The organism is Paenibacillus lacisediminis, assembly GCF_046567315.2.
Map to the genome: position 1 here is coordinate 230,686 of NZ_JBKIAX020000009.1, position 57,671 is coordinate 288,356.

Here is a 57,671-nt window from a genome sequence, read left to right on the forward strand (position 1 = left end):
AGCAGGGTTGGTGTTGGTGATCGCAAAAGCTCCCGTCGTTATCCCTTTGTTTTTGGCGATGGCCGGCTTGTCTGCCATATCGCTTTTCACCGGCGTGAACATCGGATCATCCGTGCTCGGCTCGCCCCCGAGCGTCATATAAGCGTGCCATTCGGAGAACAAGGCGACCTGGCCATTTTGCGCCTTCGCTTTTTTCTGTTCCGCCGTTTGCGAGAACGTCTCATGATCAAGGAGATCCTCCGCCCACAGCCGGTTCAGGAAGGCGAGATATTCCTTATAGCCCTCTTCCATTGGCGTGTAGTGAACCACGTCCTGGTCGTCCACGTAGATTTCTTCTTCATAAATGCCGTAAGCGCCAAGCAGCCAGGTGCGGATATCGCGCAGGTTCACGGAAGACAGCGGAATCTCGTCGGCCTTGCCGTTGCCGTTGGGATCCTCCTCTTTCACGCGCTTCAGGTAGGTATACAGTTCTTCCGTCGTTTCCGGAAGCTTGCCGATATCCAGCTTTTTGAGAAAATCGCCGTTGTACCACATCGGGTTCCGGTACCACGGCTGGTTGAACTCGATGACCGGCAGCGAGTAAATATGCCCGTCCGGGGCCGTGATCGATTTGCGCACGTCCGGATACTCCTCAAGCACCTTTTTGAAGTTCGGGGCGTAATCGTTGATCAGGTCTTCCAGCGGAATCAGGATGCCTTGCTCACCGTAGTTCATTTGCTCGGCCGGGGTAAGCCCTGCCGCATAAAATACATCCGGGTATTCGCCACTGGCGAACACGAGGTTTTTCTTCGTATCGAAGCTGTCTTTCGGTGCGTTGTTATACTCGAAATGAATGTTCGTCAGCTTCTCCATTTCCTGCAGCACGGCCATGTCCTTCCAGTTTTGCAGACCTACGTCCGGCGCCATCATCTTCAGCGTGATGGGCTCTTGAACGATCGGGAACCCATCTTTGCTGACACTGCTCTCCGCATTGCCGCTGCCTTCCTCTTTTTTGACATTGCCGGAACCGCCGCAACCGGACAGCAAGCTGACGAACATGGCTGCGAGCAGCAACAAGATCCAACCTTTTCTTTTTTTCTGCATCGGTAGTCCTCCCTTTTGAACTATGATCAAAAATTATAATAATCGAAGACAGCATCCCCGTTATTACCGGTGTGTCAACAGCCTCGCCCGCGAAGGATCGGGTTTTGCCCGTTTTTGACTAACTAGCCCTTGACCGATCCGATCATGACCCCCTGCACGAAATAGCGCTGCAGGAAAGGATACACGACGATAACCGGCAGCGTCGAGACAATGATCACGGCATATTTCACCAGCGAAGCGATTTCCGCCTTGTTGGCCATGGCCTGAGCGATATCGCCGCTGATCGCCGCTCCCGTCGTCTCCGCGGACATTTCTTGCAAAACCAGAATTTGGCGCAGAACCATTTGCAGCGGATATTTCGTGTCATCGTTCAAATAAATCAAAGCCGGAAAGTAGCTGTTCCAGTGGCCTACGCCGTAAAACAGCGCCATGACGGCCACGATGGGGGCGGACAAAGGAAGCACGATCCGCAGGAACAGCCTGAGGTTCGTACATCCGTCCACATGGGCGGCTTCCTGCAGTTCCTTCGGAATGGTCGATTGGAAAAAAGTTCTGGCGACGATGATGTTCCAGACCGATGCCGAAACCGGCAAAATCAGCGCGCCGACCGTATTAACCAGTCCGAGATTTTTGACCATCAAATAAGTAGGCACAAGACCGCCGCTGAAAAACATCGTGACCAGGAACATCCCCATGAAAAGGTGGCGGCCCACAAAATCCGAGCGGCTCAGCGCGTAGGCGGCCGGCAAGGTCACCGCCAGGTTCAGCAGCGTGCCGATCAAGGTATAAACAATCGTATTGCGGTAACCGAGCCAAATTTTCGGATTTTCGAATACAAGCCTGTACCCGTCAAAGGTCAACCCTTTGGGAAACAGCCACATTTCCCCCGAACTGACGTATTTGGGACTGCTGACGGAAGCGCTGACGATATAAACAAGCGGATACAGCACCACCGCCAACGCGATAAGCAGATACACATAATTCAAGACCAGAAACAGCTTGTCCGATTTGGATTCTTTGATTGTTGTGACCATTCGTTAGTCCTCCTTCCTTCTACCATAGGCTTGTTTCGCTTGTCCGCTTGGCGATTTTGTTCACGGTGATGAGCAGCATCGCGTTAATGATGGAATTGAACAAACCGACGGCGGTGGAGAAACTGTACTGCGCGCTGACCAGACCCGAGCGGTACACAAACGTGGAAATGACGTCCGAAGAATCCATGTTAAGCGGATTTTGCAGGAGCAGCACCTTTTCGTATCCAACCCCAAGAATATTGCCCATGTTCAGAATCAGCAGGATCGTAATGGTCGGAACGATCGTCGGCAGGTTGATATGCAGCACGCGTTTGAAGCGGCTGGCGCCATCCACGATCGCCGCCTCGTGCAGCTGCGGGTCCACTCCCGCCAAAGCCGCGAGATAAATAATCGTCCCCCAGCCTGTACTCTGCCACACTCCGGACAGCACGTAAATCGTTTTAAACCAGCGCGGATCGGTCAGAAACGCGGGCGCCTCCATGCCAAACGCCTCGATCATACGCACGATCATGCCCGATGAAGGCGACAGAAACGTAATGATCATCCCCGCCATGACAACCATGGAAATAAAATGTGGGGCATAAGTGACGGTCTGCACCGTCTTTTTGAATGCACCGTTCCTGATTTCGTTGAAGGCGAGCGCCAAAATGATCGGGAGCGGGAATCCGATCGCCAGTTCGTAAAAACTCAGGCTGAGCGTGTTCCACAGCAGATCCCAAAAATAGTAGGAATTGAAGAAACGCACGAAATGATCGAATCCTACCCACGGGCTGCCCGTGATGCCTTTGACCGGCGTAAAATTTTTGAACGCGATTTGGATTCCGTACATCGGCCCGTAATGAAAAATCAGGAAGTACAAAAAGGCAGGGGCCACGAATAAATACAACTCCCAGTTTTTCAGCATTCTGCGGCCGAGGGAGGCTTCGCCCGATGTTCTGCTTGCGGTACCGGATCGTTGCCGGCCGTTTTTCTTCATATCGTCTTCTCTCCTTTCTCTTATCCAGTCCGTTAACTTCCGTCCTGCCCGTTTTTCTTTTTCCCGGTTCAGACCGCACCTTGCTAACGCTTACAAACAAAATTGTAGGAAATAAAATCTGACACCGTAAATATGTCGAATATGAATTGTCATGTTTAAAACGGCGTTAAACCGCGGCGCTTCGGCATTTAAGCAATTTTACAATCCGCCCGACACCGGTGATTAGCGGCCTTTGCGATGTGTCAATCATGTGTTCTTTATGGGGCCTGCAAATCATACATATTGAGATTTCCGTGCGGATGTGTAAACCTGCTTACGAGTGTGTCTTGGCTCAAATCTCCGCAATTCCGCAATTCTAGGAGGAATGATGATGACCCGCAAAACTGTGCACCTGATCTCCCATACGCATTGGGACCGGGAATGGTACATGCCCTACGAAGCTCATCACTACCTATTGATTGAACTGATGAACCGCCTGCTGGAAACCTTGGAGCGGGACAGCCGGTTCCGCCATTTTCATCTGGATGGGCAAACGATCGTCCTGGAGGATTATCTGCAAGTGCATCCCGAAAAAAGCGAGCTGCTAAAGAAGCATATCCGTGAAGGACGCATCGCCATCGGACCGTGGTACGTGCTTCAGGATGAATTTCTCACCAGTTCCGAGGCCAACGTCCGCAACCTGCTCATCGGCCACCAGGATGCCGCGGAGTTCGGAGCCGTTTGCAAATTGGGCTATTTCCCGGACTCCTTCGGCAACATCGGCCAGGCGCCCCAGTTGCTGAAGCAGGCCGGCATTGATGTTGCCGTGTTCGGACGCGGCGTCAAACCGACCGGCTTTGACAATAAGGTGGACGAATTCGCCGGCTCAGGGTACGAATCGCCATTTTCCGAAATGCATTGGGCCTCGCCCGACGGTTCGGCCGTGCTTGGACTGCTGTTCGCCAACTGGTACAGCAACGGGAACGAAGTGCCGGCCGATGCGGAAGAAGCCGCTATTTATTGGAGCAAAAAACTAGCCGATGCCGAAAAATACGCCTCCACACCAGAGCTTCTTTTTATGAATGGCTGCGACCATCAGCCGGTGCAGACCGACCTGCCGGACGCGTTGGAGACCGCGCGGGCGCTGTACCCGCAGGTCGATTTTGTGCACTCCGGCTTCGCGCAATATTGGGAAGCCTTAAAACGGCAGCTTCCGGACCGCCTTGTCACGGTCACCGGGGAACTGCGCAGCCAGCACACCGACGGCTGGGGGACACTCGTCAACACGGCGTCGGCGCGGGTTTACCTGAAGCAGATGAACCAGCGCGGGCAAACGCTGCTGGAGCGAGGGGCCGAACCGCTCGCCGCGCTTGCCGCGCTGACCGGAGCTAAGGCCTATCCGCATCGACTGCTGACGTACGCCTGGAAAACGCTGATGCAAAACCATCCGCATGACAGCATTTGCGGCTGCAGCGTGGACGAAGTGCACCGGGAAATGATCGGGCGGTTTGATAAAAGCCGGCATACCGCGGAGGCGATGATCCGCGAAAGCCTTGAAGCCATTGCGGAGAATATCGGCACGGCCCAGGTTGAGGCTTGGGACGCGGAAGCCGTGCCCGTCACCGTGTTCAACACGGCTGGCCGAGAGCGGAGCGGGACGGTCAGCGTGGAGCTAATCGTGGCGAAACGCTACTTCAAGGAAGGGCCGAGTCCGGCGGCGATCGCCGAGCTGTTGGAACGGCTGCCGCTATCCCTGCAGGACGGCCGGCTACTGGATGACCGCGGCCAGGCGGTCGCCGCCAAAGCCGAGGATTTGGGCGCCGAGTTCGGCTACGAGCTGCCGAAAGACCGGTTCCGCCAGCCGTACATGGCACGCAAGATCCGCCTGACCTTTGAAGCGGAAGCGGTACCGGCCCTTGGCTTCAAAAGCTTCGCTTGGCATCCGAGCGCCGGCAAATCGGTCCGGCCGCCGGCGGATTCGCCGCTGGTCACGCTGGAAAACGGAATGGCCAACGAGTTTCTGGCCGTACAGTTCCGGGAAGACGGCTCATACGATCTGACCGACCGGAGAGCTGGCCGCACGTTCCGGGAACTGGGCGTATTTGAGAATTGCGGGGATATCGGCAACGAATACGTGTTCAGGCAGCCTGACGGCGATATCGCCTTAACCACCCGGGGAGTTCCGGCAACGATTTCGCTGGTCGAAGACGAGCCTTACCGGATTACCTACGAGATCGTCCATGACTGGGCCGTCCCCGCGGGAGCGGACGAAACGCTTGAGGAAGAACGGCGCAAAATGGTGCCGTTCCGCCGGCGGCAAGCCAGGCGGAGCGAGAGGACGGTCCTGCTTCGTCTGACGACCCGGGTCAGCCTGGAGAAGTCCGGCAGAGGGCTGCTCGTGTCGACCTCGTTCGATAACAAGGCTAAGGACCATCGTCTGCGCGTGTTGTTCCCGACCGGCCTTCAGGCCGACAAGCATCTGGCCGACTCCGTCTTCGAAGCGGCGGAACGCGGCACCGAGCCGGCTCCGGAGTGGGTCAATCCCAGCAACGCCCAGCATCAGCAAGCCTTCGTCAGCGTGTCGGACGGTAATGCCGGGTTGACCGTGGCCAATAAAGGATTAAACGAGTACGAGGTGCTGCGGGACGGCAGGAATACGATCGCGGTCACGCTGCTTCGTTCCGTGGGCGAGCTTGGGGACTGGGGCGTATTTCCAACGCCGGAGGCGCAGTGCCTTGGGGAGCACACCGTAGAGTACGCAGTCTTCCCGCATGCCGGGGACGCCATCGAATCCGCGGCCTTTGCCGACGCTTACGCCTTCCAGGTTCCTTGGTTCCATGTACAGACGGAGTTGCGGCACGGCACCTTGCCAACGACCTACACGCCGATCACCTGGGAAGGACAAACGCTGGCGCTGTCGGCCTGCAAGCTGTCCGAGCAGAACGATCTCGTGCTCCGCTGGTACAATCTGGACCGCCGCCGCCCCGCCGGACTCGGTGTCACGCTGCGCTTCCCGGCCCGGGCCGCGTACCGCAGCGATATTCTCGAACGCAGACATGCCGGACTGGAGCTGGAGGACGGGAGCCTGCGGATCGAGACCGGCAAGGCCGAAATCGTGACCATCGTCATATCCGTTTAAGAGGTCACGTATCTTATGCCAGGCAATCCAAACCTTTATGAATTAAACCAGGGAGGAACCGATTATGAAATTACCCGCATCCATCGAACGATTTATGGACGAAACCGACGCTCGTCTCACCCATCATCCGAAGCTAAAGCAATTGTTCCGCAACTGTTTTCCGAATACGCTGGAAACGACGGCCAAGCTGCTGGAAGACGGGACAACCTTCGTGTTCACCGGCGACATCCCGGCCATGTGGCTGCGCGATTCCACCGAGCAGGTCCGCCATTACATCCCTTTCGCCAAGGAAGATCAGGAATTGCAGCGCATCATCGGCGGCCTGATCGCCCGGCAAATGTTCTATATCAACATCGATCCTTATACCAACGCGTTCAACGAAACGGCCAGCGACAAGCATTACCGGGCTACCGATGAATGCGGCTTGAACCCGTGGATGTGGGAACGGAAATACGAGCTGGACTCCTTGTGCTTCCCCGTCCAGCTCGCCTATTCGTACTGGCGGGAGACCGGTATCGATACGATTTTCGACGACGCTTGCTACCGGGCGCTGAGCACCATCGTTCAAGTGTTGAAAACGGAACAACGGCATATGGAACGGTCCCCATACCGTTTTGTCCGCCAAACCAAGCAGGAAACGGAAACGCTGCAAAACGGCGGACTCGGACTGCCGGTCAACTATACGGGGATGACCTGGTCGGGTTTCCGGCCGAGCGACGATGCTTGCCTGTTCGGCTACAACATTCCGTCCAACATGTTCGCCGTCGTCATCCTGGGGCATATCCGCGACATTGCGCTGGGGATTTACCGGGATGAGCGGCTGGCCGAGAGAGCGGAAAAGCTGCGCCAAGAGATCGACTTCGGCATCCGCGCCTACGGGATCGTCAATCACCCGGTCTACGGCAAAATCTACGCTTACGAAACCGACGGGTTCGGCAACTATTGCCTGATGGACGACGCCGGCACCCCCGGACTGCTGTCGATTCCTTACATCGGCTATGTATCGGCGGAGGATCCAATCTACCAAAATACCCGGCGTTTTGCCCTGAGCTTCGACAACCCGTTTTATTTCGAAGGCAAATTCGCCAAGGGCATCGGCAGCCCGCATACGCCGGGCGGATATGTGTGGCATATGGCGCTGTCGATGCAGGCGCTGACGGCAACGGACGACGAGGAGGTCAAAGCGCTGATCGACACGCTGATCGCTACCGACGCGGACACCGGGTATATGCACGAAGGCTTCCACCCGGACAACCCGGCCGATTTCTCCCGGGAATGGTTCGCCTGGTCCAACAGCCTGTTTGCCACACTGATCTGCAAAGCCATGGACAAAGGGCTGGTTTAGGTTTAGGAAAGTTATTGCAGTTTCAAGATCAACAGGATCCGACATAACAAGCAGTGGCTTTGTACTTGATGAGACAGAGACAGAATGAGGAACTCCAGCGAAAAATATAAGAGTAAAAAAGGGCGTTATTCAAGCGATATCCGTCTACTTGAGGGAAATAGAGGACATTTATGTAGCTATCTTCCCTGATCGTTAGGAAATCCCCGCGTTCTGGGTCATTCCTGGGAAAATAAGGACAAAAAATGCCGCTAATGGGGATGAACAGACCGGGCTCCGGATAATAAGAACATAAAGTTCCGCTATTTTGAAGGCCGACGGTTGGTTGTTTCAGTAAACGCCTTTTCGCCGTTCCAGTCACCGGCTGTCAAGCGCCGATTTCTAGGACGAACCAAACAAAGAGCCTGCGAATCCGCAGGCTCTTTGTTTGGTTGGCTATACACTGTTGTAAATATTCATATATCTACAGGTCACCCAAACCCGTCAGCAGCAAATGAGAGATGACTTCGAATGGCCATCAATAACTAACTAATCTAACCTAATGCGGGTAATGTACGGGTAACGGATTTTGTTAAAACAGCCTTCAATCCTTTTGAACATGCGGGATTTCTCGGTCCCTGTCAAATATAGAACATATAATTCTCTTTCGCGCCATGCTCTTCATAGTTGACTAAGTTTTCCAGCGTTGTCGAATCGAGCACCTCCGCAATGCCGTCGCGAATACGCAACCACAAATCGCGTTTGGCCGGATCGTCTTCCTCGGTAAAATCAACCGGAGAAATCGGGCCTTCCAGGACGCGGATAATGTCCCCCGCGGTAATTTCGTTCGCGTCGCGCGACAGGATGTACCCGCCGTATGCGCCGCGTACGCTTTTAACCAGTCCGGCGTTGCGGAGCGGTGCAATGAGCTGCTCCAGATAATGCTCGGACAGCTGGTTTTTTTCGGCGATGCTTTTCAGGGAAGTCGGGCCCTCGCCGAATTTTGCGGCCAACTCCATCATAATCGTCAATCCATAGCGTCCTTTTGTAGAAATCTTCAAAGAAGCCACCTCTTTCAATTTTCAGGCAAACTTTATATAATTGAACTCCATCCATTAAATGGCGATTGACGGCGCCTACGGCCCAAAACCACGGGTGAAGTCCAGTTATTTAAAGAATACCTCCCTATTCCTATCTTTAACCTCTGCTTATCGTAACATATCATATGTGTTTTGAAAAATAAATCAACCTTTTTGGGTTGCAAATTGTTTTCCTTACTTTAATATAGGGAATACCCATCGTATAGGGTTGCATTCGTATGGTAAAATAACGGCAGGGCGATAATGCCCAAAGGAGTGATAGAAATGAAGAAACCGAATAACGAAACCCGCGTTGTCGTCGGCATGTCCGGCGGCGTCGATTCTTCGGTAACGGCGCTCCTGCTGAAACAGCAAGGATACGACGTTATCGGCATATTTATGAAAAACTGGGACGATACCGACGAATTCGGCTACTGCACCGCCGAAGCGGATGCCGAGGATGTCCGCCGCGTGTGCGAGCAAATCGATATCCCCTACTATACCGTCAATTTCGAGAAACAGTATTATGATAAAGTTTTTGCCTATTTTCTCGATGAATATAAGCGCGGGCGGACGCCAAATCCCGACGTGATGTGCAACCGCGAGATTAAATTCGGCGAATTTTTGAACAAAGCGCTTGATCTTGGTGCGGATTACGTGGCCACCGGCCATTATGCCCGCGTTGTCGAAGAAGACGGTGTGTACAAGCTGCTGCGCGGCATTGACGGCAATAAAGACCAAACGTACTTCCTGAATGCCTTGAATCAGGAGCAGCTGTCCAAGGCGATGTTCCCGATCGGCCACCTTCCGAAGCCGGAAGTCCGCCGCATCGCGGAAGAAGCCGGTCTGTACACGGCGAAGAAAAAAGACAGCACCGGCGTTTGCTTTATCGGGGAACGCAATTTCAAGGAGTTTTTGAGCAATTATTTGCCGGCCCAGTCCGGCGATATGGTCGACATCGTGACCGGCGAAGTCAGGGGCCGCCATGACGGGCTGATGTATTATACGCTGGGCCAACGGCAAGGCCTCGGCATCGGCGGATCGGGCACGGGCGAACCGTGGTTCGTCGCGGATAAAGACCTGGAACGCAATATTTTATATGTCGTTCAGGGCGACAAGCATCCGCGCCTGTATTCGACGGCGCTGACCGCTTCGGGCGTCAACTGGATCGCCGGCGCGGACAAGCTGCCGGACGGACCGTTCCACTGCACGGCAAAATTCCGTTACCGCCAGGCGGATCAAGGGGTAACCTTGACAAAGCAGGCGGACGGTGCGGTGTACGTGGAGTTTGACGAGCCGCAAAAAGCGATCACGCCAGGGCAGGCCGTCGTATTTTACCAAGGCGAGGAATGCCTTGGCGGCGGCACGATCGAGTCGCCAGTGAAGCTAGAGGCGCGTGAGACGGAGGGGGCGCTGGGGTAAAACGAAGCCTAGGGCTCCCTCCCTGGACCTATTTCAGGTTCAGCGGTTTCCGGAGCAACAAAATAACGGGCATCCTCGGATGTCCGCTATTTTTTATTTTTCGACAGAAACTAGCTTTGTAACTCCCTAATTTTCCTCTATTCTTTAAACTAGATGATTCTATGACTCTTGCCGTTGTCCCGACTCCCGGAGCAGCAGACTCATAAATACCAAGACCAATGCAATGACCGTGAGGATAACCCCAAGCCGTCGAAATCCAGCGAAGCTGAACGTACCTCCCATGATGATCCCTGTCAACAATGAAGATAGAATAGTGCCCATATATCTTGACGTATTGAATAGTCCGGATGCTACACCGGTAATTTCTTTTGGAGAGTTTTTAAACAAAGCCGCCTGCATCCCAACAGCGTTCAGCCCATTGCTAATACCGAAGGCAGCTAACGCCAGACTCACACTGATAACCGGTGAAGTTTGATTCAATGTCACGATCCACACTGAACCCAATGTCATCAGGATTGCGGATACCACCAATGCGGGCCTGGGTCCTGATTTGTCGATCCATTTTCCTGCTATTGGAGAAGCCACCAGCGAACTCAAGCCTAAGGTAAGCATAATGATCCCTGTATGGAACTCGCTGACATGGCGCACCATTTGCAAGTAGGATGGAAGCCCAAAAAAAAGAGCATAAAAAAGTAAATTAACGAGCATGAATTGGACATTGACCCAAGTCATGGCAGGATATTGGGCGAATGTTCGCAAAGGAATAAAGGGCGACGCCGTTTTTAACTCGTGTCTTACAAAAGCCCCCAGCGTCACGAGGCCGATTAATCCGAGCATTATATTTCCTGAAGAGGCATGCCCGGATGATTTTGCTGATAGTAAGCTAACGAGCAGGGCAACCAGCCCCACTGTGAAGTGTAGAACCCCCGAAACATCTATCAAATCAAACCATTTGCGAAAGGACATGCCCCGTGCAACGGATGCTGCCGGTTCATCTTTGGGAATCATCCTCCAAGCTAATAGAAAGCTAGCCACCACGAACGGAATATTGACGAGAAAAATGGCATGCCAGTCCCACCACTGAAGCAAAACTCCGCCAACAAACGGGCCGATTGCTGCCGCACCGGATAAGAAAATCGACAAACCGGACAGCGCAGCCGCTTGTTTTTCCGTAATATGAATGCGTACAATGGCCATTCCAACTACAACCATCATACTTGTTCCGATCGATTGTACAATGCGGGACACGATAAGCCAGCCAAAATTGGGAGACAATGGAGCCAGCAAAGAAGAAACGAAGGATACAACAAGACCGGTTAGAAATATCCTTCTCTGGCCGAACAAATCACTGGCCTTGCCCATGACAGGTTGCGCGATCGCGCTCGCGATGTAGAAAGAAAAAATAATCCAGGAAATAACGGTAAAGTCCAGGTGGTACACATGTTGTAGCCTTGCAATAGCAATGGAAATCATGGAAGAGTTTAATGGGTTTAGTAATATCCCAAGTCCAACGGATATCATTAACCATCTGCTGCGAGTGTTCATTTTCGAGTCCCCCCTAATGCGTTACAATGACATCTTACTTGATTCTTTACATTCACTCCAACGCATTTTATGTTATGATTTCATAGACCTGAAGGAATGAATAGGAGGGCAAAATGGAACTTCTTCAATTGCAATATTTTCTCACGGTTGCTCGATTGGAACATATGACTGAAGCGGCCCGAAGTCTGCACGTTACCCAATCGTCGCTGAGTAAAACGATTCAACGGCTGGAGGAGGATTTGGGGGTCCCTCTGTTCGATCGAACAGGGAGAAATTTGCGGTTGAATGAATTCGGAAGCAGATTCCTTCGCCGTGCGGAAAGGGCATTGTTTGAATTGGACCAGGGGAAACAGGAGATTCGCGATTTGTCCAGCCCGGAACATGGGACGATCAAATTGGCGGTGACCAACGCAAGCACGTTGCCAAATATCCTTCGAGATTTTCGGAAAAAGCACCCCCATACCCAATTTCATGTGCAAATGCTGACCACGCAGGAAATGGTTGCGCTACTTCAGCGCGGAGAGGTCGATTTCTGCTTGTCTTCGCCTCCAATACAAGGAGATGACATTGAGTGTCAAATCGTGTACATCGACCCTATCCTTGTAGCTGTGCCAAAGGGGCATCGGCTGGCGGACCGCAGCAGCGTATCTTTGACAGAACTTAAGGATGAATGGTTTATCGGTGTAAAGAGTGGCTACCATACTCGCGACCTAGCAGACGCCGTATGCAAATCGGCTGGATTTGCGCCTAAATATGTGTACGAGGGGAATGAGCCTGCCCGGCTGAGCACCCTTGTGGAAGCCGGGATTGGCATTGGCTTCATACCAAGCACCGCCATGAATCCGTGGGAAAATATCTATTATCTCCAAGTTGAGGAAGATGAATTAGTACGGGAAATAGCATTATTGCGGCACAGAGGCAGGTACATTTCCCGGGCCGCTCAGGAATTTCGTAAGGTCGTTGAAGAGTATTTCAGATCTTTATCCGGCGGGAACCAATAAGGTGCCGGTAAACGCTAAGGGGCAGGCATACGAACTCCCGCCCCTTACCGTTTCCTCCCGCGCCGAAGCTCCTGGTTGTGTTTGATTTTCGCCTCATTGCCCTGCTCCGTCGCATTATAGAAGGTGCGGCCGGACAACCTCGGCGGCAAATACTCCTGGTCCACATAATGCCCCGGATAATTGTGGGGATACTTGTACCCTTCATGCCCCAGCTTCACGGCGCCTTTGTAATGGGTGTCCCGCAGATGCAGCGGCACTTCCGCCGAGACGACCTCATCAATCGCCGCCATGGCCTTCCCGATCGCCTCAACCACGGCGTTCGATTTCGGGCTTTCCACCGCGAACAGAATCGCCTGGACGACATTGAGCTTGGCCTCCGGCCAGCCGTTGTTGCGGTAGGCGTCCAAAGCGCTGACCGCCTGCACCATCGCCTGCGGATTGGCCAGTCCGATATCCTCGCTGCTGGCGGCGATCAAACGCCGGATGAACGTCATCGGGTCCATCCCCAGCTTTTCCACCGCATACATAAACCAGAACACGGCGGCGTCGCTGGAGCCGCGAATGCACTTGTGGAACGCCGACAGCACGTCATATTGCGTCGATTCGTCCGCCTTGACCAGCGGGCGGCGGATCGACTCCTCGGCGACTTCGAGCGTCAGATGCACCGTGCCGTCCTGCTGCGGCGGCGTGGTCATCGCGGCCAGCTCCAGCGCGTTCAAGGCGCGGCGGATGTCGCCGTTTGCCATAGAGGCGATGTGCAGCAGCGCCTCCTCGTCCGCTTTCAACTGCATGAAGCCGAGCCCTTTTTCCTTATCGGCCAACGCCCGGCGCATGGCGATGAGCGAATGCTCCTTCGTCAGCGGCTCAAGCTGAAACAAGGTGGAGCGGCTCATCAAAGCGCCGTTGACGTAATGAAACGGATTTTCCGTCGTCGCGCCGATAAAAATGATCGTTCCTTTCTCCACCGCCGGCAGCAGCGCATCCTGACGCGAGCTGTTGAAGCGGTGCACCTCGTCCAGGAACAGAATCGTTTTCGTTCCGTAAAAAGACTTGTCGTTCTGCGCCTTTTCGATCACTTCCCGAACGTCTTTGACCGAAGCGTCGACCGCGTTCAGCCGGACGAACTCAGCTTTCGTATGGTTGGAAATAATGTGGGCCAACGTCGTTTTACCGCATCCGGGAGGACCGTACAGCAAAATCGAGGATACCTGGTCCGCTTCGATCGCCCGCCGCAGCAGCTTCCCCGGGCCAACGATATGCTCCTGTCCGATATATTCATCCAGCGTGACGGGCCGCATTCGATCGGCCAAAAGCCGCCCCGCCGGGTTTTGCTCCTGTTGATAGGAAAACAAATCCATCATGCTCACTTCCTTGATCGTAGGCATTGTCTACTCTATTCTAGCACACCCACGGCCTATGCGGTAAAAAGCGTTGAGGCGTAAAAAACACTTATAATTGTTCTTTCACTTTTCCCGCGCCGCGAAATATGAGTTAATATAGATGTCGGGCCGACGAATCACGGGAAAGGGGGCTGATCGAAGTGATTTCAGTGAGTGAGGTGGCTTCCGCGTAAGCGGAATCCGCAAAAAAACGGGGGGCTGGGAACAGCTCCCCTTATTTCCGTTTAGATGATGACTGTGTTATGATAGATCTTAAGCTATATTCTCATATTATTCCAAGCCGAAAGGGGGATTTACGGCCATGTTGACTTATATCGTAACAACTATGGAAAACGGACCACGAAATAAGGAGGTACATGATCGTGAACTACAAAAATGGGAAGGATGTTCTTCCCCCTAGGCTGCTGCAGGAGCTCCAAAACTATATTCAGGGCGAGCTGCTGTACATCCCGAAACCGGAACGGGCGAGAGCGTTATGGGGCGAATTGAGCGGATCGCGAACGTCCATCGCCAAACGAAACGAAGAGATTTTCCTGCTTCACCGTACAGGGTGTTCCGTACGGGATTTAGCCGCCAAATACCATTTATCCGATGAAAGCATCCGAAAAATTTTGACCAAAATGCGGGCGCTCAGACCCCAGGCAGCGGTAACGGAGTAAACGCGGGCATACAAGTCCGCCCCGCAGCCGAGGCGGCAACCGGCAGCTTGGTTCTACGATAAATTAACCATATGCGAAGCCAAGACCCGCGGTCTTGGCTATATTTATATATTTGATCAGGTATAATAAGAAAATATGACCAACACAGAATACGCCGCTTATCCGAAACCGAGGTGACAACTTTGACGCAGCAGCACGCCCCGTCTTTCCGCCGGGACAACATGGAAGAGCAAAAACCAGATACACGCCGGGACGCGCCGAATCCGGCGGCAAAAACCTGCGCCTATTGCGGTGAGACAAAACCGGCTTCCGAGTTCCTCCGGCGCACCGGCAAGCGCTCCGGCAAAGGCTCGCGCCGCGGGGCCTGCCGAAGCTGCCGGGCGCTTCGGAAGCAGCAGGCCCGCATGGTCCAAGAGCCGGTGAGCGCGGAATACTCCGCTGTAGGACTTGCCGAGACGGTGGACACCGGCGCTAGCCTGGCCCAGGCTACGCGGCAGAGCGAAATGGCTGATGCAGGCAAATTGGCCAAGCCGGGCGGTCTGCCGGTTGCTCACCCGGTTGCCGGCAAACCTTCCGGGCGAAACGGCAAGGAGGATACGTTCAAGGCGAGTGGCGAAGGCAGAAAGCCTGATGTAAGCAGGACTGGACGGCAAGGTGGTAAACCCGATGCAGGCAAGACTGCATGGGAAAGCGGTGAACCTGAGGCAGGCATGGCCGCATTACAAGGCGGTAAACCTGAGGCTGGCAAGACTGGACGGCGAAGCGGAAGGTCTGCCATGAACAAAGCTGCCAGGCAGAGCCGCAAGGAGGATGCAATCGTTGCCAAAGCAGGCGGTGGCGTTGCGGGAGCCTCTTCGGCTAGGCTGGACGCCAAAGCCGCCTCCCTGCCGGCTCACGGGGCGGCGCCAAAGCGCCGGATCAAGCGGGCGCTGCCCGCACCGCCGCCGCGGGCGGAGGGCCTGGACGTGCGAACATTACGCCTGAACCGCAACGGCATGATCCGCATGCGCGGGCGCACCGACAAAGGCCGCCGCTGGCAGCAGGAGATCGACCTCGAGTTGGCCGTAACGCTGGTTCGCGAGCATGCCGCCGTGGTCGTCAATCCGTACACGATCCGGCGTCTTTACACCAACAAAGCGTTCCGCAATTATATTCTCACCCGCGACAATCATACCTGCTTTTTTTGCGGGGAATACGGGGACACGATCGACCATCTGCTGCCCAAAGCGAAAGGTGGCCATACCACTCCGGTAAATTGCGTCTGCGCCTGCAATTTGTGCAATCAAAGCAAAGCGGACCAAGACCTGGAGGATTTTATCGAGGGCCGACCCCGATGAAAAATCCTGACCAGCGGCCAGGTCCGTAGTTTATACTCTACATGTGGTCACAGGTGCCCATTCAGAGGCCTTGCATCACATGAAGTGCAAAAGTGCATGCGACTTTCGTCGAAATCCCTCGAAATGGGCGGTTCAAATGCAAATGTGCAGTTCATTTCCAGTCAAAAGATACTTTTTGATCCAATGTCCGCAAAACAGATGCACTTTTGCATTTCAATCGCCCTAAAACGGGAATATACAAAAAATGAAATGCACTTTTGCAGTTCATCCTCCGCCAAAGCCACCGTTCCTTCGCAAAGGAGCAAACATGAGGAAGCAAGATGGGCAGCCAGTAAATCATAACGGACCTGAATGACGTTATTCGCCCATTTCCCGGGTATTTCCCGACATAACGGACTCAGCAGGCGCTATTCGGCTCCAAATGAGGCCATTTGTGGTGATTTTATGCAAATAAGGTCATCTCGGTCCGTTACCATTTTGGGGGTGGCGATTTACTGCATTTAACGTCTCTACGGTCCGTTACGCACCACACGCTGGATGTAGACTGTGAATCAACTCGCCTAATCGGTTAGTTTAATCGCCCCCGGACCGCTGATCGCAAACCTCGGGTCTCGAAACCTCCGCGGCCGCTGATCGTTTTCCCTAAGTTCTCGCAGATCGTTTTCCCTACATACTCGTAGATCGTTTTCCCTACATGCTCGCAGTTCATTTTACCTACGTACGCGCAGATCGTTATCCCTCCGCAGCTGCAGGACGTTATCCCTCGGCATCCGCGCGGGCGGCGAACTCGGAGTTTTCTCCGGGAACGTAGTCCGGCAACTGGTCGCCATGCAGGAGCCACAGCTCATGCAGCGCGCGGGTGCAGCCGACGTACAGCAGCTTGGCGTCCTCCGGCCCGTAGTGAAGCGGATCAACATCAGTCACGATTACCGCGTCAAATTCCAGCCCTTTGGACAAATAAACGGGCAGCACCGACACTCCGCCGGCATACTCCTTGAGTTCCCCGTTGATCAAGTGAATGTCGGCGCCCGCCTTGGTCAGCTCCTCATGAAGCTCTTCCGCTTCCCGCATCGTCCGCGTCAATATCGCCGCCGTCCGGTACGAGCCGGCAAGAGCCTTGTCCAAGGCGTGCCGGATTGCGCCAAGGCGCTGCTCTCCGGCCGCCGGGAGCAGCCGCACCGGCTCCCCGCTGCGGAACACCGGCACAGCGAGCAAATCCGTACCTACGCCCCGCTGCAAAATTTCGTTAGCAAACTCAATGATCTCCATCGTCGAGCGGTAGCTCCGAGTCAGCGCAAAATAAGCTGTTTCCTCAGACCGGAACAGACTTTGCATTTCCTCCCAGCTTCGCACGCCCTTGTAATAGTGGATGCCCTGCGACAAGTCCCCCAGGATCGTAAACGAATGTCCTTTGACAAAGCGGTCCAGCACATACACCTGAAACGGCGAAAAATCCTGCGCCTCGTCGATCACCACATGGTCGAAGGTCATTTTTCCGTCGATTTCGTTGACCACGGAATATAGATACAACAGTGCTGGCAGATCCTCTTCCTTGAGGGTGTTTTTCTTCAAGTAGCCCTGCGTTTCCCGCCAAATCTCCCGCGGAATCCGCGCCGACATATCCGCAAGGCCCGCAGTTCCGCTGCTTCTCCGGATGCCAAACAGCTCCCGGTACAGGCTAAGCGGAGCAAGCTCCGGCCACTTTTTGGCGTACGATTTTTCCCGCTGCTGCGCCTTCTTCTTGCGTTCCTTCAGCGCTGCTGCAGAAGGAGACTTTTTCAGTTCCATTTCGATCCAGCGATGAATTCGCGCCAGTACCCGCTCTTTGCGCCGGGCGACCGGATAGTGGCGGTATTCGCCTTCAAACCAGGCGATGATTTCCTTCCGGGATAATCGCGCCCCGTCCCAAGGCTCAAAATCCCCTTCGGGTACGCAAATGGACTCCAAATTTTCCAGATAGGTGTCAATTAACGTTTTAAAATGCATCGAGCCTTTAAACCGGCCGGGCAACTGAGCATCGTCGAGGCGTCCCTGAACCTGAACCCGAGCCAGCGTCTGCGCCATCCCCTGCATCTGCTTCCGTCCCAGTCCCTGTGCCAGCACCTGCTCTTTCACCTGATCCTGCTCTTTCACCTGATCCTGCTCTTTCACCTGATCCTGCTCTTTCAACCGATCCTGCTCTTCCCCCTGATCCTGCGTCTGCGCCAGCCGCTCGGCGATTCCCTGCCTCAATTTCTGTCCCAGCCCTTGCTCCAGCACCTGCTCTTTCGCCCGATCCTTCTCTTCCGCCCGGCCCCGGCCTGCCGCCTGTCCCGGCCAGTCTCCATCGAACCAGCGCGACAGCGCTTCCGAACCGTCGGACGGCCCCGCATCCAAACCAAGCACCTGAGCCGCCCAATCGCTGAACGTGTTTTGCTGGATATCCCCGACCCCCAGCTCGGGCAGCACTTCGGAAATGTAATCAATAAACATATGGTTGGGCGCAAAAATCACCAGCCGTTCCGCAGAGATCTGCTCCTTGTACTGGTACAGCAAAAAGGCCAGCCGATGCAGCGCCACGGTCGTTTTCCCACTGCCGGCGACCCCTTGGATAATCAACGCCGTATTTTTGGCCGCACGGATAATTTGATCCTGCTCGGCTTGAATCGTCGAAACGATATCGCGAAGCCGGTTATCCTTGTTTTCGCCGAGGCGGTACACGAGGAACTCGTCGCTTACGGCCGGTCCGTCGCTGTCCTTGTCGTAAGTATCCACCACCCGGTCGAGAATGCCTTTGCGAATCACAATGTTGCGTTTTAAGTACACCAGTCCGTCAATCAAACCTTCGGGGGCGACATAAGAAGCCTCATCCCCGCCGGTAAAAGAATAAAACAAACTGGCGATCGGCGCGCGCCAATCGATGACGAGCGGATGCCCCACTTCCGGATCGCCGACGCCTACTTTGCCGATATAGATCGGCGTTCGGCTTCTGCCCCGTTCCGCAAAATCGAGCCGGCCGAAATACGGTTCGCGCACCGACTGCTCCAGCTGCTTTCTTTGCGACTCGCGGTTTTCCTCAAGCAGTTGCTCCGTAAAATCATGCCCCGTATACACCGGGATGCTGCGCAGCTCCTTCAGCTGCCTTTCGATCTCTTCCAGGGTGCGATCGAGCCGCGCCTTTTCTTCTTGATAGGCACTTTGAAAATGTTCCACTTTCAGTTACCTCCTAAGATTGATGTACTCCGCCATCTGCTATATTTTCCATGATCCGGAGCCAGAGAAGTCTCATTATATCACTACGGCGAAAAAAAGGCGAACTTCTCCAACAAAGCAGGTACAAATAACATAGGCGCGCAAAAAAAGCGCAGATTCGATGCTTTCATCAAACCTGCGCTCAAGTTCTATAGATTTCACGCCGCGTACGGCCCTATGCTCCGTAAAATTGGCCTAATACCAAGGCTTTACGCTTTATCGCTTGGGCGTTTGAGCCCCTGCCCCAGCTTTTCAATCGTTTTGGCAATCCGGCTCTGCCGCGTCTCTTCCCGCTTGGCCTCCAATATCCATTCAATGTAAGCCTTTCGGTGGGAAGGGGCGAGCCCAGCAAAAAACGCGGCAGCCTGCGGATGATCGTGCAAAGCGGCCGTCAAATCCTCCGGCGCCTCCAACGGCTGGGCCGGCTTCTTAGCCGGAGCCACTCCGCTCCCCGCAGCGCGTCGGGACGATGACGGCGCAACCTTCACCAATTCGGCCGGGCGAAAACGCATGGCCGACCACACCTCGTCCACCGAAACGAGGGCGATCCCCTCAAATCCGGCCGCCTTCACCGTTTCCCAGCCCTTGTCCCGGGTCAGGTCCGTGCCCGCTTTGGCGCCGCCCTTCGGATAGCACAACCACAGCAGTCCGTCCGGTTTGACCGCGCCAAGCACCTCGTTGGCCCGGTCCTCCACTTCTCCGATCGAGCGAAAAAACATCTGAACAAAATCATAACTCCCAGCCAGCTTCGCATCGTATACGGCGTGATCCGGCCCAAGGCCGAGCTCACCCAAATAACCGTCGGGCGCGTTCAACACCAAAGTCCGTTCGCCGCCTCCGGGCAAACGCAGCTTTTTCGCCAGCGCCTCGTTCATACGCGCACTCCTCCGCGCTCCAGCAGCTCGCGAACGGCGACGCTGACCATGATCAGCCCCACCACCGGCGGCACAAACGAGTTGCTGGCCGGCGGTTGCTTCGCTTTGCGGATTTCCGGGGCGTTTTCCGGAACGATCTTTTTGGTGACATCGGCACGCGGCTTCACCGGCTGCTCCGTGGAAAACACGACCTTAACGCCCTTGCGGATGCCTTCTTCCCGTAATTTCGCGCGGATGACCCGGGCCATCGGGTCCATATGGGTTTTGGAAATGTCGGCCACCTGAAATTTTGTCGGATCCATCCTGTTGGCCGCGCCCATGCTGGACAAAATCGGAACCCCGCGTTTCAGGCACTCCTTAATCAAATGAATTTTGTATTTGATCGTATCGGAAGCGTCGAGCACGTAATCGATTTCGTATTTAAACAATTCCTCGCACGTTTCTTCCGTGTAAAACATATTCAGGGCGATCGTTTCGCACTCCGGATTGATCAGCTTGACCCGTTCGCACATCAGGTCCGCTTTCTTTTGCCCGATCGTCGTCGTCAGCGCATGGATTTGCCGGTTGATGTTGGTGATGTCGACGACGTCTTTATCGATCAGAATGATACGGCCGACCCCGGTCCGGGCCAAAGCTTCGACGGCAATCGAACCGACCCCGCCGATGCCAAGCACGGCTACAGTGCTTTTTTTCAATATGTCCAGCCCTTCCGCCCCAATCGCCAGCTCGGTCCGTGAAAATTGATGAAGCATCGTCTAAGCACCTCCTGAAATATGATATTTCATGTTGTTTATTTTTTCGCTTCGGCCGGTTTGACGGCGAGCTTGATGTGCAGCTGTTCCAGCTGCGACAGGTCCACTTCGGAAGGCGCGTTCATCAGCAGATCGGTCGCACTCGCCGTTTTCGGGAAGGCGATCGTTTCGCGCAGGTTCGAGCGGCCGGCAAGCAGCATGACCAGGCGGTCGAAGCCAAAGGCGATTCCGCCGTGCGGCGGCGTGCCGTATTCGAACGCGTCCAGCAGATAGCCGAATTTGTCTTGGGCTTCTTCCGGCGACAAGCCGATCGCATCGAACATTTTCTCCTGAACGTCGCGCCGGTAAATCCGCATCGAGCCGCCGCCCACTTCGTAGCCATTCAGCACGAGGTCATAGGCTTGGGCCAAAATTTTGCCCGGGTCGGTATCGAACAACGGCAGGTCTTCATCGCGCGGACGGGTGAATGGATGGTGCTCGGCGACGTACCGCTTCTGCTCCTCGTCCCAGCCAAGCAGCGGGAAGTCGACCACCCAGGCGAATTTATAGACACTGTCGTCGATCAAGCCAAGATCGCGGCCGATTTTAAGGCGCAGCGCGCCAAGCACATCGGCGACGACTTTTTTGTTGTCGGCGGAGAACAGCAGCAGGTCGCCTTCTTCCGCGCCGGTGCGTTCTTTCACTGCCGCGATCTCTTCTTCGGTGAAGAACTTCACGATCGGGCCGCGGAATTCGCCTTCCTTCACTTGAATCCAGGCGAGGCCTTTTGCGCCGTAACGGGCGGCGTACGGTCCCAGATCGTCGATGTCCTTCCGGCTCCAGGTGCCGCAGCCTTTGGCGTTCAGCACTTTGACTTCCCCGCCCTTTTCAATGACGGAGGAAAATACCTTCACACCGCTGTTCGCCACGAGATCGCTAACGTCCACCAGCTCCAGGCCAAAACGCAAATCCGGTTTATCGGAGCCGTATTTGCCCATCGCCTCTGCGTATGTCAGACGTTGGAACGGCGCTTCGATCTCAATCCCCTTCGTTTCCTTGAACAGGCGCACAACCAGCTTTTCCATCATGCCGAGCAGGTCGTCCCGCGAAAGGAACGAGGTCTCGATGTCGATCTGAGTGAATTCCGGCTGGCGGTCGGCGCGCAAGTCCTCGTCGCGGAAGCAGCGGGCCATTTGGTAGTAGCGTTCCACGCCGCTGACCATCAGCAGCTGCTTGTAAAGCTGCGGCGACTGCGGCAGGGCGAAAAATTCGCCCTCGTGCACACGGCTCGGTACAAGATAGTCGCGCGCGCCTTCCGGCGAGCTTTTGGTCAGAATCGGCGTTTCGATTTCGATGAAGCCTTCTCCGTCGAGGAAGTCGCGGAATACTTTAGCCGCTTTCGAACGCAGCCAAAGCGTTTGCTGCATTTCCGGACGGCGCAGGTCCAAGTAACGATACTTCAGGCGCAGCGATTCGTCCACTTCAATACCGTCTTCAATGAAAAACGGCGGTGTTTTCGCGGCGTTCAGCACCTCGATTTCCGTGATCCGTACTTCGATTTGCCCGGTCGGCAGGTTCGGGTTCACCGTCTCCGGGTCCCGCTGTACGACTGTACCGCTTACGGCAAGCACGTATTCGCTCCGCACCTTGTCAGCGATTTGCAAAGCGTCCCCGGAATAAGCCGGGTTAAACACGATTTGTACGATCCCGCTGCGGTCGCGCAGGTCGATAAACAGGACGCCTCCCAGGTCGCGGCGGGTTTGCACCCAGCCGTTTAACGTGACGGTTTCTCCAATGTGCGCGGAGCCGAGGGCGCCGCAATGATGAGTACGCTGCATCATGTAAAAACACTCCTTTATATATGTTGTAAAAAAGTCATCTTATGATCACGATAGCTCATGAATCAATTCGCTTAGTTTCACGGTGCGCTGCTCGCCGGTCTCCATTGATTTGAGGGCGATTTCTCCGCGCTCCAGCTCGTCGTCGCCCAGGATCGCCGTATAGCGGGCTTGCATCCGGTCGGCGGATTTCATTTGCGCCTTCATTTTGCGCCCCAGATAATCGCGTTCGGCGGAAAATCCCGTCTGCCGCAGCTTATACAGCAGCGTCGTAATCTCCTTGTCGGCCGCTTCGCCGAGAGCGACAAGATAAATATCGAGCGGTTTGGCGGCGCCGGCGTCGATTTCCTGTTTTTCCAGGATCAGCGCGATCCGCTCCAGGCCTAACGCGAGCCCGATGCCCGGCTGATCCGGACCGCCTACTTCGGCCACCAGGCCGTTGTAGCGGCCGCCGCCGCCGATCGTGTCGATCGCGCCGATCCCCTGCGCCTTGTATTCGAAGGCGGTATGCGTGTAATAATCGAGCCCTCGCACCAGCCGGGAATTGATAACGTAATCGACGCCCATGACGGTCAGCAGTTCACGGACTTTAGCAAAATGCGCCGTGCATTCCTCATCCAGACTGTCCAGAATCGAAGGCGCTCCGCCGAATTTATCCTGATCCACTTTGCAATCAAGCACGCGCAGCGGATTGCGCTCGATCCGCGACTGACAGTCCTTGCACAAGGAGTCCTTCATCGGCAGCAGAAACGCAAGCAGCTGTTCGCGATAGGCGGCCCGGCTCGCCGGATTGCCCACAGAGTTGATTTCCACTTTAACTCCCTGGAGTCCCAGCTCGCGGCAGAACTCGTAACCAAGCGATACGACTTCGGCGTCGATCGCCGGGTCCGTTGCCCCAAACGCCTCGATACCAAATTGATGGAATTGGCGCTGACGGCCGGCCTGCGGCTGCTCATACCGGAACATCGGCCCGATGTAATACAGCTTGCTGACGTCCGGCTCCCCGTACAGCTTGTTCTCCACATAAGCGCGAACAACCCCCGCCGTGCCTTCCGGCCGCAGCGTCATGCTCCGGTCCCCCTTGTCCAGGAAGGTGTACATCTCCTTCTCGACGATGTCGGTCGTTTCTCCTACACCGCGCTCAAACAGCGAGGTTTGCTCGAAAATCGGCGTGCGGATCTCACGGTAATTAAAGCGGCGGCAAATATCCCTGGCCGTGTCTTCGATAAACTGCCATTTCTCGACGGTGCCCGGCAGCAAATCCTGCGTGCCTTTCGGTTTTTGAAAAGCCATAGTTCATCCTCCATCCTAAATTGCTCATTAAAATAAAAAAACTCCCGTTCCTGTTTGATACAAACAGGGACGAGAGACTGGTTTCCAAATCACCCGTGGTGCCACCCACATTCCGAATTCCTGATTCGTGCAACACCAGCCGTGATAACAGCAATGCTGCATGCGAAAAAGGGATTCGCTTTAAGCGGTTATCGCCCGCCTACGCCGTACGTCTACTTTGCCGCAGCGGAAGCCTGTAAGTGCCGCTCGCCGCATTTCGCCGCCGGTTCTCGGGGAAGTCTTTCGTTCAATCATCACCGGAATCCTTCCAGCCTGCTTCATAAGCGGATAGCGGCTCCTAAAGAGCGCTTGTGCCACGAAGACTCGGGATCCCTCTCTGTGGGTGTGGGGTCGAATTACTTTGTCCCGTCATCGAATTGCTATGATACATTTATTTATTTACTTCAATCCGCGCCCCATACCAGGGGGTGACATCAACTGTTATTTCTTGATTGTATGTAACCACCGCGCTAAAGTCAAGTCTACCCAAAAAAAATGTCGGATCAAAGAAAAAACCTGCCACCAACGGGGTGCAGGTCCAAAGGTATATATTGTATTAAAAAGGGGGTCATGCTGTTATTATAAACAGCTTATGTTAAGGGATCATGAATCTAATATTACAGTTATATTACAGGTTCGCTTAACCCACAGGTATATACGCTCCGTGAGCGCGCAATTTTTGTACGATCCTGCCGTAATCCTCGTCCTCTACTGCCGCGCTAAGCACGTATTTCCACCCTTCCGGCTCGTCCCCGGTGTCGATAACGTCTCTGGCCGGGTCCATTTCCCGCTCACCGGACACCGCCTCGCTATGCTCTCCATTCAAAGTGTCGCCAGCTCCCCGGTCGCCGAAAGCGAAAGCCGGCAGCGCGCTTTGGCTGCCCCGCAGCGTCCCGGGAAGCGGCAAGCCAACGGTGCCGCCGGAATTCATCGAGCCGCTCGGAACGGGGAGCAGTTGCACCAGCAGCTTGTCATCTTCGCCCAATCTGTCGTCCACATGCCCCGCCTCTACCTGACCCGGCGCATACGAGAGCAAGCTGATCCGCGCTCCCTCCGCCTGGTCCTCCGTGCGGAAATAGGCCTGAATATGTTTGGTCATATTTCATCATCTCTCCTTCATCTCGGGTGCAAGCATCGATTGCCGAACAATTCTTTGCTTGTTATTGCCCGAATCGGGAGACTTTATGACGAATGCGCCGAAATCCGAAATGCCGTAAAACAAAAAGCGCAAGCGGCAGGAGAACACTTGAACTCCTACAGCTTACGCTTGTTTCAAAGCAGAACGAACCTGGCCCCGCCTAAATTTCTTCCTTTGCCGACGCCGCAGCGGCCGCACCTGGCAAGCGTTCAGCTTCCCGGACGCGGAAGCCACTCGGCGGATGGCTTAACTTCCCGCGGTACTAGTTCGTAGGCTTCCGGTTCCGCCGAACGCGCCAGCATCCGAGCTTCACTGCGGTCTCCCGCCGCCAGCAGCGGAACGCTCTGCCAATCTTTGGACTTCGTCGATTGACGCATGGGGTAATGGGCTCCTTCAGGGTATCGTTGTTGATACCCTCAAGTGTACCCTCGGCGAGCCTCAATTATCCCTCTATTATCCCTACTTTGGCAGCAGATATCCGACCGCATGAAGGCTAACGGACCTAGACGACCTTATTTGCCCGAAAAGAGGCTCTTTTCATTTCTAACGGACAGGAGAGCCTCTATTTGCTTGAAAAAGACCAGATACGTGCACATCAGCACCGAATAAGGTCTGTGGTGTCCGTTACATTTTGAAAACGGCCATTTTCAGCGAAATAACGGCGCTGATGTCCGTTAGAATTGGATTCGCCTGCCGGATCGTTGGATTGTCCTGTTTCAACAAGCTCCAGCAAATCCCCGCTTAAGCGCCGCCGGGGCTGTCCAATATCAGCGTGACCGGCCCCCAGTTGACGAGCTCGACATCCATGTCGGCCCCGAATTTCCCGGTTTCCACCGTCAGCCCTTTCTCCCGGAGCAGAGCGTTGAACCGCTCATAAAGCGGCTCGGCGGTTTCCGGGCGGGCGGCCGCTGTGAAGCTTGGACGTTTGCCATTGCGGCAATCGCCGTATAACGTAAATTGCGACACGGACAAAATAGCCCCGCCGACATCCATCACGCTAAGGTTCATTTTTCCGGCTTCGTCCTCGAAAATGCGCAAACCGGTGATTTTTTCCGCCAAATAAGTGGCGTCCCGCTCCGTATCCTCGTGAGTAACGCCGACCAGCAGCATTAAGCCCCGCCCGATGGAACCGATCGTTTCCCCCTCCACCGTGACCCGGGCCTGCCGGCAACGCTGAGCTACAATCTTCATCTTCCTTCACCTTTCAAATGCGGCTATTGCATAATCCGGTGCACCGTATACACGTCTTTGACCCGTTTGATTTTCTCCACCACGGATTGCAGGTGATCGGTATTGCGGATCAAAATCGTCATATGCACCAAAGCCATTTTATTTTTATCCGAACGGCCGGATACGGCCGAAATGTTCGTTTTGCTTTCCGAAACCGCCTGCAGCACTTCGTTCAAGAAGTTGCGGCGGTCGTGGCCGGTAATCTCGATATCGACGCTGTAATTCGCTTCGATCGCGTCTTCCCATTCCACATCGATCACGCGGGCCGCCTCTTCTCCATCGGCTCCCGACGGGATATTCGGGCAATCGCTGCGGTGCACGGAAACCCCGCGGCCGCGGGTAATGTAGCCGACAATTTCGTCGCCCGGCACCGGATTGCAGCAGCGGGCAAAACGCACCAGCAGGTTGTCAATGCCTTTGACCACCACCCCGTTCGTCGGGCGATGCTTGCGCTCTTCCGGAGCCTTCACTTCCTTGACCTCGGAGGTCAATTCGATATGGCCTGCGGCCTCCTCCTGCTCCTTGCGCAGCTTCTCGGTCAGCTTGGTGACCACCTGGGACGCCGTAATGCCGCCAAACCCGATGGCCGACAGCATGTCGTCGATGTCGTTGAAGGCGTATTTCTTGGCCGCCTCCAGCAGCTTCTCATCCGTCATAAACGAAGGCGGCTCGATCCCCGCGCGTTTCAGCTCGCGTTCGATCGCTTCGCGCCCCTTCTCGACGTTTTCCTCCCGCTTCTCTTTTTTGAACCATTGCTTGATTTTGCTTCGGGCGTGGGAGGACTGGGCGATTTTCAGCCAATCCTGGCTTGGCCCATAGGAATGCTTTGAGGTCAAAATCTCGACGATATCGCCCGTTTTCAAGCGATGGTCAAGCGGCACGATGCGCCCGTTCACTTTGGCGCCAATCGTTCGGTTGCCCACCTCGGTATGAATCCGGTAGGCAAAATCGAGCGGGACAGAGCCGGCCGGCAGCTCGATGACTTCTCCGGATGGCGTGAACACAAACACCAGGTCGGAGAAAAAATCCATTTTGAGCGATTCCACGAATTCGGAGGCGTCCTTCGCCTCATGCTGCAGCTCCAAAATTTCGTTGAAAAACGTAATTTTGTTCACCAGACCGTTGGCGCCGGAGCCTTCTTTATAAGCCCAATGGGCCGCGATCCCGTATTCCGCCGTCCGGTGCATTTCCCAGGTGCGGATCTGCACCTCGGTTGGCTCTCCGTTCGGGCCAACGACCGTCGTATGCAGCGACTGGTACATGTTCGCTTTGGGCATCGCAATGTAATCCTTAAACCGCCCCGGCATCGGTTTCCACAACGTATGGATAATTCCCAGCGTAGCGTAGCAATCCTTAATATTTTCCACAATGATGCGAATGGCCAGCAGATCGTAAATTTCGTTGAACTGCTTGTTTTTCGTCGTCATTTTTTTGTACACGCTGTAAATATGCTTCGGCCGGCCGGACAAATCAGCCTGCACGCCCATTTCCTCCAGCTTTTCGGCGATGCGGGCGATGACGTTTTTGATGTATTCCTCGCGCTCGGCCCGCTTCTTGCGCATTAAGTTGGCGATCCGGTAGTACTGTTGGGGATTGAGATACCGCAGCGCGATATCTTCCATCTCCCATTTGATCGCGGAAATACCTAATCTATTGGCAATCGGGCAAAAAATTTCCAGCGTTTCGTAAGCGATCCGCCGCTGGCTTTCCTCCGACTGGTATTTCAGGGTCCGCATATTGTGCAGACGGTCCGCGAGTTTAATCACGATCACGCGGATGTCCTGCGCCATGGCGATGAACATTTTCCGGTAGTTTTCGTTTTGCTGCTCCTCTTTGGATCTGAATTTGATCCGTTCCAGTTTCGTCAGACCGTCGACAAGCAGGGCGCAATCATTGCCGAAATGTTCCTGTATCTCTTTCAAAGACACGGTAGTGTCTTCTACGACATCATGAAGCAAGGCCGCAATGATCGACAATGCATCCATCTGCATGTTAACCACGATATCGGCCACCGCAAGGGGGTGAAGAATATACGGCTCCCCGGATTTGCGGACCTGTCCGTGATGGGCCTGCTCCGCAAACTCGTACGCTACCCGTATGCGCTGAAGCTCCGGTTCCTTTATATAGGCAGACGCCTTTTCGAGTAATTGCTCTATGCCCATGGAGATCCCGTTCGATTCCTTTCTATATGAAAATATGCATAAATCGCCTAATTTTGATTTCCTATAATTATGACTCTTGCGCCCCGTCCCGTCAACTACCGGCCGTCAGGCAGCCCGCGGCTTTTCCGGCATGGCAGGATTCCGTGCTGCATGTCAAATGGGCGAGCAGGGGATGTTATGGAAAATGACACGCCCAAGTAATTTCTTGTTGAAAAATGACGGCAATGTATTTAATCTATTAAGGATAGTTATCCTATGAACGTTTAAATTTAGAGGAGTGGTCCTGGTTGCAACGCGAAATTCAAGTTAACGAAAAAGTCCCTTTCGGACCCGGCGTTCTGCTGAGCTTGCAGCATTTGTTCGCCATGTTCGGAAGCACCGTGCTCGTCCCGAACCTGTTCGGCGTCGACCCCGGCATGATCTTGCTGATGAACGGTATCGGCACCCTGCTTTATATTTTGATCTGCAAAGGGAAAATCCCCGCTTATCTCGGCTCCAGCTTTGCGTTTATTTCTCCGGTTACCCTGGTCCTGACGAACAATCCGGGTAACGGTTACGCCATGGCGCTCGGCGCTTTTATCGTGACCGGCGTCATTTTTATCGTCATTGCGCTCATAATCAAATATGCCGGCACCACATGGATTGACGTTGTGTTCCCTCCGGCGGCCATGGGCGCCATCGTTGCCCTGATCGGTCTCGAGCTTATTCCGGTGGCGGCGGGCATGGCCGGATGGATCAACAGCGATCCGACAAAGCTGGACTGGACTCCCGATCCAACCAGCATCATGCTCTCGCTCGTCACGCTAGGGGTTACCGTCCTGGGCGCCGTATTGTTCCGCGGATTCCCCAAAATCATACATATCCTGATCGGGATCGTCGTTGGTTATGTGCTGGCTTTAGTCCTGGGGCAAGTTGATACCGCCAAGATCGCCGGAGCGGGTTGGATTTCGCTGCCGACGGTGACAACGCCGCAGTGGAGCGTGCCGGCCATCATCACGATCATCCCCGTGGCGCTTGTCGTCATCGTTGAGCATATCGGGCACCTGCTCGTCACGAGCAATATCGTCGGCAGAGACCTGTCCAAGGATCCCGGCTTGCATCGTTCTTTGCTGGGGAACGGCATTTCGACGATCCTGTCCGGTTTTGTAGGTTCTACGCCAAACACGACATACGGGGAAAATATCGGCGTCATGGCGCTCACCAAAGTGTACTCCATATTCGTCATTGGCGGAGCCGCCATCTTTGCTATCCTGCTCTCCTTCTCAGGTAAATTTTCAGCGATTATCGCCTGCATTCCGGCCCCGGTCATGGGCGGCGTTTCGCTCCTGCTGTTCGGCGTCATCGCCGCCTCCGGCCTGCGGATTTTCGTCGAGCAAAAGGTCGATTTTTCCAAGCCGACCAACATGCTGCTGGCTACGATCGTACTCGTCATCGGCCTCAGTGGAACGAAGTTGACTATGGGCAACGTCGAGCTTAAAGGAATGGCTCTGGCCACGATCGTCGGAGTCCTGCTCAGCCTGTTCTTCAAGCTGATCCAGGTGCTAGGCTGGTCCAACGAGAAGGAAGATGCCGCGCATTAACACGATTAAACGGATAAAAAACCGTCGGAGAATATCACTCCGGCGGACCATTGACGAGCAGCCCGATTGCCGGAAATAGCGGTAAAAAATGTCGTTATTCCAGCGGTTTCACTCTATTGGAGAGAATTAAAGGTAATTTATGACCCTATTTACCCGGACTGCCGGGAAATGCCGGCGTTCTGGACCGTTCACAGGAAAATAAGGCCAAAATATTCCCCTATTGGGGATGAGTCTGCCTGGCTCCAGATAATAGGAACATAAAATACCGCTATTTTGAATTTAATAACTCAGCTTTCGCAGCAACTGCATTTTTGCATTTGGTGGGAGCCCCGCGCTCCATCATTGAGCTAATAAAAAGCCGAGTCAGGAACATATCCTGCTCGGCCTTTTTGCATTCTTAGTAAGTTACAAGGGAGAATACTTCGATGCCCGGCAATTTGGCCCGGCCGTTTAATTCGCTAAGCTCGATCAAAAACGCGGTGCCGATTACATTGCCGCCTAACTCGCGGACAAGATTAACGGAAGTGGAAATCGTTCCCCCCGTCGCCAGCAGATCGTCGGCAATCAGCACGTTTTGACCGGGTTTCACCGCGTCGCTGTGCATGGCCAGCCGGTCTTTGCCGTACTCCAGATCGTATTCCACCTCAATCGTCTTGTAAGGGAGCTTACCGCTTTTGCGGATCGGCACGAAACCGACGCCAAGTGCATAGGCCAGCGGTGCCCCGACGACGAAACCGCGCGCTTCCGGCCCGGCGATCAGGTCGATTTTCAGGCCCGAAACGAGCCCCTTCAAATCGTCGATGGCCTGCTTGTATTTGGCGCCGTCGTTAAGCAAGGTTGTGATATCTTTAAAGCTGACCCCGGGCTGGGGAAAATCAGGGATCACCCGGATATAATTTTTATAGTCCAATTCAATCTCCTCCTAGGTAGAGTTGAACTATTGATTGTACGGATTAGGGCAGCCGTGTGAAATGTTCATACGAACGCTGCCGCTTCTTCAGAATCATTTCACACTCTTGCCTATATCCCGCTCTTTCCTTAGTTCAACTTATAAAATAAGCTTATTCCGTTCTTTAATAATACGCCGATAGACACTTATGAAGCCCCCCGCATCCGGGTTAACATCCATTCGGTAATTTCCGGAACCCGGGCATGCAGCAGCATCTGTTCCATTTCGGCAAGCAGCCCGAGCTCCCGGTAACGGTTTGAGGTTTCCAGCGGCCGTTTGGAAGGAGATGGGTTGACGGTGATGGTTCCAGACGCTCGGGAAATAAACCCCAGCTCCTCGAACACGCCCAGCATTAACTCCAGCATCCGCCGCGACCAGCCGGTCCGTTTCAGCAGCGCCGCCATCATTTCTTCCTCGCGCAGGGCACGCCCATCGGTTCTGAGCAGCAGGCCGTACACCTGCTTGAAATGATCGCGGGACGGCGTTTCGATCCTTTCCTGCGGCGAGCGCAGCGGATGAAGCAGATAGATCCTTTCCAGTGAAACAAACACGTTCATCATCCGGCTCCAGCCTGCGGAGGAATCCGGAAGCTCAAGCACAAACAACGTCGTAACGCCGCGCGCGCCCGCCGATTCCGCCAAGGCGTTGCCCGGTATGGCGCCATCGTCCTTATCATATACCCAAACCGAGGTGTCCTTCAAATCGCCAAGCTGAAGCAATTGGGAGCCCAAGCCCGCCGCAATCACAGCGGGGATGTCCCGTTCATTCGCCGGCTGGTGAACAAGCGTGCTCTTAAGCTGCACCAATTGCGTGGCCGGATTCCGCGAACCGCGGTAGTCGAACACCTGAAGATGGGAAACCGCAAGATCCTGAATCATCAGCTGCGGCTTGCGCGAGCCGTTCCATTCGTTAATTCCGGCTTCGCACACCATGTCCAAAACCGCCTCTTCCGCCAGCAGGGGCGCAAGTTCTCCTTTGCCGAAGGCTACAGCCTCCACGGTCTTTCCGTTTTGCCCGACAACCAGCTTCAAATGCTTGCCGTCTTTACCCATTTGCCGGCATTCCACCAGCTTTACACCGCGAATCAGCAGGCGCGGGCACGTATTGGCCATCCCGAACGGAGCCAGGCTTTCCAGTTCTTCGATGGACGATAACGTGATCTCCTTAAGCGAGCATTCCAGATCGGTCGTGATCACGGGGACAAAATGCTCCGGCCGAAGCTTGTCGGCAGCGAAGGCATTGAGGCGCCGCGAAAACTCGGCCAGGTTGCCGCGCGCCAGAGACATGCCTGCCGCCGACGGATGTCCGCCAAAATGGTCGAGCAAATCGGCGCAGTCGGTTAGCGCCTCATAGATGTCGAAGCCGGGTATGGAGCGGGCGGAGCCTTTGCATTCGCCGGTTTCCGGATGAATGCCAAGCACGATCGTCGGACGATAGTACCGCTCCAGCAGCTTGGAGGCTACGATGCCTACGACTCCGGCGTTCCAGCCTTCGCCGGCCACGACGATAATATTCGGCAAACCCGTGTCGCCGGTTTGCTGCTCCAGCTGCAGCAGCGCTTCCTGCACCATGCTCTCCACCAGCATCTGCCGCTCCTTGTTGAGCACATCAAGCTCCTCGGCAATCGTTTCGGCCTCGTCCGCGTTCTCGGCGGTCAACAAAGCCACCGCCCGATCCGCATGACTCATGCGCCCGCTGGCGTTGATGCGCGGCGCCAGCCCGAAAGCGACCGCCGTCGATGTCACTTCGCCTTTGGACCAGCCGGCCGTTCCGAGCAAGGCCGTCATCCCCGGAAAGGCGGATCGCGACATCGCGGCAAGTCCGGCGCGGACCAGCATGCGGTTTTCTCCAACCAACGGCATCAGATCGGCGATCGTTCCAAGCGCAACCAGTTCCGTCCAGTATTCCGGGGTGTCATCCCCAAGCAGCGCTTTAGCCAGCTTGAAAGCAACGCCGACACCGGCCAATCCCTTAAACGGATAGGGACAATTAGGCAGCTTCGGGTTAATCAAGGCATAAGCTTCCGGAAGCACCGCCGGCGGCTCATGATGGTCCGTCACGATCACGTCCATGCCCGCCTCGCGGGCAAAAGCGATCTGTTCCACCGCGCTGATGCCGGTATCCACGGTAATGACCAGCGTAACTCCCTTTTGCCTAGCCTGCTCCAGAACCGGTATATGTAAACCGTAGCCTTCCTTGGTGCGATGCGGAATATGGTATTCGTATGTAGCGCCCAACTTGCGCATCAGACAAATCATCAGCGTCGTCGAGGATACCCCGTCAGCGTCGTAATCTCCACACACGAGGATCCGCTCCCCGTTTTCCACGGCGCGGCGGATTCGCGGAACTGCTTCCTTCATGCCGCTAAGCATCATTGGATCATGTTGATCGGCGACCGTTCCTTGCAAAAAAAGCTCCGCTTCCTCCGGCTTCGCAATCCCCCGCGTGACCAGCAGCGAGGCTACAAGCGGAGAGAGATTAAGCCGATCGGTGAGCAGACGGGCGGCGTCTTCGTCCGCGGGTAGCGGGTCCCAGCGATATTTAGGATGAAGCATAACCGGTCACCTTCTTTCTAGAGGTTGAACTTCATTAATGTCTTTTACGCAGGGACAGTGTCATTGCAGTAAATTCGGCAGATCGCTGCCGTTCTCCTCCGTGTTGCTCTTATAGGGATAGCCGGCGTCGTAAGGCGATACTTGAATCCGTACGTCGCTCACATGGGAAAAGCGGTTGAGCAGCAGCATTTTGGCGCGGTTGGCGATGTCGTTGGCTTCCATGACCGTGATCCGCGGATTCACGCTGATTTTGGCGTCCACGGTGACGTAATGCCCGTTCTCCTGCGCTTTCAGCTCCTCGACGGCAATCACGCCGTGAACCCGTTGAACCGTCTCGATAAAAGAAGCGGCATCCTCCTCCTGAATGGCGGAAACCAGCTGCCCGTAAAGGGACTCCCTGATCAGGCGGTACGCTCTCCAAAAGACGAGACAAGCGATGAAAAAAGCGGCTGCAGGGTCAAGATAAAGCAATTCCGAAATACCCATCGCCTGCCCGGCCACCGCGCCAAAGACGCCGATGAACGCAGCCACAGAGGAATAGAGTGAGTAACGATGCGTTGCGATCAACGACTGCGCGGTTTTGGGATCCTCTTTCCGGGACTGGCGAAATCGAAATTGGAACATCGCTTCCTTCAGGGCAAATGAAACGACGACGGCGACCCCGGCCATCACTTCCGGAGGCTGGATCTCATCCCTGGCGATATTCGATATGGCGGCAATCATCATCTGCAGTCCGCCCATAAGCAGGAACACGGAAAAAAAGATCGCGAGCAGCGGCTCAGCCCTTTCTCTCCCGGCATACGCCGCGTGCAGCGCTCTCCGCTTCCTCAGACCGGGCCACTCCACTTTGCCGGTGATCTCGGCCGCGGCATCCGAAGCGGAATGCAAAGCGGCCGCCAGCAGCGCGCGGCTGTCAAACCATAGCCCCACCAGCCCTTTAAAGATGGCAAGCGCAACATGACTCACGATGCTGAGCCAAGCGGCGGAATCGGAAAAGGCAGCATGTTCGCGTTTCATAATGACCTCCTAAACCATGTGAAAACTGATGAAGAACGGTAGAGCCGCGTCTATAATCGACGCGGCTCTTTTTTGAACCAACCGATGGCTAGATATCTTCAAAAAGCCGCTTAGGATGCTTTAGCCGGTTTATTCTTTTGCTTACTTTTAAAGGTAAACCAGAGCGGGCTGGCGATAAAGATCGAAGAGTAAGCCCCGAACAGCAGGCCGATGACCATGGCGAGCGAGAACATCTTGATCGACGCGCCGCCCAACAGGAACAGGAAGAAGGCGGCCACAAACACGGTAAGCGCGGTATATAAAGAACGCATAATCGTCTGCGCTACGCTGTGGTTGACCAATTCGACAAGGTCCTGCCGCGTTTTGAGCTTGGCAAACCGCAGATTCTCGCGAATCCGGTCGAAGATAACGATCGTATCGTTGATCGAATAACCGATGATCGTCAATACTGCAACGATAAAGGTCAAATCGACCTCCAAACGGAAAATCGAGAAAACCGCGATGACCATAAAGGCATCATGCAGCAAGGCCACGATCGCGGCCAGAGCAAAACGCCATTCAAAACGGATGCTGACGTAAATGATGATCCCTATACAGGAAATCAGCACGGCGTAAATCGCGTTGCGCGCCAATTCCCGGGCCATTTCCGGATCGACCGTATTGACTTCGAAGGAGGCTTTGTCGTCCAGCTTCGAGATTTCGCTTTTCAGCTGCGCATCATTATCTTCACTAAGCACTTGCGTAAAGCGGATATTCATCCGATCCTCGCCCGGGCTGACCGTCGTGCCTTCCGCAATGCCTAGCTTGTCCAAGATCGGTTTCACTTGCTCCGCCGTCAGTGGTTTTGTAAGCGAGATGTCCACATTGGAGCCTGCTTTAAAATCAACGCTGTAATTCAAGCCGAACACCGATAGACAGATGAGGCCGGCGATCGTTAAGACGATCGACGCAATATAAAAGTACTTGCTGAGATGTACATAGTCCAGGTTTTTATTAAAGCGCACGAATATCACGCTCCTTCACGCCGAAATATTTCGGTTTCGACAGCTTGCCCGCCTTAAGCAGCAGATTCAGCAGGAAGCGGGAGAGATACACATTCGTGGCGATGCTGAGCACGATTTCCACGATCAGCACGAGCGCAAAGCCTTTTACCGCGCCGGTGCCGAACCAATACATTACCGCCGCAACGATAATCGTCGTTATATTCGAATCGAGAACCGTGCGCAGGGAATGCTTGTCGCCTGCCTTCACGGCGGACATCACGCTCTTGCCGGAACGCATTTCTTCATGGATCCGTTCATTGGTAATGATGTTGGCGTCGACCGCCATCCCGATCCCGAGAATTAAAGCCGCGATCCCTGGCAGGGTAAGCGTAAAGTCCGCCCACACGAACACCAGTATAAGCAGCCAGGTATGAATGATTAGCGTAAGCGAGGCGATCAACCCGGGAACCCGGTACATTCCGATCATAAACAGCAAGATGAATACGGAAGCGATCAGCCCGGCTTCAATCGTCTGTTGCAGCGATAGCAAACCCAGCGTAGCGCCTACACTTTGCGAATATTTCTCGGTCAATTTCAGCGGCAGGGCGCCAAGGTTGATCTGGTCGCGCAGTTCCTTAGCTTCGTTTAAATCTCCGCCAACGCTGATTTGCGCGGATCCTTCAGCCAGTACCGCCTGAACCACCGGAGCCGAAATCAGCTTGTCGTTCATGTAAATCGCCAGCGGTTTTCCGAGCAAACGTTTGGTTATTTCCGCGAACTTTTCTTTGTCTTTCACTTTAATGCTGACAACCGGCTCGTTCATCTGGGTATATTCCAGTTTTGCTCCGTTTTCGACGAAATCGGTGCCAACCATTTCAATTTTTTTGTACTCATCCGCTTGTTTCTCCGTGCCGTCCTTGCTGCGGAATGTAAGCGAAGCAGGCTCTTTCATCGTTTTGCGCACCGTTGCCTCGTCGGTGACACCGGCCAGCTTCAAACGAATCCGGTTGGTGCCTTCGGTCGTAACTTCAGGTTCGCTCGTCCCCAGCTTGTTCGCCCGATCCTCCAGGCTTTGTGCCGTCTTGAGGAGAGATTCCCGCGTTACCGCTCCTCCGCCCTCCAGCGGCGATGCTTCATATAAAATTTCAAAGCCGCCTTTCAAATCCAGGCCGAGACGTACGTTTTTCAACAGGTCGGGGCTTGTCCATCCCATAATCCCGAGCGAGACAACCACGACGGTTATGAATGCGATGATTCTTTTCATTCCGTACTTCGTTCCCCTTTCAAATTCTCAATATTCCTATTATAGCGATGCCTGAAAAGCGAGTCAATTTATCAAATTTTGACGAAAAAAAGACCCCTGCCTCAAATAAGACGGGATCCACGGTATGCGGAAATCGTCATATAATTCATAAATTGGGTCACTTTTAAGGAAAGTATATCGTTGACAAGTTGGTGCATTGGCGGAATGCCTTCTTTTTCATATTTTTGACTGACGCATTCCCAAATCTCAGGGCCGGTTACATGCTCGTAACCGATCAGTCTGAATTCCTCCGCTTTGCTGCGGCAAAGGCTTTCTATCGCCTCGTTCAACTCTTGTTCTGTCAATTCCTCTTCAGCCACGATTCTGCCCCCTTCAACCCCCGTCTTAATACATTCTACCCCAATTTACAGATTCCTGCCTCTACCGACTTTTTCCAATTTAAAAAGCTTCCAAAAAGACAAGTCATGAACTTGTACAGGTAGGACATATTCATAGAGTAACCCCAAGAATAAACAATCGGCGAAGCTATTTCCGGGAGAGAGGGAAGCACTTTGAACAAACAAACCTTCATCCAAGGAACGATGATTTTGCTGGTGGCGGGAATCGTCAACCGGCTCCTTGGTTTCATTCCGCGCATTATGCTGCCCCGCGTGATCGGGGCGGAAGGGGTAGGACTTTATCAGCTTGGATATCCTTTCTTCCTTGTAATCGTAACGATCATTACCGGAGGGATTCCTCTGGCCGTCGCCAAGCTGGTGGCCGAAGCCGAGTCCTCGGGGAATCCGGGGCGTTCCCGCGCCATTTTGCGGACGAGCCTGGTGTTCACGACGGCGGCGGGTTTTCTGTTCACCTTTTTATGCTTGTTTGGGGCTCCATGGGTAAGCCGCTATATCCTTACGGATGCCCGCGTTTACCATACGTTTATCGCGATGAGCCCGATGATCGTCATCGTTTCCGTTTCCTCCGTTTTTCGCGGTTATTTTCAGGGCAAGCAGGACATGATTCCGTCCGCCGTCTCCTCCATAATGGAGACGGTAGCCCGGATCGTTTGCACGTTATGGTTCGCTTATTTGCTTCTTCCGATGGGGATGGCGTACGCCGCGGCGGGAGCGATGTTAGGCGTAGTGGTCGGGGAAATCGCCGGGCTTGGCGTGTTGTTATGGCAATACCGTCAGCTCAAGCGGCGTGAACGGAAGGAAGTCGAGACCGGGGAAACGCCGGCCAAGCCTGACCTGGAGAAACAGCCTTTGCCCGGCAAATTGCTCCGCCCCATTTTGCGCATTGCGATTCCGGTTACCGGCGGCAAGCTCGTCGGCTCGCTGTCCTACCTGCTGGAATCCATCACGACGGCGCGCAGTCTAGCGTTGGCCGGCATCGGCGTCGCCGTGGCCACCACCCAATACGGGGCGCTGCAAGGTATGGTTATTCCGCTGCTGCTGCTGCCCGGGGCGCTGACGTCTTCGCTGGCCGTCTCGCTTGTTCCTTCGCTGGCCGAGGCCCAGGCCCGCGGGGATATGCGGTCGATTCAGCTGCGGCTGCATCAATCGCTGCGGCTTGCGCTGGTCACCGGCGCCCCGTTTGCCGCGATCATGTTTGTGATGGCCGAGCCGCTCTGCCTGATCATCTACGACAACGCCGAAATCGCCGGGATGCTGCAGACGATGGCCCCGTTTGCGCTTTTCCTCTACGCGCAGGCGCCGCTGCAGGCGACGCTCCAAGCCTTAGACAAGCCGGGGCGGGCCTTGATCAACACCCTGACCGGAGCCGTTATCAAAATATCGCTGATCTTTTATCTCGCCTCCAATCCGTCCCTGGGCATTTATGGAGCCGTGATCGCCATTGTCGCAGGCTTTATCGTCGTGACGCTTATGCATGGGTATAGCGTGGCCCGTATGCTCCGCTATACGCTGCCATATCTGGATTTCACCAAAGTATGCGCCGCCATGATTATTATGGCCGCAGCGGCTCATTACGCGATGAACCGCCTGCCGTTTGGTTCCGTCCCGGTGGTTCAATTTATCGCCGCGGCAGCGGCCTCCGGAATCTTGTACCTGGTACTGGCCGGCGTCATGGGCCTGTTTGACCTGCACGACCTTAAGCGGCTGCCGTTCCTGGGCAAATGGTTTCGCCGCTGATGCGGCTTAGGCTTTTCACATCTCGTCCATGGGGTTGATATACAGTTTGCCATTATGATCGATACTGCAGAAAAACACCTGTTTAAAATCGCTCAGCCCTTTGGACTGAATATGATTTTTTAGCCAAAACCTGGTTTTCCCGATCTTTTGCAAATTTTCTTCGTTCACTTTCCCGTCCATAATCAGCGGCAGCGGCAGCTCTTCGTATTTAATTTTGGAGGCAATGGACTCGCGTTCCTTGCTTTTGCGCCCGCCGCTATTGCCGACTTTGCCGGATTTGTCCTTGGGGAATACGCTCAGCTGTCCGCTCGTCTCCAGAACGGCGAACTCTACGTCCGACACGCTGTCGACCTTCTTGGAACGCAGCTGCATAAGCAGATCGTCCAAATTGTACCGCTGCTTCCGCATTTCCTCGCGGTTGATTTTACCGTCGCGAATGATAACGCTTGGCTTACCGTCAAACCATAACCGCAGCTTGCGGAAACGAAGCGACAGCATGGCTATGCCGATTTGAATGATCACGAGCGTGACCATGGGGATCAATCCTTCATACAGCGGTTTTTTGACATCTTCCAAGGCAAATACGGCGATTTCCGCAATCATGATCGAGATGACCAGATCAAAAATCGACAGTTCGCCTATCTCTCTTTTCCCCATGATCCGCATCACCACAAACACGACAATATACATCAGAATAGTTCTAAAAACATGGGCCAGCATATGATCGACCACGCCAATCCCTCCTCATCGAAAAGGTCGAACAGAACATAGTACTCGTATTCTGACCGCCGATTCTCCATTCCATGCGGTGGAACATAGGGTTAAAAAGCGGGTTGCTTGCAAAGATCTTCCTTAAGAGGTAGTTCAAAAAGTTCGCTTTTGATCACGTAGCAGGTCAAGAAGCGGATTCGACGTCGAATCTTGAATTCAGCCGGGCCTTCCGTTGCTCACGTACCCATAACGTACGCTCCGCTCCTGACGTCCCTAGCTTCATTCGACCTAAAGCGTTTTGAAAAAACGCACATCGGAAGCATACGCTTCGGTGCTGAAAACCGAACTTTTTGAACACGCACTTTGAATGCCTACCGTTATAAAAAATCAACGTTACGCGGTAATAACTGCATGGGCTTGACCATAAAATGGTGGTAATAAGAGAACAGGAGGATGACCTAATGCACTTCATCCGCAATTTATTTGGTTTTCGGATTTCGCAGCCCACCGTCTCGGGACTTTGGTACGCTTTCTTATGGATGATGATCGGCGCCCTGGTTTTGTCACTGCTGCTGCAGGGCGAGATGCTGGAGGAGCCCGAACTTGCGCTGTACACCTATCTCGTTCATGGCATCGCCATTTTGTTCGGCGGCATCGTATCCGGAAAAAGAGCGAAGCAGAAAGGCTGGTCCCAGGGTGGCCTGACCGGTCTGCTGTACGTTGTGCTGCTTTTGCTCATCAGCTTTCTCGCTCTCGACACGTCGCTGACGCTGCGCGATTGCATCCTGTTGGTGCCGGGGCTTGTCATCGGGGCTTTTGGGGGAATGATCGGGGTGAATTTAAACCGGAAGTGAATGAAAAAAAGGGCCTAAGCCGGAGAAATGGCTAAGACCCTTTTTTGTTTTGATTATTTGCCGCTAGACTCCGAATTGACGCTGTGGCTGATGGCGCTGCGATCGAACGTCAACTTGGTGACGTCGTTGACACGGATGACGACCGTATCGTCCGTCATCTCCATGATCGTACCGTGCAGGCCGCCGATCGTCACGATTTTGTCGCCTTTTTTCAGCTGATTCAGCATGGTGTTGCGCTGCTGCTGCTTTTTCTTTTGAGGACGGATCAGCAAAAAGTAAAATACGGCGATCATGATAACAAACGGAATAATCATTTGGATGAGGGAGCCTGTGCCTCCGGCTGCTCCTGCTCCTCCCGCTGCTGCAAACTGAAACATGCGCGTTCCCCCCTTTCAAAGAACAAACTGCGGACTATTAAAATCCCTTTTCATTGCCGAACAACCCGTACTGTTCGAAAAATTCATCGCGGAAACTAAGCAACCTGTCCTCCATGATAGCCTGGCGAACATTCTTCATCAGGTTAATGAGAAAATGCAGGTTATGGTATGTAGTTAACCGAAGCCCGAACGTTTCGTCCGCTTTAATCAGATGGCGAAGATAAGCCCTGGAATAATTTCGGCACGTGTAGCAATCGCATTCGGGATCAAGCGGTCCGAAATCATTGGCATACTGGGCATTCCGTACCACCAGTCTGCCCTGGCTGGTCATTGTCGTGCCATTGCGGGCGATGCGGGTCGGCAGGACGCAGTCAAACATATCAACGCCGCGAATCGCGCCTTCGATCAATGCATCGGGCGAACCGACGCCCATCAAATACCGCGGTTTGTCCGCAGGCAAAAGGGGGACGGTATATTCCAGCACCTCATACATCAATTGCTTGGGTTCGCCTACACTTAGTCCACCAATAGCATACCCCGGAAAATCCAAGGAAGTCAAATCGCGCGCGCTCTGCTTGCGCAAATCTTCGTGCATGCCGCCTTGCACGATGGCAAACAGGCCCTGATCATGCGGGCGGGCATGGCTTTTCAGGCAGCGCTCGGCCCATCTCGCCGTACGTTCCGTTGAACTTTTCACGTATTCGTATTCCGCCGGATAAGGAGGGCACTCGTCAAAAGCCATCATGATATCCGAGCCCAGCGCGTTTTGGATTTCCATCGCCACTTCAGGAGACAGGAACAGTTTGTCGCCGTTCAAATGGGAGCGGAAATGCACGCCCTCCTCCGTGATTTTGCGCATTTCGGCCAGCGAAAACACCTGAAAACCTCCGCTGTCGGTCAGAATCGCCCGATCCCAGTTCATGAACTTGTGCAGTCCGCCCGCTTCGCGGATAATCTCGTGACCCGGCCGCAAAAAAAGATGGTACGTATTGCTCAAAATAATCCGCGCGTCCATCTCCTTCAATTCCTCGGGACTCATCGTCTTAACCGTGGCTTGGGTGCCGACCGGCATAAATGTCGGAGTATCAAACGATCCGTGCGGCGTGTGCACGCGGCCCAGTCTTGCTCCGGACTGCTTGCAGGTTTTAATATGTTCATACGTTATTGCTGCTGCCACTCTAATCAACCGTCCTCTGCTTTCTTAATAAATAAACATGGCGTCGCCAAAACTGAAAAAGCGGTATTTCATCGCGATCGCTTCCTTGTAGGCTTTCATAATATGATCTCGTCCCGCCAGCGCACTGACCAGCATGACGAGCGTCGATTTGGGAAGATGGAAATTCGTCAGCATAGCATCCACCAGCCCGAATTCATAACCCGGGTAAATGAAAATCCCGGTCCATCCGCTGCTGCGGACGATCGGACCGCCTTTGCATGCTTGAGCGACCGTCTCCAACGTGCGCGCGGAAGTCGTTCCTACAGCAACAACTCTGCCGCCCTTGGCTTTGGTCTCGTTGATAATATCGGCCGTTTCCTGCGGCAGCACGTAATATTCCTCGTGCATGACATGATCCTCGACCCGCTCCACCGACATCGGGCGGAACGTGCCGAGACCGACATGCAGCGTAACAAACGCGATGTTAATCCCTTTGGCCCGTACCTGCTCCAGCAGCTCTTCGGTAAAATGAAGCCCGGCCGTGGGCGCCGCCGCAGAGCCTTCGTGTTTGGAATAAACCGTTTGATACCGCTCGCGGTCGTCCAATTTTTCTTTGATGTAAGGCGGCAAGGGCATTTGGCCCAAGCGATCCAAAATTTCGTTAAAAATGCCTCCGTAAGAAAAACGAAGCACCCGCTCGCCCATATCCGCTTCCGCTTCCACCGTCGCCCGCAGCTCATCGCCAAAAACGATGACCGCGCCCGCCTTCAGTTTCTTCCCTGGCTTGACCAAGGCTTCCCAACGGTCTTCTCCGAGACTCTTCAGAAGCAGCACTTCCGCTTTGGCGCCGGTATCCTGTTTGACCCCGAACAGCCGTGCCGGTATCACGCGGGTATCGTTCAGCACAAGCGTATCGCCGGGATGAAGATAATCCAAAATAGCGGAAAACGTATGATGGCGGATTTCTCCGGTTTCTTTATTCAACGTCAGCAATCGCGAAGCGCTCCGCTCCGGAAGCGGAGTTTGGGCAATCAGCTCCTCCGGGAGTTCGAAGTCGTACATATCCACATTCATAGTTCTGCTCATTCCTTAACGATAGTTACATTTTGGTAGTAGTGTTGCAATATTTCCCGGTAATCATACCCGGCGTCGGCCATTCCTTTGGCTCCCCATTGGGATAATCCGAGCCCGTGGCCGTTTCCGCGGCCGACAAACAGATAAGCATTGCTCTTATCGATGACCCGGGCCGTTTGGTCAGCGCCCAGCACAACCATATTTCCGCCGCTCAAGGACGTTTTGCCGGAAGCGGATAAAACCGCCGCGTCAGAAGCCGCCGTACCGGAAGCCTCCCCGGCACCTTGAACAGTATACCTTCCGGTTGGCACAATTTCAAACAAGGTACTGGGCAGGCCGTTTAAAGCAGATCTCAATGAATCCGGATATTTGACGTCCAAAACCTGTCCGTTTGCCTTGATTTGCGTCACCCTTCCGGACGGTCCTCTTTGCGCAACCTCCAGGCTCGTAATCGCTGAAGGCGCTTCGGCCGTCGTTTTGCCTTTTAGCGATTTGGACAGTTGGTCGGAGGTGTAAGGCCCCCGAATCCAGGCATAAGCGCTGGACTCCTCCACCTTGCTGAGCACGATGGCCTTATCTCCCGGGTTCAGTTTCGCCACCGGGTTGACATCGGATTGAATCAGGGGAAGCGGACGCACGTTCACGTTGTCTGTCGTCACGGTCAATAGCTCCAGCCCGGCCTCGTTTGTTCCCGCGATCTTGGCGTTGTCTTCCCGGACATACCCGGTTTTGCCGTTGTCGAGCAGAATCTGGTACCACGATTTCAAAGAAGCCCCGGCGGACTCGTCGCCTGCGCTCGTTACGCTGGCGTAAATCGGGTTGACGTTGCTCCACACTTCCGAGGCGTCGGCGGTGACACCGCCGCTGTTGGACGAGAACAGGCCTTCAACCACTTTCCCATTCGCCTCCAGTACTTCGCCGGCGGTGCTTTCGACCGCCTTCACGACGCTGTTCGCCTCCTGATCCACGCCATTGTAAACCTGGCTTAACGTCGTATCCACCAAGCCCGCAATCTTAAACTTGTTCAATTCCGCATTGTACATAGCGTAACTGCGGGCAGCGACAGCCTGCGCCTTGAGCGCCTCCTGCGGCCAAGAAGTCGGTACTTCGGCGGATACGACCGAATATAAATATTGCTCAAGCGGCAGCACGTTGACGAGCGCCAGCTGCCCGTTCACTTTACTGATTTCAAAATCGCCCCGGTATCTGCGTTCGGAACGCTCAACGACCTTAATGGCCGAGTTGTCTTTATTGCCACGGACTATCAGCTTGGCCCCTTCTCCGTACAGCTCGTAATGTGCAGCCCTCTTCGGAGCGTCCACAGCAAGTGAAACATCATTATGCAGCAGAAGGGCTGGTGTCGCCATATCCACAGGGGCTAAAAACAGCTGCGGTTCGGTTAGGGCCAGCTTGGCCTGTAATGATGCTTGTTCGGCCACGCTGGACATCCCCCCGATCCACACCGCATACTTCCGCGGACCGGTCATGACCGCAAACGCCTCGGTGTCCTGACCGTTCAAAGTGCTGGCAAGCGATTCCGCTTCATTCTGCGAACCGAAAAGGCCGGCCGATATGTAATAAGGCCCCCGTACGTTTGGATTTTGTACTTGAAGCTGGCCGGATAACGTCTGAGCGACCCGGCCGGCCGCTGTCACGGCCTCAGCCGCGCTGGCGTACGGGCCGGTATAAATCCGGTAAACCGTGCCGCCCGGCCGATCGACCGCGTAGGCCACCGGTTTGTCGGCGGTACCCTGCAGTTTTTTGACTGCGGCGGCGGCCGTTCCCCAATCAGCGCTTTCCAGCGCCTTGACTTTAAAGCCGTTGACGCTAAATCGGGAGGTTTCGGATGCGCCCATTTCCAGCCAAGGCTCGAATTCTCCACCAGCCATAATACCCGCTTCCGCGGCCCCCTCCGCCTTCAGTGTTACCGCCGGCGCGGTCGATTTGTACGTGCTGCCAAGATCCAGGTACATGGCTACGCGGACTTGTTCGGAAGCCGCAGCGCCGGCCGCCCCCGGGAATTGTACCGCTGAAGTAAGCAGTAAGGCGGCTGCGATTCCTTTTCCCCATTTGCTGAATGTCATTGCCCGTCTCGTCCCCATCAAACCCGATTCTCCTCTCTATGATGCATTGTTATCGATTTGCCGCCATTAAGGCGTTTCCGGCATCGGCAGCCCCAAATGCTGATAAGCCGCGGGGGTCACCATGCGGCCGCGCGGGGTCCGCTGCAAAAATCCGATTTGCAGCAAATAAGGTTCATACACATCTTCGATGGTTTGGCTTTCTTCGCCGATCGTTGCCGCAATCGTATCGAGCCCGACCGGACCTCCCCGGAAGCTCGTAATCATCGCCCGCAGCATTTTATGATCGATGAGATCAAGTCCCATCGGATCGACCTGCAGCATCTTTAACGCTTCCTTGGCAATGTCCGTCGTGATCATTCCGTCGCCCCGCACCTGCGCGTAATCCCGGACGCGTCTCAGCAGCCGATTGGCGATCCGCGGCGTCCCTCGCGATCTTAAGGCGATCTCCTCGGCGGCGTCGCCGACCATTTCGATGCCGAAGATATCGGCTCCCCGCGATACGATGAAGCTTAGCTCGTCGACCGTATAGAATTCGAGGCGGCTGACGACGCCAAAGCGGTCGCGCAGCGGCGCCGACAGCAGCCCCGCCCGGGTGGTCGCCCCCACCAGCGTAAACGGCGGTAAATCAAGCCGGACCGAACGGGCGCTTGGCCCTTTCCCGATCATGATGTCCAGGGCAAAATCCTCCATCGCCGGATACAGCACTTCCTCCACCGTACGGTGCAGGCGATGAATTTCGTCGATAAACAGCACATCGCCTTCCTGCAAATTCGTCAGCAGGGCGGCCAGGTCGCCAGGCCGTTCAATCGCCGGGCCCGATGTCGTACGGATGTTGACGCCAAGCTCGTTGGCAATAATGTTCGCCAGCGTCGTTTTGCCCAGTCCCGGCGGCCCGTAAAGAAGAACGTGGTCCAGCGCTTCGTTGCGCATTTTCGCCGCTTCAATATAGATTTTCAAATTTTCCTTGATTTGGCTTTGTCCGATATATTCCGCTAAGTAGCGGGGACGGAGGCTTAGTTCGACGGCCTGATCCTCCATCATTAAATTCGCCGATATGATCCGGTCTTCCATCATTGCGCGTTCGCTCTCCTTCCAGTCCTTCTCTCATCAGCCGGCATACAGCAGCTTGAGCGCCTTTTTCATTACCGAATCCACCGCTTCATCCGGGGCGACATCCTCCTTCATGCGATGCCACACCTTGTCCAATTCGGCATCCGTGTATCCGAGCGCCTTAAGCCCTTCCCGGGCTTCCGGCCAGCCGGGATAAGCGGATTCGGCCGCAGGGAGAGCCTCGGACGGATCATCAAATAAAGAGGGGCCGCCCATCCCTTCGAGCTTGTCTTTCAGGTCCAAAATCATGCGCTGCGCCGTTTTTTTGCCGATGCCCGGAAGTTTGGTCAGAAAGCCGATATTCTCCTGGTGAATCGCCGCCACCACATGGTCGGGACTGCCCCCGCTCAAAATGCCCAGCGCCACGCGCGGCCCGATGCCGGACACCTCGATCAGCTTGCGGAACAACCTCTGCTCCTCACGGGTCGGAAAACCGAACAGCAAAATCGCGTCTTCACGGACATGATGATGCGTATAGATCGTCACCGTCTCTTGTCCTTTCGCGGCAAACGCATACGGGTTCGGGCAAAACACCTGATAACCTACGCCCTGCACATCCAGTACAACATACTCCGTTTCCAAATGGGCCACCTGGCCCCGCAAAAAATCGATCATGAACGCAATACCTCGTTTAATTTAGAATTTAATGTGTAAGAATGCGCATGGCAAATCGCCACGGCTAAAGCATCCGCCACGTCGTCCGGCTTCGGGATCGCCTGCAGCTTCAAGAACATGCGGGTCATTTCCTGCACCTGCCGCTTTTCGGCTTTGCCGTATCCGACGATCGCCTGCTTGACCTGCATCGGCGTGTATTCCGAAACCGGCAGGCCTTTCTGGACCGCCGCCAGCACCAGCACGCCTCTAGCTTGTCCAACCGACATCGCCGTCGTAACGTTGCGGTTGAAAAACAGCTTTTCCAACGCCACCGCGTCCGGCTTATATTTTTCGATCAACTGAACCATACCCTCGTACACATGAAGCAGCCTTTCTTCCTCCGGCGTGTGCGCCTCCGTCTGAATGCAGCCGTATTGTACCGGAGTCAGTTTGCTTCCCTGTTTATCGATAAACCCAAACCCTACGATCGCGATCCCAGGGTCGATTCCAAGTATACGCAAGCTCATCTCTCCCCAAGTGTGTGCTCGAACTCCCGTCTTGCTAACGGAGCTCGCGTCCCTTTTTGAAGCGAACATATGTATTCACTTTATTATAACAAAAGATCGCGTACATTGAGGAAAAAGTTTGTAGAGTGCCAGGGTCGATGAAGGGTAAAAACAAACAAGCGCAAGCAGGAAGAGGATATTACCATCTTCTGTGCATGCGCTTGTTTCATACTTTTGGGACTCCCGCAAAAATATAAGGGTACAAAATGGCGTTATTGCGGCGATATCCCTCAATCAAAGAGAAATAGAGGTAATTTATGTCGCTATTTTCTACGAACCGCAACAAATACTCGCGATCTGGACTACTCTTAGGAAAATAAGGCCATAAAATTCCGTTAATGAGGGTGAACATGCCTAGCTCCGGATAATAAGTACATAAAGTTCCGCTATTTTGAACGCCGATGGTTCACTCGTTCAGTTCATCGTTCCAGCAGCCAGCCGTCAAGCGCCGGTTTCTAAGTTGAGAGGTCGAGCCTATATATTGACGCTATTTCTTAAGCAATAAATAAGCAAAATAAGGCACTCCAAGCAGCGAGGCCATGACACCGGCCGGAATCCCGTCGGGATCGACCAGATTGCGGCCGACCGTATCGGCGATGAGCAGCAGCCATCCGCCAAGCAGCACGGCGACGGGAATGAACAGCTGATTGCGCGGTCCGACCAGCGCTTTGGCGATATGGGGAGCCATCAGCCCGATGAAGGCGATGCCCCCGGTGACAGAAACCGCCGATGCGGATGCGGCGACGGCGGCCAAGATCAGGACCAGCCGTTCGCGCTCAAGATGCACGCCCACGCCGATTGCCGAGGTCTCGCTTAAGCTAAGCAGGTTGAGCTGCCGGGATTTGAACAAAGTAAACGGCACGAGCAGGATCAGCCACGGGAGCAAGGCCCCGATAAAAGGCCAGTCCGTGCCCCAAATGTTGCCGGCAATCCATTTTGCGATAAAATCCACCTTGGTGCGTTCCGCCGAGGAGATAATCACGATCATAATCCCCGACAGCGCCATGGAGAAACCTACTCCAACCAATACGAGGCGAACGGGATCAAGTCCCCGGGTCCGGCTGTACGAGAAAATATAAACGAGTATGGCTGTGATCAAAGCCCCGATAAACGCAACAAAAGGCAGAATATAGGCAAACGATCCCGTCTCGATCGGAAAATACAGAAAAAATACGGAGATCGCCACGCCTGCCCCGGAATTAATGCCAACGATGCCCGGGTCCGCCAAATCGTTACGGGTAACGCTTTGCAGGATCGACCCAGATAAGGCCAGCGCCATTCCCGATAACAACGTGATCAGAATCCGCGGCAGTCTGACGGAGAACAGAACGAAGTCCTCTTTGAACGTGCCTTGGCCCAACAACACGGGAATCAGCCTGTCGAAGGACAGAGACGAATAACCAAACCCCATGCTGGCGACAGCCGTCAGGACGATGGCCCCTAAGCTGATCAGCAAAATAAGACGCTGTTTCCGAACAAGAGCGAACGGACTCATGATAGCGTTTTGCCTCCTTTACGCACGACAAGCAGGAAAAACGGCAAGCCTGCCATAGCCACAATCGCCGCCATGGGCGTCTCGTAAGGCGCGTTGATGGTCCGGGCGAGCGTATCCGCCAGCAGCATGAAGGCGGCTCCCGCAAACACCGAAAAAGGCAGAATATATCGGTAATCGGTGCCGACAACCTTGCGGACGATATGCGGAATCATCAGTCCGAGGAAGGCGATGTTTCCGGCGAGCGCCACAGCAGCCCCCGTCAGCAGGATGACCAGGACAAACAAAATGAATTTGATCCGCGCGAGCTTTTGCCCCAGACCAACCGCCACCTCGTCGCTCAGACTGAGAATCGTTAAATGGCCGGAGTACATGATGGACACCGCGATTCCGGCAACAATGACCGGCGCAACCGCCTGAATCTGTGCCCATGTTGTCCCGATTAAACCACCGGCCGTCCACATGGAGACGTCCTTGGAAATTTTGAACGCAAGGCTGATGCCTTCCGTGGCGGCCTGCAGAAAGGTGGAAATGGCCGCTCCCGCCAACACGATGCGAACGGGAGACAGCTTCCCCCGGCGCACCGCGCCAAGGCCGATGACCAACCCGCCGCCTGCGGCCGCACCGATAAAGCAAGCCAGCATGATGCCGAAGTAGCTGATTCCCGGTAAGCAAGCGAAAATGACGGCAAGCGCCAGGTTAGCGCCGGACGTAAGCCCCAGCAAACCGGGATCGGCGAGCGGGTTACGGGTGACCCCTTGCATCATCGCGCCGGATACCGCCAGCGCGGCGCCGACCAGCATCGCAGCCAGTTCACGCGGCAAGCGGATTTCTTGCAGTGTGAGTATATTCCCTTCGGAGGCAACCGAAGTAAGCGCCAGCCATAGTTCATGCGGCGTCGTTTCCTGCGCGCCAAACAACATCGAGATCACGAAGGAGACGACGAGCAGCAGCACACTGCCGAGAAGCTTATAAATAAACGGAATCGAACGTATATTAACTCTCATCGGTATCACTGCCTTGGTTATTTGCCCAGGAAACTTTTAATGAAGAAGTCCAGCTGGTATTCCATGCTGAGCGGGTCGTTGAAATAGAAAGCTTTCGCATCGGCTTCAAAAACCCGGTTGTTTTTGACGGCAGGGATATTTTTGTAGGACTGTGTATTCTGAAAGGAATTGTCCTCGTCAGCGTTTTTGCTGAAAATAATATAATCCCCCACGTAATCCTGCAAAACTTCGGAGGATACCGCGAAATAGCCGTCCTTTTTCGTTGCCTCCTTGGTTTTCTCAGGCAAGCTGAAGCCCAGATCGCCATACAAAAGTTCGGTGCCGCGTCCAAAATTGTAGCCATACACGTACAACTGCTTGTTAAACGTCTCGATTACCGACACCGTCGCGCCTTCACCGACCTTCGCTTTAATCTCTTCGCCGGCTTGCTTCGTCCGCGCCTTGAAATCATCCACCCAAGCCTGGGCTTCTTTTTCCTTGTTCAGCAGTTTGCCGATTTCCAGCTGCTGCGTTAAATAGTCAACTTTTCCGTACGTAAAAGTGACTGTCGGCGCAATTTGCTTGAACTTGTCTACGTTTTTAATATCAGACTGTCCGATGATGAGATCCGGCTGCAGTTCGATGATTTTCTCCAGGCTTTCGTCCGTCACCGCTTCCACGTCTTTCAGCCGGTCTTTAAACTGCGGATTTTCCTTGGACAACTCGTCCGCTCCGATGATCGGCACATTCAGCTGCATGACATTGCCCGTCAGGAACCTAGTCAAGACAACGACGCGCTGCGGATGAGCCGGAACCTCGACCGGTCCGTTTTCTGATTCGTAAGTAACGGTCCCGGTGGAAGAAGTGCCGCTATTGCCTGTGCGACCGGTTTGATTTGCGCCTTGGTTTCCGCCGCACGCGCTCAGCATAACCGCTAATGACAGAACAAACGGAATAAGTAGCTTTCTCATCAGATGACTCTCTCCCTTTACAATGGCTATGTGTCAATGAGGACACTAATTGATAATGAGTTTCATTTTCATAACTTATTATATTCAGCCTCATTTCGCTTAACCATAGCTTATTGTTAGGGAAGGAGCTTGGACTATTGAATGCCGGCGAACAATGTTACAGCACGTTGCAGCTGCAGGCGGATGGATACAGGGTTGTAAGGGATCCATTCGTCCACGTCCAGCTGATGCACCTTGTTTTGCCGCACGGCGGAAAGCTCTCTCCAATACGGGGACTGAAACAAGACGTCGGCATGTGCGGTGGAACCTTTGGCATCGGGAAACACAATTACAAGCAAGCGGTCCCCCGCGTAATCGGCCAGCTCTGCCGGCTCGATGGGAATGGAATGAAATGAAATGCCGAGCTTTTTTATAAGCTGCTCTATTTTTGCCGGAGGCTTTAACCCCAGCGAATGGTATATTACGTATCCGACATTGCGGGCGCCATAAACGAGCAGCCCATCCGGCCGCAGCACCAAAATCGCCACAGTTTCAGCCGCGGCCGCACATTGCCTTACAAGCTGGTGCGCCGCCTTCTCCTCCTGTTCAAACGCGGCCAGCCACGCTTCCGCCTTTTCGCTCTGCCGAATCGCCCGGGCGATCAGGCGAAAATGCTCTTTCCAGCCCAGCTCCATCCACGGAATGTCTACCACAGGCGCGATCGCCCGCAGCTGCTCGGGATTCAGGCCGTGTCCGTGCAAATGCTGCCCCGCTGCGATAATCATGTCCGCTTTGGTATCCAGCAGGGCCGACTTTAACTGCTCGAAAGTACAGTCCGTATTGATAAATCTCATCGCTTGCGGCTGCGGCAGTTCAGCGGTATGGACATACTCGCCGTTCTCCGAAATCGTGAGCACCGGTTCCCGCCCAAGCAGCAGCAAATGGCTGGCATAAGGCGTGAGCATGACGGCCACGCGCTGCGGAGAAACGCTGTGATATGCCGTCGGCGATACTCCGGTCAGCCGTTTGAAACGGCGGCTAAGGTAAAATTCATCCTTGTAGCCGACCTTCTGCGCGATCTCCCGGAGCGTGCCCGAACCGCCGATCAGCAGCTCGGCAGCCCGGTGGACGCGCAGCCGCGACAGGTATTCCTGCGGAGAAAAGCCGGTAAGCCGTTTAAATAAAATAGAGTAATGCGAACTGCTTACGCCCGCCATCGCGGCCAGCTGCTCGCGGGTTATTTTATCTTTAAAGTGGTTCTCCATATAAGCGATGCTGCGCTCCAAGCTTGGCTGCCCATTGTCCAAATCCGAAGGGGCCCTCCCGGTTCGCGACAGCAGTTCAAAAATAATCCGGTAAAACACCATTTGATTTTGCACATGCCGGGCTTCATAAGCCGGTGAACGATAAAGATACAACTCCTCCAGCATAGCCACAATCGCAGGTTCATTTGGAAAAAATCGCACATTCTTACCGTCAATCAGCTCGCCGCCGCGGATCATGGAACCCCCATACTGAGATAGGGTCTGTTCCGAGATGCCGATGGAAAGCTTGTAGGCGTGCAGCGGCCCAAGGGAATCCGTCACCAGCGCGGCATGGGCCCCGGCCGGAAGCAGCAAGACCGCGCCTTCGGCAAGCTCAAAGGTCTGGTCGCCGATGCTGAGGGCAGCCTTGCCGCCGGCGGCCCCGATCAGCACAGCAAATTCCTCATGGATTTTTTGCGCCGGCAAACTTGAAGTACCGTATAGCGAACGAATTTGCACAGCCGTATATAATGGAAAGCGGAACTCCGCCCACTCCGAGATAAGGTTGGTCAACACAAAAGCCTCCATTGCGATGAAAATAAGCAGCTTCTTTCTCCGATAGTACCACACTGGGGGGCATCGTCAACGTCCATTAAAAAAGCGCCGCCCATCCGGCAATCGGAATGGGGGCGCTCTTTTGGCCTGCTGCACCTGCTACTGCTCTTCATTTTGCTGCATAACCTTTTCGGTCTGCTCCAAGGCAAAATCGCTAAACGTGGACAAAACGCTGTTGTACTCTTCAACGTCCTGAATGCGGATGCCCTGGTGCAGCTGCTTCAAAACATCCGCCGGCAAGGCGCTCTCCATCATCTCTACATCCAATTGAAAAAAGGTCCGGATGACCTTCTCCTTTTTGGGAGGCCCATCGAACAACGTCAGATTGCCGTCCTTGTCGATGCCGATGTATCCTTGCTTGCTGCAGGTTTCGGACAACCCGTTAATCCTTTCGTCGATCCACACATCGCCGCCGGCCCCAAGCCGCCCTTCCCATTCCGGATGGGCTTTCATCAATGCCGCGATTTCGTCCGGCCGCATAATGCCTAATACGTTGCTTTCTTCGCCACAGGTATAGATTTTATTCAAATGAACGATGCGGGTGCGATCCGTTCGCTTCAATTCGGCTAACCAATCCTCCTTGGTGGCTTCGGGCGCGGCCTCCTGCAGCTTGCCCCAAGTTTCCATCGCGATCGGTTCATTGGTCATCAAGTTTTCCATCTGATCGGACAAGGGCATCCCGAGCCAAGCCATGATCGCAACCAAACTGCAGGCGCCGATCGTCCAGATGGCACGTCTCCATCTTCTCCATCTTCTTTTGAGATGCTTTTTGATATGGAAGATATTCACGGTTATCCCCTTCTGTCGGAGTTTATTTTTTATTGTGACCGGCGGAAAGGGGATTTATTCAGTTCATGGTTTCTTGACGTTAAAAAACAGCCATCCGCGCGGATGACTGTTGATGAATCGGGACGACACGATTCGAACATGCGACCCCCTGGTCCCAAACCAGGTGCTCTACCAAGCTGAGCTACGTCCCGTAAAGTTTCAGGCCTTCGGAAATCAGGCCACTTTTTCTATTATAGCGCCGGCAATTAATTAGTCAACCCTAAAAAGCATGAATGAGTCCAACTTGAGCTGGGGATAATTTTAGCATAATTCTTACTTCCGGAGGTTAACGGCGTGAACCAAATGAGCTTTTCCGATCCCCGATCAGAAATGGATATACTGCCGATTTCACCCGTCTTGGAATCTAATTTGAAATGGCTCGAATCGCGGTTTGAACAATGCGATGATTTATCCATTTTTGAGTGGCACTTTGGACCGGAGCTCCGGCACATCGCATTTACCGTTTATTTTGATTCGTTAATCGAGCATAAAACATTAAATTATATGAAAACATCGCTTCAGGATCTGGTTCCCCACGAATTAGGCCCGGCAAATTCCGTCATTCCTGAAGATGTAATTCGCTTTTTCAGCAACCACGGTGTTTCCTCGCAATCGGCCAAGCTTATAAACGATTTACAAGAAGCAACGGATCATATCGTTACAGGGCATCTTATTATTTTCTTTAATGGTTGGGAGCAGGCTTTGTCTTACAAAGTTGCTTCACTAATCACCCGGCAAGTCACCGAACCGAATGCAGAATCCGTAGTTCATGGTCCACGCGAGAGCACCGTTGAAAATTTGCAAAAGAATATCGGTATGTTGCGGCAGCGGCTAAAAACTCCTAATTTTAAATTAGAAAAATTTATGCTTGGCGCAGAAACCAAAACAGAAGTGAATATCGCTTATTTGATAAATACGGTTAACTTGGAGGTCTTGGCCGAGTTAAAAAGGCGAGTTTCCGGAATGAAGCAAGTTAATGTTCTTGATACCTCTTTTGTTGAAGAGTGGATTGAGGATTCGACTTATTCTCCTTTCCCTCAATACCGCTATACAGAACGGCCGGATACCGCTGCAGCAGCTTTGTTGGATGGCAAAATCCTTGTTCTCGTCGAAGGCACAGGTTCGATTTTAATATGTCCGGGACTTTTTACGGAAATGTATCAATCCTCGGAAGACTTCTACCAAAGAAGTATCATGGCCTCGCTAATTCGCATCATGAGGATCATCGCATTTTTTATTGCTTTAAGTTTGCCTAGCATATATATTGCTTTAACGACTTTTCATCCGGAATTGATTCCCACCGTTCTTTTGCTTGCCATCATGAATGCGCGCGAAGGAATTCCTTTCCCTGCATTTGTCGAAGCGGCTATCATGGAGTTTTTCTTTGAACTTCTTCGGGAAGCCGGGGCGCGATTGCCAAGGCAGATTGGCGCTACGATCAGTATTGTCGGTGCGCTCGTGATTGGTGAAGCAGCCATATCTGCGGGGATTGCCTCGCCGACGATGGTCGTGGTCGTTGCCTTAACCGGAATTGCATCTTTTGCTATTCCACAATACAACATGGCTACCGCTTTAAGAATTATAAAGATTCCGCTGATGATTTTAAGCACAGTCCTGGGCGGATTCGGTCTGATGATCGGTTTTCTCTGGATCTTGCTGCATTTAACGAGCCTCAGATCCCTTGGGCAGCCATATCTAACCCCTTTAGCTCCTCTTCGGCCTAAACAATTATTGGATACGGTTATTCGTGCTCCGATAAAAACTTTACTGCGTTCACCGCGCAGCAAACTGATATTCGGAGCTAAAAAATAACAGGCAATTTTATTGAAAGAAGGCTTTATGATGCGGAAAATTGCGGTTGCCGGCTGGCTGATGGTCTGCGTTCTATTGCTGGCGGGATGCTGGGATAAGGCAGAACTTACGGATCGTTCCTTTATCATAGGTCTGGCTCTCGACAAAGCCGATAATGGATTGATTGATCTTACCGTGCAAATATACAAGCCTGTGCATTCCGGCGGTTCAGAAGGAAAAGAAGGCGGCGGAAATATTTCCTATGTCAATGTGCAAACTAAAGGTGAAACGATGTTTGACGGGATTCGGGATATCATCCTTCATACAGGACGTAAAGGACAATGGAGCCATTTGAAGTCTATCATTGTAGAAGATCAGCTAGTACAAATTTATCCTATCGGGGAGGTCCTGGATTTCTTTTATCGGGATCATGAGGCCAGACTTAGTTCTTCGTTTTTTATTTCCCACGGGAAAGCAGCGCAATATTTGGAGATGAAGCCTTTGATCGAAAAAACAGTAAGTCAACAGTTATTGCAAATCACAAGATATGCCAATCACCACAATTACAAAACCACCGACGCTTCTTTACTTGATCTTTTCCTCGGTCTTCGCAGCCAGACGGGGATTTCGTTAGTTCCTTACATCACTAAAAAAGGAGACGAGCCGGTGGCTAGCGGAATGGCCGTCTTAAAAAAAGGAAAATGGCAGGGAACCGTTTCTCCTCAAGATACGCAAAAGATCCATATGTTGCTTAATCAGTACAAGGGTGGCATTATCCGCGTTCCGTGCGGAACGGGGAGCAATTCGAGCGCTACAAGAGACAATTCCCTGGAGGTATTATCCTTCCATTCCAAACTAAAACCGCAAATTGAAGATGAAGCAGTCAAACTTCAAGTATACGTTCAGTTCTCAGCAGCTCTTGGAGAGATGCGGTGCACAAAATTAAAAACTCCGGAAGATGAAAAAAAATTTACCGAGGCTGCAGCCGAGACCGTTGAAGAATCTTTAAGGCAAACTTTGAACCAAATGAAACAAAAGAAATGGGATCTGATTGGATTAGGAGACCGGATTTATCGTAAAAATCCAGCCCTATGGAAACGGTGGAAGCGGAATTGGGAAGAGCGTTTCGCCGATACTCAATTCGACATTAAAGTAAAAGTGGAAATAAAGAATAGCGGGACTGCAACACCAAAACCGCTTTCTACGGACAAATAGTAACAAAGGAGCTCGAACAAATGGCTGAAAAAATGATGGTTGTGATTTCGAGTTATTTGTTGATGACGTTCTATAATTTTGCCGAAATAAAGAAAATTGGGCGGCGCGACAAGATTGCATATGGAGTGACCGTTATTGTCTCCATTTATCTTGGTATTGAGTATGTCGGGGAATTGGGATTGCCAATTCTTCATGACATTGCGGCATGGCTGTATAAAGATTTGGGGCATAGTATTGTCAAGTATTTAGACGTAGCTTCTTAGAAAGGGGCAGCCTAATCTTTAATGAATAAGCAAATTATAAGTCAGGAACAATTGATCGTATTATTTTTTGTTTATTTGACCGGCTCGGTTATTGTAAACCTTCCCGGTCCGTTAATTGGATTCGCCTATAACGGTGTTTGGATCTCTGTCCTGCTCTCCGGCGCGGCTGCCATGATTCAATTGCTGCTTGTTCTTTACTTGGATAAGGAATATCCCGGACAGTCTTTTATTGAATACAGCCAAGCTGTTTTGGGAATCTGGCCCACCGTGATTATTGTTATCCCGTTTATTTCGCTAATGTTTGAAATGAGTACGGATATCGTATTTGAAGTAGGCAAATATGTTAACAGTTCTTTAATGCGGCAAACTCCCCAATACATATTCGATATCTTTATCTTCACCACATTGGCGATGACTGTACGTGCAGGGATTGAAGTCATGAGCAGAATGTTTACCATTTTAATCTTCGTCGTGATGCTGTTCATCATCTTGACGATGTTGTTGTCCTTTCCTAATTACCACAGCGAATTTCTTTTGCCTGTTCTTCCTGAAGGATTCAAACCTGTATTACATGGCGCCTACGTTTCGTTTGGTTTCACCCACGCGGAACCGATCTTGCTTACCCTGCTCTTTCCTTTTGTTCGTCGGCCGGCCGGGGATTTACATAAAAAGCTGATTATTGCGTTTGCTATCAGCGTTATCACATTGATTGCGGTCACGATATCAACCATTCTTGTTTTCGGACCCTTGGCCGGGGAAAGAAAGT

48 protein-coding genes, 1 tRNA gene and 1 pseudogene (2 of these 50 only partly in view) are annotated in these 57,671 nt (G+C 53.7%); 14 read left to right on the plus strand and 36 right to left on the minus strand.

Annotation, left to right across the window (positions count from 1 at the left end; translation table 11 throughout):
- From ACLD72_RS18700 to ACLD72_RS18710, 3 genes are all read right to left on the minus strand, one after another.
- On the minus strand, positions 1–1,083 hold the 5' portion of the coding sequence (locus ACLD72_RS18700; RefSeq protein WP_411001587.1) for an ABC transporter substrate-binding protein. Its footprint begins 519 nt before the window's first position; the window shows 1,083 of its 1,602 coding nt (coding positions 1–1,083); it begins with the start codon at positions 1,081–1,083; its stop codon lies off the left edge, out of view.
- A 122-nt stretch (positions 1,084–1,205) separates the two neighbouring features.
- Positions 1,206–2,117 (minus strand): carbohydrate ABC transporter permease, encoded by a 912-nt coding sequence (locus tag ACLD72_RS18705; RefSeq protein ID WP_411001586.1) that lies wholly within the window; start codon positions 2,115–2,117, stop codon positions 1,206–1,208.
- 19 nt (positions 2,118–2,136) lie between these two features.
- Entirely contained in the window at positions 2,137–3,093 is a 957-nt protein-coding gene (locus ACLD72_RS18710) for an ABC transporter permease (protein WP_411001585.1), read from the minus strand.
- A 367-nt stretch (positions 3,094–3,460) separates the two neighbouring features.
- On the opposite strand from ACLD72_RS18710, the gene ACLD72_RS18715 reads away from it, so the two are divergent.
- Together ACLD72_RS18715 and ACLD72_RS18720 are read left to right on the plus strand one after the other, a co-directional pair.
- On the plus strand, positions 3,461–6,211 hold the full coding sequence (locus ACLD72_RS18715; RefSeq protein WP_411001630.1) for an alpha-mannosidase: 2,751 nt from the start codon (positions 3,461–3,463) through the stop codon (positions 6,209–6,211).
- A 64-nt stretch (positions 6,212–6,275) separates the two neighbouring features.
- Positions 6,276–7,556 (plus strand): glycoside hydrolase family 125 protein, encoded by a 1,281-nt coding sequence (locus ACLD72_RS18720; RefSeq protein WP_411001584.1) that lies wholly within the window; start codon positions 6,276–6,278, stop codon positions 7,554–7,556.
- Positions 7,557–8,173: 617 nt separating this feature from the next.
- On the opposite strand, the gene cymR is transcribed toward ACLD72_RS18720, so the two are convergent.
- Positions 8,174–8,593, minus strand: a complete 420-nt coding sequence (gene cymR / locus ACLD72_RS18725; protein ID WP_411001629.1) for a cysteine metabolism transcriptional regulator CymR — start codon at positions 8,591–8,593, stop codon at positions 8,174–8,176.
- 303 nt (positions 8,594–8,896) lie between these two features.
- Between cymR and mnmA the strand changes: the two genes are divergently transcribed.
- Positions 8,897–10,033, plus strand: a complete 1,137-nt coding sequence (gene mnmA / locus ACLD72_RS18730) for a tRNA 2-thiouridine(34) synthase MnmA (protein ID WP_411001628.1) — start codon at positions 8,897–8,899, stop codon at positions 10,031–10,033.
- Between the two features lie 159 nt (positions 10,034–10,192).
- Here the strand turns inward: mnmA and ACLD72_RS18735 are convergent, their stop codons facing one another.
- Complete coding sequence (locus tag ACLD72_RS18735; protein ID WP_411001583.1) at positions 10,193–11,578, minus strand: MFS transporter; 1,386 nt, start codon at positions 11,576–11,578, stop codon at positions 10,193–10,195.
- 113 nt (positions 11,579–11,691) lie between these two features.
- On the opposite strand from ACLD72_RS18735, the gene ACLD72_RS18740 reads away from it, so the two are divergent.
- Complete coding sequence (locus tag ACLD72_RS18740; RefSeq protein WP_411001582.1) at positions 11,692–12,579, plus strand: LysR family transcriptional regulator; 888 nt, start codon at positions 11,692–11,694, stop codon at positions 12,577–12,579.
- Positions 12,580–12,623: 44 nt separating this feature from the next.
- Here ACLD72_RS18740 and ACLD72_RS18745 read toward each other — a convergent pair whose 3' ends face one another.
- Positions 12,624–13,937, minus strand: a complete 1,314-nt coding sequence (locus tag ACLD72_RS18745; RefSeq protein ID WP_411001627.1) for a replication-associated recombination protein A — start codon at positions 13,935–13,937, stop codon at positions 12,624–12,626.
- 404 nt (positions 13,938–14,341) lie between these two features.
- Between ACLD72_RS18745 and ACLD72_RS18750 the strand changes: the two genes are divergently transcribed.
- From ACLD72_RS18750 to ACLD72_RS18760, 3 genes and pseudogenes are all read left to right on the plus strand, one after another.
- A complete protein-coding gene (locus ACLD72_RS18750) occupies positions 14,342–14,638 on the plus strand; it encodes a CD3324 family protein (protein WP_128634853.1) in 297 nt (98 codons plus the stop codon).
- A 962-nt stretch (positions 14,639–15,600) separates the two neighbouring features.
- A pseudogene (locus tag ACLD72_RS18755) lies at positions 15,601–15,975 on the plus strand (HNH endonuclease); the annotation flags it as partial.
- Positions 15,976–16,098: 123 nt separating this feature from the next.
- Positions 16,099–16,317 carry a hypothetical protein gene (locus tag ACLD72_RS18760; RefSeq protein WP_458476109.1) on the plus strand — a complete coding sequence of 73 codons (219 nt, stop codon included), beginning with the start codon at positions 16,099–16,101 and terminating at the stop codon, positions 16,315–16,317.
- Between the two features lie 226 nt (positions 16,318–16,543).
- Here ACLD72_RS18760 and ACLD72_RS18765 read toward each other — a convergent pair whose 3' ends face one another.
- The 10 genes from ACLD72_RS18765 to ACLD72_RS18810 all read right to left on the minus strand — a co-directional run bounded on the left by ACLD72_RS18765 (position 16,544) and on the right by ACLD72_RS18810 (position 28,512).
- On the minus strand, positions 16,544–16,684 hold the full coding sequence (locus ACLD72_RS18765; protein WP_458476110.1) for a hypothetical protein: 141 nt from the start codon (positions 16,682–16,684) through the stop codon (positions 16,544–16,546).
- Positions 16,685–16,731: 47 nt separating this feature from the next.
- Complete coding sequence (locus ACLD72_RS18770) at positions 16,732–19,167, minus strand: ATP-binding domain-containing protein (RefSeq protein ID WP_411001581.1); 2,436 nt, start codon at positions 19,165–19,167, stop codon at positions 16,732–16,734.
- Between the two features lie 248 nt (positions 19,168–19,415).
- Complete coding sequence (locus ACLD72_RS18775) at positions 19,416–20,081, minus strand: YdeI/OmpD-associated family protein (RefSeq protein WP_411001580.1); 666 nt, start codon at positions 20,079–20,081, stop codon at positions 19,416–19,418.
- Positions 20,078–20,833: a ThiF family adenylyltransferase gene (locus tag ACLD72_RS18780; protein WP_411001579.1), complete on the minus strand. Its 756-nt coding sequence runs from the start codon at positions 20,831–20,833 to the stop codon at positions 20,078–20,080. Before ACLD72_RS18780 ends, ACLD72_RS18775 begins: the two co-directional genes overlap by 4 nt.
- 38 nt (positions 20,834–20,871) lie before the next feature.
- Positions 20,872–22,650 (minus strand): aspartate--tRNA ligase, encoded by a 1,779-nt coding sequence (gene aspS / locus ACLD72_RS18785; protein WP_411001626.1) that lies wholly within the window; start codon positions 22,648–22,650, stop codon positions 20,872–20,874.
- A 48-nt stretch (positions 22,651–22,698) separates the two neighbouring features.
- Positions 22,699–23,943 (minus strand): histidine--tRNA ligase, encoded by a 1,245-nt coding sequence (hisS, locus tag ACLD72_RS18790; RefSeq protein WP_411001578.1) that lies wholly within the window; start codon positions 23,941–23,943, stop codon positions 22,699–22,701.
- 679 nt (positions 23,944–24,622) lie between these two features.
- On the minus strand, positions 24,623–25,081 hold the full coding sequence (locus ACLD72_RS18795) for a hypothetical protein (RefSeq protein ID WP_411001577.1): 459 nt from the start codon (positions 25,079–25,081) through the stop codon (positions 24,623–24,625).
- A gap of 248 nt (positions 25,082–25,329) precedes the next feature.
- The gene (locus ACLD72_RS18800; RefSeq protein WP_411001576.1) at positions 25,330–25,497 is read right to left on the minus strand and encodes a hypothetical protein; all 168 of its coding nucleotides are present in this window, start codon (positions 25,495–25,497) and stop codon (positions 25,330–25,332) included.
- A gap of 364 nt (positions 25,498–25,861) precedes the next feature.
- Positions 25,862–26,311, minus strand: coding sequence for a D-aminoacyl-tRNA deacylase (gene dtd / locus ACLD72_RS18805; protein ID WP_411001575.1), 450 nt, complete (start codon positions 26,309–26,311; stop codon positions 25,862–25,864).
- A gap of 23 nt (positions 26,312–26,334) precedes the next feature.
- Positions 26,335–28,512 carry a RelA/SpoT family protein gene (locus tag ACLD72_RS18810; RefSeq protein ID WP_411001574.1) on the minus strand — a complete coding sequence of 726 codons (2,178 nt, stop codon included), beginning with the start codon at positions 28,510–28,512 and terminating at the stop codon, positions 26,335–26,337.
- Positions 28,513–28,799: 287 nt separating this feature from the next.
- On the opposite strand from ACLD72_RS18810, the gene uraA reads away from it, so the two are divergent.
- Positions 28,800–30,092, plus strand: coding sequence for a uracil permease (uraA, locus tag ACLD72_RS18815; protein ID WP_411001573.1), 1,293 nt, complete (start codon positions 28,800–28,802; stop codon positions 30,090–30,092).
- A 397-nt stretch (positions 30,093–30,489) separates the two neighbouring features.
- On the opposite strand, the gene ACLD72_RS18820 is transcribed toward uraA, so the two are convergent.
- The 6 genes from ACLD72_RS18820 to ACLD72_RS18845 all read right to left on the minus strand — a co-directional run bounded on the left by ACLD72_RS18820 (position 30,490) and on the right by ACLD72_RS18845 (position 37,219).
- Positions 30,490–31,002, minus strand: a complete 513-nt coding sequence (locus tag ACLD72_RS18820) for an adenine phosphoribosyltransferase (protein WP_411001571.1) — start codon at positions 31,000–31,002, stop codon at positions 30,490–30,492.
- A gap of 185 nt (positions 31,003–31,187) precedes the next feature.
- Positions 31,188–33,596, minus strand: a complete 2,409-nt coding sequence (gene recJ / locus ACLD72_RS18825) for a single-stranded-DNA-specific exonuclease RecJ (protein ID WP_411001570.1) — start codon at positions 33,594–33,596, stop codon at positions 31,188–31,190.
- 60 nt (positions 33,597–33,656) lie between these two features.
- Positions 33,657–34,613 (minus strand): cation diffusion facilitator family transporter, encoded by a 957-nt coding sequence (locus ACLD72_RS18830; RefSeq protein ID WP_411001569.1) that lies wholly within the window; start codon positions 34,611–34,613, stop codon positions 33,657–33,659.
- A 110-nt stretch (positions 34,614–34,723) separates the two neighbouring features.
- Positions 34,724–35,617, minus strand: coding sequence for a protein translocase subunit SecF (secF, locus tag ACLD72_RS18835; protein ID WP_411001568.1), 894 nt, complete (start codon positions 35,615–35,617; stop codon positions 34,724–34,726).
- Positions 35,607–36,860, minus strand: a complete 1,254-nt coding sequence (secD, locus tag ACLD72_RS18840; protein ID WP_411001567.1) for a protein translocase subunit SecD — start codon at positions 36,858–36,860, stop codon at positions 35,607–35,609. Before secD ends, secF begins: the two co-directional genes overlap by 11 nt.
- A gap of 101 nt (positions 36,861–36,961) precedes the next feature.
- Positions 36,962–37,219, minus strand: a complete 258-nt coding sequence (locus ACLD72_RS18845) for a post-transcriptional regulator (protein WP_128634868.1) — start codon at positions 37,217–37,219, stop codon at positions 36,962–36,964.
- Between the two features lie 192 nt (positions 37,220–37,411).
- Here ACLD72_RS18845 and spoVB point away from each other — a divergent pair, with 192 nt between their 5' ends.
- The gene (gene spoVB / locus ACLD72_RS18850; RefSeq protein WP_411001566.1) at positions 37,412–38,995 is read left to right on the plus strand and encodes a stage V sporulation protein B; all 1,584 of its coding nucleotides are present in this window, start codon (positions 37,412–37,414) and stop codon (positions 38,993–38,995) included.
- A gap of 15 nt (positions 38,996–39,010) precedes the next feature.
- On the opposite strand, the gene ACLD72_RS18855 is transcribed toward spoVB, so the two are convergent.
- Positions 39,011–39,715, minus strand: coding sequence for a DUF421 domain-containing protein (locus ACLD72_RS18855; RefSeq protein ID WP_411001625.1), 705 nt, complete (start codon positions 39,713–39,715; stop codon positions 39,011–39,013).
- 452 nt (positions 39,716–40,167) lie between these two features.
- Here ACLD72_RS18855 and ACLD72_RS18860 point away from each other — a divergent pair, with 452 nt between their 5' ends.
- The gene (locus ACLD72_RS18860; protein WP_251592710.1) at positions 40,168–40,560 is read left to right on the plus strand and encodes a TIGR04086 family membrane protein; all 393 of its coding nucleotides are present in this window, start codon (positions 40,168–40,170) and stop codon (positions 40,558–40,560) included.
- Positions 40,561–40,613: 53 nt separating this feature from the next.
- On the opposite strand, the gene yajC is transcribed toward ACLD72_RS18860, so the two are convergent.
- The 13 genes from yajC to ACLD72_RS18925 form a co-directional block, all read right to left on the minus strand.
- Positions 40,614–40,937 carry a preprotein translocase subunit YajC gene (gene yajC, locus ACLD72_RS18865; RefSeq protein ID WP_411001565.1) on the minus strand — a complete coding sequence of 108 codons (324 nt, stop codon included), beginning with the start codon at positions 40,935–40,937 and terminating at the stop codon, positions 40,614–40,616.
- Positions 40,938–40,974: 37 nt separating this feature from the next.
- The gene (gene tgt / locus ACLD72_RS18870) at positions 40,975–42,114 is read right to left on the minus strand and encodes a tRNA guanosine(34) transglycosylase Tgt (RefSeq protein ID WP_411001624.1); all 1,140 of its coding nucleotides are present in this window, start codon (positions 42,112–42,114) and stop codon (positions 40,975–40,977) included.
- Positions 42,115–42,138: 24 nt separating this feature from the next.
- Complete coding sequence (queA, locus tag ACLD72_RS18875) at positions 42,139–43,167, minus strand: tRNA preQ1(34) S-adenosylmethionine ribosyltransferase-isomerase QueA (RefSeq protein WP_411001564.1); 1,029 nt, start codon at positions 43,165–43,167, stop codon at positions 42,139–42,141.
- 8 nt (positions 43,168–43,175) lie between these two features.
- The gene (locus ACLD72_RS18880) at positions 43,176–45,269 is read right to left on the minus strand and encodes a SpoIID/LytB domain-containing protein (RefSeq protein ID WP_411001563.1); all 2,094 of its coding nucleotides are present in this window, start codon (positions 45,267–45,269) and stop codon (positions 43,176–43,178) included.
- A gap of 48 nt (positions 45,270–45,317) precedes the next feature.
- Positions 45,318–46,322, minus strand: a complete 1,005-nt coding sequence (gene ruvB / locus ACLD72_RS18885; protein WP_128635660.1) for a Holliday junction branch migration DNA helicase RuvB — start codon at positions 46,320–46,322, stop codon at positions 45,318–45,320.
- A gap of 36 nt (positions 46,323–46,358) precedes the next feature.
- On the minus strand, positions 46,359–46,976 hold the full coding sequence (gene ruvA / locus ACLD72_RS18890) for a Holliday junction branch migration protein RuvA (protein ID WP_036620615.1): 618 nt from the start codon (positions 46,974–46,976) through the stop codon (positions 46,359–46,361).
- Positions 46,973–47,476 carry a crossover junction endodeoxyribonuclease RuvC gene (gene ruvC, locus ACLD72_RS18895; protein ID WP_128634875.1) on the minus strand — a complete coding sequence of 168 codons (504 nt, stop codon included), beginning with the start codon at positions 47,474–47,476 and terminating at the stop codon, positions 46,973–46,975. Before ruvC ends, ruvA begins: the two co-directional genes overlap by 4 nt.
- 532 nt (positions 47,477–48,008) lie before the next feature.
- Complete coding sequence (locus ACLD72_RS18900; protein ID WP_411001562.1) at positions 48,009–49,016, minus strand: FecCD family ABC transporter permease; 1,008 nt, start codon at positions 49,014–49,016, stop codon at positions 48,009–48,011.
- Entirely contained in the window at positions 49,013–50,020 is a 1,008-nt protein-coding gene (locus ACLD72_RS18905) for a FecCD family ABC transporter permease (protein WP_411001561.1), read from the minus strand. The genes ACLD72_RS18900 and ACLD72_RS18905 overlap by 4 nt, the downstream gene beginning before the upstream one ends.
- Positions 50,021–50,037: 17 nt before the next feature.
- A complete protein-coding gene (locus tag ACLD72_RS18910) occupies positions 50,038–50,970 on the minus strand; it encodes an iron-hydroxamate ABC transporter substrate-binding protein (protein WP_411001560.1) in 933 nt (310 codons plus the stop codon).
- A 134-nt stretch (positions 50,971–51,104) separates the two neighbouring features.
- On the minus strand, positions 51,105–52,766 hold the full coding sequence (locus ACLD72_RS18915; protein WP_458476111.1) for an AraC family transcriptional regulator: 1,662 nt from the start codon (positions 52,764–52,766) through the stop codon (positions 51,105–51,107).
- 141 nt (positions 52,767–52,907) lie between these two features.
- Positions 52,908–53,597, minus strand: coding sequence for a BofC C-terminal domain-containing protein (locus tag ACLD72_RS18920; RefSeq protein WP_411001558.1), 690 nt, complete (start codon positions 53,595–53,597; stop codon positions 52,908–52,910).
- 117 nt (positions 53,598–53,714) lie between these two features.
- A tRNA-Pro gene (locus ACLD72_RS18925) sits at positions 53,715–53,788 on the minus strand.
- A gap of 151 nt (positions 53,789–53,939) precedes the next feature.
- On the opposite strand from ACLD72_RS18925, the gene ACLD72_RS18930 reads away from it, so the two are divergent.
- The 4 genes in view from ACLD72_RS18930 to ACLD72_RS18945 are tightly spaced (at most 30 nt apart) and all read left to right on the plus strand, a layout consistent with a single transcriptional unit that may run on beyond the window.
- Positions 53,940–55,448, plus strand: a complete 1,509-nt coding sequence (locus ACLD72_RS18930; RefSeq protein ID WP_411001623.1) for a spore germination protein — start codon at positions 53,940–53,942, stop codon at positions 55,446–55,448.
- A 30-nt stretch (positions 55,449–55,478) separates the two neighbouring features.
- On the plus strand, positions 55,479–56,642 hold the full coding sequence (locus ACLD72_RS18935; RefSeq protein ID WP_458476112.1) for a Ger(x)C family spore germination protein: 1,164 nt from the start codon (positions 55,479–55,481) through the stop codon (positions 56,640–56,642).
- Between the two features lie 20 nt (positions 56,643–56,662).
- Positions 56,663–56,905 (plus strand): hypothetical protein, encoded by a 243-nt coding sequence (locus tag ACLD72_RS18940; RefSeq protein WP_251592734.1) that lies wholly within the window; start codon positions 56,663–56,665, stop codon positions 56,903–56,905.
- Positions 56,906–56,926: 21 nt separating this feature from the next.
- On the plus strand, positions 56,927–57,671 hold the 5' portion of the coding sequence (locus ACLD72_RS18945) for a GerAB/ArcD/ProY family transporter (protein ID WP_411001556.1). It continues 347 nt past the right edge of the window; 745 of the gene's 1,092 nt are visible here — the first part of the coding sequence; the start codon lies at positions 56,927–56,929; its stop codon lies off the right edge, out of view.

What these genes read in the sequence shown, in the direction of transcription:
- ACLD72_RS18775 (WP_411001580.1), bottom strand. Translation starts at nt 20,081, where the DNA reads ATGAACGAGGCGCTGGCGAAAAAGCTGCGTTTGCCCGGAGGCGGCGAA.
- ACLD72_RS18810 (WP_411001574.1), bottom strand. Translation starts at nt 28,512, where the DNA reads ATGGGCATAGAGCAATTACTCGAAAAGGCGTCTGCCTATATAAAGGAA.
- recJ (WP_411001570.1), bottom strand. Translation starts at nt 33,596, where the DNA reads ATGCTTCATCCTAAATATCGCTGGGACCCGCTACCCGCGGACGAAGAC.
- ACLD72_RS18705 (WP_411001586.1), bottom strand. Translation starts at nt 2,117, where the DNA reads ATGGTCACAACAATCAAAGAATCCAAATCGGACAAGCTGTTTCTGGTC.
- ACLD72_RS18735 (WP_411001583.1), bottom strand. Translation starts at nt 11,578, where the DNA reads ATGAACACTCGCAGCAGATGGTTAATGATATCCGTTGGACTTGGGATA.
- ruvA (WP_036620615.1), bottom strand. Translation starts at nt 46,976, where the DNA reads ATGATCGATTTTTTGCGGGGCCAGGTGGCCCATTTGGAAACGGAGTAT.
- ACLD72_RS18720 (WP_411001584.1), top strand. Translation starts at nt 6,276, where the DNA reads ATGAAATTACCCGCATCCATCGAACGATTTATGGACGAAACCGACGCT.
- ACLD72_RS18745 (WP_411001627.1), bottom strand. Translation starts at nt 13,937, where the DNA reads ATGGATTTGTTTTCCTATCAACAGGAGCAAAACCCGGCGGGGCGGCTT.
- secD (WP_411001567.1), bottom strand. Translation starts at nt 36,860, where the DNA reads ATGAAAAGAATCATCGCATTCATAACCGTCGTGGTTGTCTCGCTCGGG.
- dtd (WP_411001575.1), bottom strand. Translation starts at nt 26,311, where the DNA reads ATGAAGATTGTAGCTCAGCGTTGCCGGCAGGCCCGGGTCACGGTGGAG.
- ACLD72_RS18760 (WP_458476109.1), top strand. Translation starts at nt 16,099, where the DNA reads ATGGGCGGTTCAAATGCAAATGTGCAGTTCATTTCCAGTCAAAAGATA.
- mnmA (WP_411001628.1), top strand. Translation starts at nt 8,897, where the DNA reads ATGAAGAAACCGAATAACGAAACCCGCGTTGTCGTCGGCATGTCCGGC.
- ACLD72_RS18740 (WP_411001582.1), top strand. Translation starts at nt 11,692, where the DNA reads ATGGAACTTCTTCAATTGCAATATTTTCTCACGGTTGCTCGATTGGAA.
- ACLD72_RS18935 (WP_458476112.1), top strand. Translation starts at nt 55,479, where the DNA reads ATGCGGAAAATTGCGGTTGCCGGCTGGCTGATGGTCTGCGTTCTATTG.
- ACLD72_RS18795 (WP_411001577.1), bottom strand. Translation starts at nt 25,081, where the DNA reads ATGACCAAACATATTCAGGCCTATTTCCGCACGGAGGACCAGGCGGAG.
- ACLD72_RS18710 (WP_411001585.1), bottom strand. Translation starts at nt 3,093, where the DNA reads ATGAAGAAAAACGGCCGGCAACGATCCGGTACCGCAAGCAGAACATCG.
- ACLD72_RS18880 (WP_411001563.1), bottom strand. Translation starts at nt 45,269, where the DNA reads ATGGGGACGAGACGGGCAATGACATTCAGCAAATGGGGAAAAGGAATC.
- ACLD72_RS18905 (WP_411001561.1), bottom strand. Translation starts at nt 50,020, where the DNA reads ATGAGAGTTAATATACGTTCGATTCCGTTTATTTATAAGCTTCTCGGC.
- ACLD72_RS18780 (WP_411001579.1), bottom strand. Translation starts at nt 20,833, where the DNA reads ATGCTTCATCAATTTTCACGGACCGAGCTGGCGATTGGGGCGGAAGGG.
- ACLD72_RS18765 (WP_458476110.1), bottom strand. Translation starts at nt 16,684, where the DNA reads ATGAACTGCGAGCATGTAGGGAAAACGATCTACGAGTATGTAGGGAAA.
- ACLD72_RS18800 (WP_411001576.1), bottom strand. Translation starts at nt 25,497, where the DNA reads ATGCGTCAATCGACGAAGTCCAAAGATTGGCAGAGCGTTCCGCTGCTG.
- aspS (WP_411001626.1), bottom strand. Translation starts at nt 22,650, where the DNA reads ATGCAGCGTACTCATCATTGCGGCGCCCTCGGCTCCGCGCACATTGGA.
- queA (WP_411001564.1), bottom strand. Translation starts at nt 43,167, where the DNA reads ATGAATGTGGATATGTACGACTTCGAACTCCCGGAGGAGCTGATTGCC.
- ACLD72_RS18830 (WP_411001569.1), bottom strand. Translation starts at nt 34,613, where the DNA reads ATGAAACGCGAACATGCTGCCTTTTCCGATTCCGCCGCTTGGCTCAGC.
- ACLD72_RS18900 (WP_411001562.1), bottom strand. Translation starts at nt 49,016, where the DNA reads ATGAGTCCGTTCGCTCTTGTTCGGAAACAGCGTCTTATTTTGCTGATC.
- ACLD72_RS18715 (WP_411001630.1), top strand. Translation starts at nt 3,461, where the DNA reads ATGATGACCCGCAAAACTGTGCACCTGATCTCCCATACGCATTGGGAC.
- ACLD72_RS18940 (WP_251592734.1), top strand. Translation starts at nt 56,663, where the DNA reads ATGGCTGAAAAAATGATGGTTGTGATTTCGAGTTATTTGTTGATGACG.
- yajC (WP_411001565.1), bottom strand. Translation starts at nt 40,937, where the DNA reads ATGTTTCAGTTTGCAGCAGCGGGAGGAGCAGGAGCAGCCGGAGGCACA.
- ACLD72_RS18860 (WP_251592710.1), top strand. Translation starts at nt 40,168, where the DNA reads ATGCACTTCATCCGCAATTTATTTGGTTTTCGGATTTCGCAGCCCACC.
- ACLD72_RS18930 (WP_411001623.1), top strand. Translation starts at nt 53,940, where the DNA reads ATGAGCTTTTCCGATCCCCGATCAGAAATGGATATACTGCCGATTTCA.
- ACLD72_RS18855 (WP_411001625.1), bottom strand. Translation starts at nt 39,715, where the DNA reads ATGCTGGCCCATGTTTTTAGAACTATTCTGATGTATATTGTCGTGTTT.
- ruvB (WP_128635660.1), bottom strand. Translation starts at nt 46,322, where the DNA reads ATGGAAGACCGGATCATATCGGCGAATTTAATGATGGAGGATCAGGCC.
- hisS (WP_411001578.1), bottom strand. Translation starts at nt 23,943, where the DNA reads ATGGCTTTTCAAAAACCGAAAGGCACGCAGGATTTGCTGCCGGGCACC.
- ACLD72_RS18910 (WP_411001560.1), bottom strand. Translation starts at nt 50,970, where the DNA reads ATGAGAAAGCTACTTATTCCGTTTGTTCTGTCATTAGCGGTTATGCTG.